This is a genomic window from Dyadobacter koreensis, assembly GCF_900108855.1.
In the GTDB taxonomy this organism is placed as follows: Bacteria; Bacteroidota; Bacteroidia; order Cytophagales; family Spirosomataceae; genus Dyadobacter; species Dyadobacter koreensis.
In genome coordinates this window covers 659,980-717,650 of sequence record NZ_FNXY01000002.1, presented here as the reverse complement: position 1 = coordinate 717,650, position 57,671 = coordinate 659,980, and the positions used below count along the sequence as shown (strand labels likewise).

Genomic DNA, 57,671 nt, shown 5'->3' with positions numbered 1-57,671 from the left:
AGGAGGACTAGGCATTGGGATCGCATCCATGCTGGCACCCATGTACATTACTGAAATTGCCCCGGCTGAAAAACGTGGAAGACTGGTTTCGATCAATCAACTAGGTATCGTTACTGGTATCCTGCTCATTTATTTCGTAAATGCAAAAATCGCTGGCCTGTATAACGAAAGTTGGAATGTAGAAACCGGATGGCGGTGGATGTTTGGTTCCGGAATTTTTCCTTCCGTGCTTTTCCTGGTACTCCTCTTTTTTGTTCCTGAAAGTCCTAGATGGCTGGCAAAACAAGGCAGAAATGAAGAAGCGCTGGCTATCCTTTCCAAAATAAACGGACCGGAGAAAGCAGGTGCTGAATTAATAGAAATTAACCAGGGCGTATTTTCTGAATCTGCTTCTTTTTCAGAAATTTTCAAACCCGGCATTCGAAAGGCACTTGTTGCCGGGATTTTTCTCGCAATGTTTTCTCAGATTACTGGTATCAATGCCATCATGTATTATGCTCCGGAGATTTTCAAGTCTACCGGCGATGGCTCTGATTCTGCTCTGCTGCAAACAATTCTTGTCGGTGTGGTAAATTTTCTTTTTACACTTGTTGCTATAAAATATGTAGACAAATTAGGAAGAAAAGTGCTCTTACTGGCGGGTTCTGCCGGAATGACGCTCTGCCTGGCGCTTATCGGCGGCGCATTTTATCTCGGCCTCGCAAAAGGCTATCTGGTATTGATCTCAATTTTAGCCTACATCGCTTTTTTCGCACTTTCGCTGGGGCCCTTAGCCTTTGTCGTCATCGCCGAAATTTTTCCCAACCGCACACGCGGCCGCGCAATGTCTTTGTGCGTATTTGCTTTATGGATTTTCGTTTTCATCGTTTCACAATGTTTCCCGATTTTGCTGGAATTAATCGGCAATGCATATACTTTCTGGATTTTCATGCTAATGTCTCTGTTCGCCTTTTTATTCGTCTGGAAATTCATTCCTGAAACCAAAGAAAAATCTTTGGAAGAAATGGAAAAATTATGGCTTTGACAAACTAAAAAGCCCGTACGGTTGGGAATCCATACGGGCTTCAAAAGAACAATCCAATCGTTATGATTCGGCGAGCGACTTCACTTTTTGCAATGCGCTTACCCAGGCTTTCGACATTTCTTCAAAATATTCGGCACCCATGTCACTTTCTATTTCCAGATACGTTACACCGTCTTCTTCTGAAATATGATAGGTTTCCCTGCCACCTTTAATTTGATTGGCCATATCACTCTCATAATCTTCCTTATTGTCATTCAGTATCCCCTTATATTCAACAGAAAGTTTTTCATTTGCCTCATTCGCAATTACTTCTCCGATCAATCCACTATTACTTTCGTCGGAAAAAATCGCTTTGCTTCCTACTTTCCAGTCTGTTTCTGCACGGGAACCTTCGCCGAAAGCAGTATACCAGATTCTGGTGTATCGATCTGTGAAAAGTACGTCCCATACCTTTTCCTTAGGAGCGTTGATCAGGACTGACTTTTTAATTCGCTTCATTTCCGTATCCATACGACAAGAATTTTTATTGGTTAAACATTCTTTTTGATGTACTGAAAGCGGGGGTCTGGCTTTTCATGGAGAATTAAGTCTGTGATGAACTCCTTTTGATATGTCACCTTATCCGTCTCCCTTAACTATAAAACCAAAAATGACAAGGATGTAGTTAAAATGATCAAATCACTTTTTATATCGGAAAAACCGGATGTTAAAATTTTTGTATCCTCATCTAAAACTTCGGCATCAAAACCTGAATTCTGAACAATTTTGATGATAGATTCAGCATCAATCTTTTTCGTCTGCGAACAAACCCTGAGAATTTTATCACAATCTTCAAGATCAAAATTAGCGTCATAACCATCAAAAGCGTTACGGATGTGATCAATAATTCCGTTTGCTTCTTCCTGGTATTTAACGTTGGTTTTAAAAACTTCTACCATAAGATTTCATGATTTGTGGATGTAATATTCTCTGTCACCCTTCGAGATTGATAATTCGCACACGTTCGTAAGGCATTTCCTCTCCCAATCTTTTCCGTAAAAGAGTAATCTGCTGACAATCAAAACCGCCAAAAAATTCGAAATCAGGTAAATTAGGAACAATTAGCGCATATTTATCCGGCTTTATCCCTCTCGCGATTGTTAAATGCGGATGGAATTTTTCACCCTTTCTTAGAAAGGTCATTTGCAGCGCACTATGAAGATTTTCCAATTCATCGGATTTTTCGACGTCGATATACATTGTCCTGTCATATTGTTCACTGCCAAAAGTCTTGATACCATCCAGCCTAACTTTAAACGCTCTGAAACCTGAAAGTGCCTGAAGGCTTTTCTTCAAAATGGTATCCAGATCACCCGCGCTGTAAAAATGATACAATGAAATATGCGGAATCGAATTCAGTACCTGACTCGGCAAGCCAATAAGTTCATGAAGTTTTTCTTTGAACATACGCACATCCGCTTCAACCTCTTTCGGAGAAATTACGAATAGGTACTCGTAGCTGATCGCCTCAAACAAACTTACCTGGTTCTTATTTTTGCCAGTCTTCATAACTCCATTATTTATACGTTCGGGTTCAAAAGTGTAGTTTCGGAAACAGTGTACAGTCCGATTTTCCGAAACCATGCACATATTACGAAATACATCAATTCACTTGATCATTTATATCAGAATTATTTCATAACCAGCATAGAAGTATAATGCTTTCTGTAATAATAGGCCAGAAATAAATTTCCTGCAAACATAAAGATGGCGATTGGAATGCCTTCCGGCGCAAGGAAAAGATGAACCAGAAATATGTTGATCGTAATCGGAAAAATCACGACAGTCGCCAGCGGAACAAAGAGGCCTGCAATCAGCGCCAGTCCAGCAATTGTTTCAACCGCTTTCAGAAAAGGCATGAAGTAGCCAGAAGCTTCCAACCCTTCGTTAAAAGTTTTTATCGGTCCGGTCATTTCAGGAACAGGTATCAGTTTGAAGAAAAAGACGGCTGCCGAAAACACAAACATCAACCCCATCAAAACACGAACAATAATTGCTGCAATTCTCATAATAGTAAAGTCTTAACGATTGAAAAGGATGAATAAAGAATTGGATTAATTTAGATCCGTTGCCGGCACATTGGTAATAAAATCAGCTTCATGACTGCACTTTTTAGCTATATTAGAAAAATATACGAAATTTATTTTTCTAATATATTTTTTAGATTCAGCAAACTCGCTTCCAGATCTTTTCCAAGCATTGCCCCGGTAAAAAGATTAGTAATATTCATCGGATATTTACTGCGTCCTGCCATCGACCAGTAAACAACCGTCTGATTTTCCGAAATCGGTTTCGTAATCATTTTTGCCTGTGCCTTTCCTTCAAAAGGTTTAACAAAACGGATTTCCAGGTCGAGTTCCTTGCCGGAATCAATCTTTGTGATTTCCTGCTCCCCTTTACCCGCCTTGTCGTTTCCATCCCAGGCATATACAAATCCGACAGTGCCATCCGAACCCTTAAATTCCTTTTTCATATTCGGATCCGTCATCGTCCATTTGTTGTAATGATCCTGATTTTTAACATATCTGATGTAATCAAAAACTTCGGCAGCCGGCTTATTTATAACCACTTCCCGTTCAATGGTATAATCGTTTTTTACAAATAAAGCAACGATCAGCACCAGACCGATGATTGCGACGATAATGAATAGAATTATTTTTAAAACATTCATTTTATAACTGTTTAGGTTCTTTGTGATGATACAAATGTATGATAGAAAATTAAGTTGAGAAGGGGGGAAATACGGCAATCTAAGGGGTAGATTGCGCCATTTTCAAATAATCTTCCTCTATTCTGCTGATCAGATTTTTTAACTGTTTTTTGAAAACAGACAGCCATTTTACACCATGTTTATCTATCAGATTACCCATCAATCCGGATCAAAACTCAAAATAGTCAGATCACCGTTCGTAAGTTTAGCAGGCAGGAGCCGATGCTGCATAAAATCCGGATATTGGCCCGCCACCGGAGATCCTGCAACGGTTTGTAAACTTAACGCCCCGCCATAACATTCCTTTTAGAATGTCATCGCTTACCGGCAGCTGCCGCCAAGCGCGAGGTAACGATTAATCCATTTCATATTATTTAGTGTTGATTTTTCTTTCATTTATACAACAAAGTTATTTGATGCAAAGGATTTAAAGACGGCGTAAAACAGACTACCATAGGGTATAAACGCGACATTTCATGCCTGACAAATAAATTGTTATTTAATCGAAGCAATGAATGTCCCAAAAAGTAAATTAAGATATTGTCAACCTTATTACAGCCATGTAGTTTGTCGACGACAATGTTGTTTTTGTCGACGAATACAGAGCAGCGAACAGCAGACATTTTCGTTTTTTATATCTTTGATCTATGAAGTTAACCCGACGTCTGATCCAGAAAACAGCTTCCAAAAGAATTGTACAACATGCCGTTTTCTGGCTTCTTACCTGGCTGATGCTTGCCGTGATGTATGGCGTAAACGTACCAGGATTTGAACACGCGCTTGCCATGATCGGTTTTTTTATACCCTTACACATGGTTTATTTCTATACGATCGCTTATGTCGGTATTCCGCGATATCTCTACACAAAACAGTACTCCAAATTCATAGTTTTTGTTCTGCTGTGTGCTTTGGTTTCAACGTGTATATTCAGACTGATAGAAATTCTGATAGCTGATCCAATTCTTTATGAGGTGATTAAAAAACAGGATAAAAACTTCGTCTGGCGCAAACTGGAAGGGACTTTTAGGGAGCAACTGTTCCGTTATACATACATATTAGATGCATTTGAACAAGCAAATCTTATCGTCTGGGTTGCAGTCGCTATAAAATTTTTCAAAATGTGGTATGAAAAACAACAAGCCGCACTCGAAGCGGAACTGGTTTTATTGAAGGGACAACTGCATCCGCATTTCCTCTTCAACACGCTCAACAATCTGTATGCACTCACCCTTACGCAGTCTCCCCGATCGCCTTCGGTCGTTATAGGCCTCTCGGAAATTTTGCGGTATATGCTTTATGAGGCCAATGCTGAGGTTGTGGATTTACGGCGCGACGTGGAGATCATTGAAAATTACGTTGCCCTCGAAAAAATCCGCTACGAAGAACGGCTCGACCTGAACCTTAGCATCAACGGCCTGGAACCTGGTCAGCGGATCGCACCGCTTCTGATACTGCCGCTGGTCGAAAATGCTTTTAAACATGGAACGAGCGAGAAAGTCGGAGAAGCATGGATCAATATGGATTTGCTGATTAAAGATAACTTGCTGAAATTTAAAATATCAAACAGTAAACCCGATAATCTGCCAAAAAATGACCTCGAAACCAATCATTCGAGTATTGGACTGGCGAATGTCAGAAAGCGGCTTGCTATACTTTACCCTTCTGCACATCAGCTTAAAATCCTTGAAGAAGAAGATATTTTTGCTGTAATTTTAGAAATAAATCTGAATAAAAGACTGGAAATCGGACCGCTATGAAACTGAAAACAATTTTGGTAGACGACGAACCGCACGCCATCGACGTGCTCATTAATTACCTGCAAAATTTTAGCGAAATAGAGGTCGTAGCAAAATGTGAAAATGCGATCCAGGCCTTTCAAACATTGCAGCAGCAGAAAATCGATCTGATGTTCCTGGATATCAAAATGCCGGGCCTGACTGGAACGGAGCTCTTGAGAAGCCTCAAAAATCCGCCAAAAGTGGTTTTCACGACTGCATATCAGGATTATGCTGTCGAAGGTTTTGATCTGAATGCCGTCGATTATCTGTTGAAACCGATCCCGTTCGACCGCTTTCTTCGGGCTATGGATAAGATTTTCACGATTTTTGAAGTAAATAACCGGCAGGTCAGTATTGCAGAAAAACCTTCGGTAAGCAATAAAGACGTTTTCCTGTACCTGAAAGTCGACCGCAAGATGGTTAAAGTAAACGTTAACGAAATCTATTGGATTGAAAGTTTACGCGATTATATCAAAGTCGTTTTAAAAGACAAAGTGTTAATCTCCAAACAGAAAATCAGTATGCTGGAAGAACTTCTTCCTGAAGATGACTTTATCAGAATCCATCGTTCCTTCATTGTATCCATCCCTAAAATTGAAGGATATCATTCGCATGCGGTCGATATCGCAGGAAAAGAGCTTCCGATCGGACGTAACTACAAAAGCGACTGCCAACGCCGGTTTAAATTGGTATATTAAATATTTCCTTCATCAGGGAGCATATACTTTCCGGCAACTTCGCGCTATCGAACTAAACGTTATGGAACAATTCTGGTTTTATAAGAACATACATACCAGCAACTTAACCAAATAACAGTATCAAAAGATCAAAATCGATGCTGTTCTTCGCAGTCATTTATACCTGATAATTATCCGTTAGTCGATGAAATCTGTTGTTCGTCGACAAGCATGTTACCAGCCATTTTCAACTCATTTTTTTCCTGTAAAATTGTAGAAAAAAATAAAAGGCTGATTGCACATGCAAACAAAATACGGATGAAAAAAGGGATTTACTTCTCTTCGTTAATACGCCTGTTACGACAATCGTACTGAATCGAAAAGACCGTTCACTCAATCTTTTTTATCTTATTCCAACCAATTGCAATCAGATATTCTCTATCAATTACAACATTATTAGCCATGTTAAACAAAAATTTATCTCCTGTGCTCAGAAATATTGGCAGCACCAAATTCAGAAAAGAAAATGATCCTAATTCCAAGTATCAGCGGCCATGAAAATCATCGATTCATTCTTCCTGTTCAAAGTACTCGGCTTTGTCGTTTACTTCACGCTGGCCTCACAGGGCGGTTTTTACATCCTTTCTTTTTATAAGGTTTTGTTAAATCTGCCGACAGAAAGTTTCATCGAAATCAGAAAAGCAACGGACAATGTTATTGAGACGCCGCTCAAAATCTTATATCCCTCAGGATTGGTTTTTATGTTGATCTGGCTTTTTATGGCTGATAAATCATCCGGCATTCTGGGTTATGGTTTTCTTCTGATCTCGTTCATTTTGCTGGCTGCTGATCTGATGCTTGCGATTAACGTCAATGTTCCATTGAATAAAATCATTCAGCATATGACGGTAGACGATAATGGACAAGCCCTGCTGGTGCAGCAAAAGTGGTTGAAATTTATTTTGATCAGAGGAGTTCTATGCGTGACCGGATACGTATCACTCACCCTGCATCTGATGATCCAGGCCGACCGCACACACGCCTTTCAATAGCGTATAAAGCTAACCGTTCTATATGTTTTTCCTTAATTTTTAATACTTAATTCAAATACAATTTAGCCATGTTAAAACAAGTAAAATTAAAAACGCTCTTCTCTTTATCTACAAAATCAGCATTCGCACTGCTTATCGCAGCCACAGCCTTCACCCAGATTGCGTGTAACGATGATGACAAGGTAGTTGGCGACGGCAGTGTTCAAACCGACCCAACGGCCATTATCCCGACCAAGGGAAAAACCTACACTTATCAAATCAAGGACGAGGACGGTTCGGTTGCCACGCAGATCACCCGTGTAAAAAATGTCAGAGACTCATCTGGAATTGCTGTTTTTGACATTGAAAATAAAATTTCCGGCGACGGCAGCGAAACGGTGCTGATGATGAAATCATTCAGTAAAGGCGGCGTGACGACGAATGAGATCGCCTTACCCGCTGCTTACGCAACCCTCTTGGAAGAATTTAAAGGTAGTGATTTGGTAAAAAGCATTAAGATCAGTGGATTTCCACAGTACCAGCTTTTGGAAAACACCGCAGCAGTTGGCAATAAAATGACATTCAAAGGCGAGCCGATCAAGCTGAATCTGGTCCTGGCTTTTGAAGAAGATGGGGAAGAATTTACTACCGAAATCGACGCGGTGCTTACTTATGAAGACGGTGCCGTGAAAAAAGTTGAAAGCGTGACCACCCCGGCAGGAACTTTTAGTTGCAGTAAATGGGAATACAGCTATGAACTGATTACCAAAACCTTCATGAACGGCGAGCTTCAGGACCAATCCAATGAACTGAGGCTCGTCAGCGAGTGGACGTCTCCGGGTGTCGGCGTTGTAAAATCCGTTGAGAGTGATTTGTTAGGGACACCAACTTCGGTGACGGAGCTAAAAAAGGTGGATTAACTTCGGCTGCAAAAAAAGCTTCATCCAGCATTCGTAAGCCGATTGCTGTTAGCCGACAGCCCCCCCAAACACTCCTTTCAAAACCATCAGACACATGACTACAACTATAAATCATACATTTCCCAGTGCTGTTCGCCGGACGCGCAAAAAACGCAGAAACGTAATTACTGTCCACATGGCGACGCGGGTATTCTACCTGGAAGCGCATGAAATCACGCATATGCGAGGCGAAGGCAATTATACGTACGTTCACACCACCCTTGGGAAAAAGTATCTAATTTCCAAGACGATGAAGACTCTGCAGAAGATCCTCGATGCCGGCTATCTTCGTATACATAAATCGTTTATGATCAATCCCGACCATGTCGTATCGAGGCTTGCTTGCGGCAAGGTCCTGATGAGTTGTGGTGCTCAAATACTGATTGCACGAAGACGTATCCGCGAAACAGACCAAAATCTGACAACTGAATATTTAGGGGCAGGATAAATTTAGTGATTAATGGAGTTAGGTTAACGGAAGATTCCCGGCCAGCTGGCTGGGAATCTTTTTGTTTTTAATAAACCATGCAGTTATAAAAGTTGTATTTAAACATGACAACAAATTGAAAAGAAAAACAGGATCATTACCTTTGGAAACCGAAAACGATCCCCTTTTCTGGCTAACCCAATCATTAAAAACTTACACACAATTGTATGACAGATCGTAAATTCCCAATTGGCCCTTTCATCAAACAGGAAAATTATTCTGAGGAGCAATTGCATTCCTTTATCCGGATTATAGAGACAATTCCGTCGCAATATCGAGCACTCGTGGAAAAATTATCAGAGCATGAGCTGGAAAAAAGATACCGCGAAGACAGCTGGACGATCAGGCAAATTGTGCACCACGTGGCTGATATTCATTATTTGTATTATCTGCGTATGAAAAAAGCGATCTCAGAACCAGATTATAAAGAAATGACGCTTATCGATATGAACGCTTGGTCGGTTATGCCGGACTCACTTTCAGGCCCTGTTTCCGGTTCGCTCCTGGCCCTTGAAGGAATTCATCAGCGGTATATATTGCTGGCAAAATCACTCACAGAAGAACAGCTAAACATCAGTTACTTTCATCCGGCCAGACAACTTTGGTTCAGTCAAAAAGATGCCCTGGCGATTGCAGTTTGGCATGCAAATCACCACATGGGGCATATAAAGTGGGCATTGGAAGAAATATGATTTTTATGATATCACCTCTAAATGTCTGAAAGCTCGGTGTGGGAACATACCGGACTTTCAGCTTATTACCCCGAAGCCTGCTTTCCTTTCAACAACGTTTTAAGATCAGGATGATACTGTGAAGTTAGAAAATGCGTGATTTCAAATTCGGCAAGTTTGAGTTTGTAAAATGGATCTTCGCTGATAATCTTGTTAACCTCATCCTCTGATTCAGCGAGTGCCAGAATTATCCCACCTTCCCGAGGCACCTTCCGCCCCGACGCGACAAATACATTTTTACGATAATATTTTTTAAGATAGCGAACATGAGCCGCCATATGCTTATCAAGCTCTTCAAGCGGGACGATGTAGGTTAGGTTGATGATGAACATGATGAGGCTCGGAATTAGGTCCACAAATATAATTTAACTAGTTAAAATTTGTGCCAAAGTCTCTTTCTGATATAATTCCTCTATTTTAGTCGAAACAAACTTACCCTCAACTGATGCAGCAAGGATTATATGAAAAGTTAATTACTCAACTGATAGCCTCAAAACTTGAAACCCTTGACCAGAAGGCATTTTTTGTTAAAGAAACATATGTAGAAAAAAGCGAAGCAGCTAAAATACTGAGTCACTTCTTAAATGAGGTAATCAATCGCGGATTAAGTATTATCATTGGCGAAAACCCATTGGAGAAACAAATTGATATCTCTAATAAAATAATCCGACTGCTCAGAGATGAGCTTGATGAAACTGATTTTAACGAAGATCTAATAGCTGTTAACGGACGGATACTTAATGCAGTTTTTTCTAAGATAGACGCTCCGTTTTCAGATTTTGATAAACATTTAAAAGAAATAACACCTTATACACGCCTTAGCCAGAGCGAATTATTTACGGGCTCGAATGTTGGCATTTCCCTGGAAAGCGAATTAAAAAAAGAAATTTTATCTGCGGATAAAATTTGCTTCCTTGTCTCCTTTATAAAATGGTCTGGGATACGAATTTTTCAAAGGGAGCTTGAAGAATTCACTAGCCAAGGAAAGACGCTAAAAATTATTACCACTTCTTATATGGGTGCGACAGATTTGAAAGCCGTGGAATATCTGGCGGGCTTACCAAATACACAGGTTAAGATTTCATACAATACAGAAAACGAACGCCTTCATGCAAAATCCTATTTATTTTTCCGAGATACTGGTTTTCATACAGGTTATATTGGTTCTTCTAATCTATCGAGAAGTGCATTAACCAACGGATTGGAGTGGAATTTAAAAGTTACCACGCAAGAAATTGGTCATATCATTGACAAGTTTTCGAAAACCTTTGATACCTATTGGCAGGATAACGAATTTGAATTTTTCCGAACTGGCGAACATACTGAAAAACTAAAAGTTGCGCTTAAAAAAGAAAAAAATAGAGATAAAAATGAATCGTCATCTTATTTTGAAATAAATCCTTTTCACTTTCAAGAGGAAATATTAGAAAAATTTACTGCCGAAAGGATAATTCATAACCGGTATAAAAACCTTTTAGTAGCAGCAACCGGCACCGGAAAAACAGTTATTTCCGCATTTGATTTCAAAAGATATTATGCTAAAAATCCCGCTGCCCGCCTCCTTTTCTTGGCACATAGAAAAGAAATCCTAATTCAGGCCCGAGCAACGTTTGCAGGAATTTTAAGGGACAATAATTTTGGTGAGCTTTGGGTAGACGGATTAGAACCTGACCGTTATGAATTTGTTTTCGCTTCTGTCGCGACTTTGAAAAACAGAATAGAAACAATGACACTTTCAGAAAACTATTACGATTTTATCATTGTAGATGAAGTTCACCATATCACTGCAGATAGTTATCGACCGATTCTGGAAAAATTTAAACCAAAGATTTTATTGGGATTAACTGCCACCCCGGAGCGGATGGATAACGAAGATATTCTGGCTGATTTTGATAATACCATCGCTGCTGAAATTCGATTACCAGAAGCACTGAACCGAAAGTTGCTTTGCCCTTTTCAATATTTTGGCATTACGGATAGTATTGATTTATCAAACGCCTCCTGGCAAAACGGACGATATTTACCAGGAGAATTAACCAGAATTTATACTCAAAATGATATCCGAGTTGGAGAAATTTTAAATAATTGCGCAAAATATTTAAGAGATTATGAAGATGTGCGTGCGTTAGGTTTCTGTATTACACGAGAACACGCGCAGTACATGGCTGAAAAATTCACCCTGGCCGGCCTGAAAGCCGATCATCTTGTCAGTGGCAATGACCGTGAGGAATTGAGATCAACGATTAAAGCCAGATTTAGAAAAAAAGAAATCAATTATTTATTTGTCGTCGATATCTTCAATGAGGGTGTGGATATTCCAGAGATTGATACTGTTTTGTTTCTCAGGCCAACGGAAAGTTTGACCGTATTTTTACAGCAACTCGGCAGAGGATTACGATTGTCTGAAGGAAAAGAATGTCTTACCGTTTTAGATTTTGTTGGCAATGCAAGGTCAGAATACGATTTCGAAGGAAAGTTCAGGGCTCTGATCGGGAAAACGAATACTTCCACAAAAGATGAATTGGAACGAGATTTCCCGCATCTTCCTTTGGGTTGTTCGATCGTTTTGGAGAAAAAAGCAAAGGATTTTATTCTGCAAAACATCAAACTTGCCACTCAATTGAACAGCAAACAATTGGTAAATAAAATTGTCAACTTCAAACATCAGACGACCTTACACTTAACTCTTAGGAACTTCACTGAATTCTATCATATTCCTCTCCAAACTATTTACAAAAAGGGCACTTGGAGCAGATTATGTTATCTTGCCAATCAAATTGGTGACTTTTCAACAATCATTGAAAGTGAAGTAAAAAGAGCAATTGCCAAGAAATGGCTCTGTTGTAATTCATACAGCTATTTATCATTTATTTTAAAACTTGCTAAAAAGAATTTTCAAATAAATATTACAACGTTCGATGAATCAGAAAAACTAATGCTCGCCATGTTGCATTATGATTTTTGGCAAATAAATTCTGGATCTGAAAACCTTCAAAAGAGTATCCGAAAACTTGGCAGTAATCCAGTCCTTGTACAAGAGATAATCGAAGTTATCGAACTTTTAATTGACCGGATTTCTCATATTGAATTAGACATTGATTTACCTTACGCGCAACCACTTAAAGTCCACAGTCGTTATACGCGAGAGCAAATTTTAGCTGCATTCGGAGAAAGCACCTTTGAAAGAAAATCCAGTAACCGGGAAGGCGTAGTAAATCTGGATAGCAAGAAAACCGAACTGCTACTCATAACGCTTGAAAAAACAGAAGAAAATTATTCACCGACCACTTTGTATAATGATTATGCCGTTAGTGAAACGCTATTCCATTGGCAATCTCAAAATAGCGCTCGGCCAGAAACTGGAAAAGGCTTAACTTATGTCAGGCAAAAAGAGGCGAAGAAAACCATTTTACTTTTTGTAAGGGAAAGAAACGAAGACGAATTTGGAAACACTTTCGCCTATGTATTCCTTGGAGCCGCAAATTACCTGGACCATTACGGGTCAAAGCCGATGAATATTCATTGGAAATTAGAAGAACCAATTCCGCACTATATGTGGAAGGAAACTGCTAAGATGGCGGTTGGGTAAATTTTTAGTGCCGTAAATTATTAAGAATAAAATTGATAATAGATGCAAATTACACCACGGGTAAGTAAGTCACTCAACTATATCCTTCAAACGAAGGTAATAGCTGTCATTATTTTTTTCGTGACAATAGGTGAAGTAAACGCACAAAACCTAGCCATCGTCTTCATCGGAAACAGCATCACCCAGGGCAAAGGCGGCCCGGATGGATTTCCTCCGCCAACTTATACGGTCAATTATTTGAAGGAGCAAAAAGAAGTTCAGGATATAATTTTTGCTAATTTGGGAAAGAGCGGATCTACTACTTTGGATTGGCTGCCGGGTAGCGGTAAGTATTTTATGAAGGTGATTGAGGCGGCTGATACTCTGTTTCTTAAAAAAGATCATCAACTGGTTTTTTCCATGAAACTAGGTACGAATGACAGTGCCATCCAAGGGCCGAACGGCGCGCCTGTTTCGAAAGAGAACTACCAGAAAAATATGAAAACCATTATTTCTGAAGTTCTTAGGCGGTATCCGGGTAGTAAAGTGATTGTCCACCACCCGATCTGGTATAGCCCCAATACCTATAATAGCTCCAAATACCTGGCTGAGGGGCTTAAAAGGCTTGAAAGCTATATTCCGCAAATCGACCAAATGATTTCGGATTACCAGATTTCCGACCCTGGGCGCGTTTTTAAAGGAGATACCAAAGCGTTTAAATATTTTAAGAAGCATTATCTCAAATTATTAAAGCCTGAGAAAGGGCAACAGGGAACATTTTATCTACACCCGAATGAAGAAGGAACTGTAGTTTTAGGCAATTATTGGGGAAAGGCAATTGAGAAAAGAATACTCTGATCAAATGAGTATCCCTTTCAACATTTTTTTTAACTCTGTTAGAGCTATTGCACTCAACACCTTAGTAATCCCCCTCTTTCAAAAAGAACTGAACACCATCACTTTCGACCGTTTCCCAGTCATCTCCGGAAAACTCTGCTTCACAATATTCTTCGTAACAAACTTCCGCATCGAAAATTCTTAACATTGTCGTCACAATCATAGGATATAATTCCATGTCGTCGATTTCGAAGGCAAGCTGGATTATATCGACCGAATCGCTGTAACAAGCCATAAAAACCTGGAATTGCCGCCATGACTTCTCCTTCGCTTTTTCGAAATTAGCCGTATCGCTGCCCGTATTTTTCAGTTCTTCATATTCGTTGTCCCAGAATATTTCCCATTCCTGAAGCATTTCAGGAAGGAGAATATGTTTTTCAATCCCTCCGGCTTCGTTGTAAATCTTACTCCATATAAACTTACTTGTCATGGTTCCCAGCTCAACATAAGACCTTTTTTCAACGAAAGATCTAAGCCTGGATTTTAGTCCGGCAACGGTATCCATTTGAAAATCGTCGCCCTCGGCAGTACCAAATTCTAGCGTATTATCAATCACAAGTGCTTCATATTCTTCTGCATCAAGACCGGAAAATTTCTCAAAAGCAGTTATGAATTTATCGTAAGCCGGTATTCCGTCGTGACCATTTTCATTGTCAAACATGCTGCGCGCGATGCCCTGGATACCGGATTCTTCTACAATCCTTTCGACCTCACCTTTTATCAGGTCCAGAACATCAGTTTTGCCTTCAATTCTTAATGTATCATATCGTTCTTCGAGATACGTCTTAAAACTTACGAGAGAATAAAAGTAGGAGTCGTCCGGAGACAGATCTTCGTTTTCCTCATCCCATTCGTCTTCGTCTACCGTATACCCTAATGAAAAAGAAAGACTGCCGGTCTCATCTTCGATGCGGCAATATAAATTTTCTTCTTCCTCTCCGTTTAAATAATAAGTTATTACCATTGTAATTTACAGGTGGATTGAACCACGTTTTAATTTGCCTGTTATAATCTACCAAAACAGTAAATAAGCACTGATCCTTCCCCTCCATCGCCTTTCACCACCAACCCATTCGCGATCAGATCCTGAGTATCCCGACCATCTGCGTCCCGCGACAAAGCATTATAAATAACGCACCTCTCCTAACTCTGTTGAAAGCGCAGCTTCGTCCCAATTGAATTATGGCCAGTTTTTTCTTTACTGGAAGTACAAACTCATGACCTTTTTGCAGCGATTATATAAACAATCTCCGCAAACTTGCAGAGATTACCTCATTTATTTTCCGCACTACTCATAGTTTCTACGTCAAAGTCTACGAAAATATTGATCCAGATTGCCCTGCCTAACCTGATAATAATCGGTTGCAAGGAAAACAAAATGATGGTGATTACTACGAAAAACCATTCAAGCTGCATTTTTACAAAAACCAGCAATAGTACCGACAAAAAGGTCATAATAAAAATAACAATCGGAAAACTTGTCCACAACGCACCGATGTAAAAGCCTGGTTCAATCTGGAAATCCTGATTACAGACCAGGCAACGATCCGGCATTTTCAGGGAGTTTTTAAAACTATATGGATTCGGCTTCGTAAACAAATTTCCTTTGTGACAGCGCGGACATTTCAGTCTGACGACACTATATAATTTTGACATACTGTCTGGATTAGAACTTTTTCTTTCGCTGAAATTAATTTTACTGCTTCTGGCTGGCAGGTTTATTTTTTAAACGGTCGCCCGCCGGACGGCTTTTTCACCATCCGGCGGGTAAAAACCAAAAACATTTAATATGACCAAAACCTGTAATTGTAATGTAACTAATTGATCGTATACCTGCACTTCCCACACAACAAGTAAAAGCTACCTCCCGGCTATTTGTGCCCTAATCCTGCTTAACGACGGCCCCTTGATTCCAAGATATGAAGCTATGTGACCTAGTGAAACTCTGTTAGTGAGGTCAGGAAAATTGTTTAATAAAGACAGATAGCGTTCTTCGGCCGACTGACTCAATAACGCTTCAGATTTGGATTGGCTGTAAACAAAATACTGTTCAGCCAAAAGCCGCCCGAAGCGCTCCCATGCATGTGATTGCGGATATAACGACTGTAAATGATCGTGACTGATCATGATAAGTTCCGAATCTTCCAGCGCTTCGATATTATACGGACAGGCGGTTTGTGTCAAAAAACTCTTCAGGGAAACGAGAAATGTATTTTCTGCAACAAAGTAAATATTATGTTCAATCTCGGTTTCTGTGTCAACATAATAAACCCGGAAAAGTCCTTTTACGATGAAGCCTATATGCCGGCAAACAGAATTTCGAAAATTAAAAAACTCATTTTTGGGAATAGTCCGGTGCGTCCAGAAACGCGCTGCCAAACGAATATCTTCGTCGTTAAGCTGTGCAAACTGAGCCAGATTCTGATTTAAAATTTCGGTAGGATCCGCTGACATTGACTTCATTTTTTTGGAGACACGAAGATACTGTTTTTTAACGCTGCATTACCTGCAACCAGCTTTTTTACAGCCCGCTCTCGCTTTTTAACATACGTGAAAATTATTGAAAATGGTGTGATCTACCTTTGAACTGTTAAACGATAACAATTTTTAAACCAACATAAATTCAGTTCTTATGAAAACGATCATTGCATTTTTCACTATTCTTTTTTCTGTCACACTAATTTCCTGTAACTCTAATTCCAGCCCGACACCAGTTGCCAATACAGAAACCGTAGTACTTGTCCACGGTGCATGGCAAGGCGCTTATGCATGGGCAACGGTAAAGTCAAATCTTGAAAAGAAAGGTTATAAGGTAATCGCAGTGGAGCTGCCAGCGCACGGCGACGACCAGACTTCGGTTGCCGGCATCACCCTGTCAAGTTATAGTGCAAAGGTAATTTCGGTTATTGAGGCGCAGCCGTCCAAAGTTATTTTAGTTGGTCACAGTATGGGCGGCATGGTCATTTCCGAGGTCTCGGAGAAAATTCCGTCCAAAATAGTCAAACTTGTCTATTTAGCTGCTTTTCTTCCGAAATCACAACAATCTTTGCTCGAAATTTCATCTGCCGACAAACAAACATTGTTACCCGCAGCGTTGGAATTCAGTGCAGACCAGACTACCGTTTCTGTAAAAAAAGACAATCTGGTAGCTATCTTTTGCCAGGACGGGTCCGAAACGATCAAGCAGATTCTATTGGATAAAAACAGAACAGAACCTCTTCTGCCACTGACACAGAAAGTTACGCTTACAGACGCTAATTTTGGAAGTGTGCCCAAGTTTTATATCCGTACCGTCAATGATAAGGCGATCGGAATTACTTTGCAGGACCAGATGATCACGACTACACCTGTAAAAAAAGTTTATAGCCTGAATGCAGGCCATACAGCTCACCTATCTCATGCCAATGAAGTTTCTAAGATTATTGAGGAAATAAGTGCAACAAAATAAATACTGCCAACCACAAAAAATGCCTCCCGTAATTTTAGCGAGAGGCATTTTATCAATTATTTCCCTACAAGTTTCAAACCTTTCATTGCCTTGGTACCGATGGCTGGCATCTTCTGAGGCACTTCCAGAAGTTTGGTTGGCGCTTTCGGGTATTCTTTATAGTTGACCAGATACCTGTTAATCACAAAATCTTCTTCCCTCTCAAAACCTAATGATGGGCTATCTGCGTAAGCCGTCAAATCGTATAACTTTTTATGCCAGATCGCAGCGTCGAGGTTCCCGTCCAACTGGTAAACGTTTTGAAACCCACGGTCAAATTTGAAATGAATTCCCTTTTCTGCGTTAACAATCAAACTTTCCGGGTTACCGGTCAGCGTGATCGGCATATAAGTTTTTTTATCGTAGACAAAGCCGCCGTGGGTGCCTTTAATATATTCGCGCATAGCTCTCGGAGCATCGCCCACATATAATACATCCACAAGAAGAATTTGGCGGGCAGCATGAAACTGATCGGCCGAAACAATCAGAGGAAGCTCAGAAATCTTTATCATTTTAAACAGCAAAAAATCAATAGAACTATACTTTTAAGAACCTCTTATGAAGCTCTGTTCAAAAGTAAACAATACGGGATACAGAATACGATCCATCTATAGAAATATTTATAATACCTCCGTTTGATGAATACTTTAAATTAAACAAAACAAAGATCAAATTTGTGTTTTTACAATTCTGTATTTCAGCATGTTAACCAATAAAAAATTTAAAATCGCCTCTTAATAAAAATGGTATAAAAAATGTAGGATTGTATGAAACATACCTTGTGTTTTATTGGTATTTTTATTTTAAATGTGACAAAGGATACTAAGCTGTATTTGTTAGAAATTCAGCAAAACCTTCCACATTTTGGCAGCGCAGAAAGCCGCAATGAAGCGTTGCTTTTATTTAGAGAAAACTTTGGTTTACCAGACGGAAAACGACAGAAATATTGCCATTTTCCTTACTGGTCAGATACCTGATCGAAGCAATTTAGATCCGGTTATCAGATAATCTTGTAGTATCGATTAGATAAAATTCATTGATTTAAAACACACTTTAAACCAAATGTCAAAATTTACCACTTTCATCATCATAAATCGAAGAATCCATGGAAGAAGAAGCCAAAGCAATGGAACTCGCGGAAAAAATCATGGCAGAAGTATCCCAGTACTCGCTTGAAAGGCAAAATGAATTGTTGGAGACTGTGGTCCGAAAACTATCCAGCGGCCGGGATCGGGAGGCACTTGAACTGGAACATAAAGCCATGCTGATCCGAAATGCGTCACACGATCTTAAAAATCGCTTATCCATTCTAAACCATAATAAATAATTTCGTACGATTTTGATAATTTTGGGATATGCCTGATTAACGAGTAGAAATAGTTTGTAGTATTTGTGTTTAACAGCGCGAAAGATTATATTTGTAACCAGCTGCTGATCAATTGAAGCGGCTTTTTTAAAACAAGCGACAACACCCATACATATAAAATTTTCAGGCAAGATTTTTGTAACCAATATTATCAGGTAATAACTTACAAGAATTATATTTTGTAAATTTACTAAAAAGAGCTAAAACACGACAATCCTTTTCGTGGAAAATACCTAAGGTTTTCGTAAAACCTCGCTCTATTAACACCAACCGGGGGAGCCATGATTTATTTCGTGGTTCCCTCTTTTGTAGAAGTTTCCGCCTGCCGTTTGCCAAGTATTCTTCAAATTTTTTCAGGGCCTTTTCGGCATGATAATTGTCGCGTACCTTTTTATACTAAACGACACCCAAAAAATTTTTGAAAATAATTCAATTAAATTATGATCAAATCGCTCAGAAATATCGCGCTATTAGGGGAAGGGATGACAAATTTCAATGAAAAATATGCCCAGCTTGAACGAGAACATCCAACTGAGGCTGTCATCATCGACTCCGACGGAATCGTAAACGCCTACACCTATGACGGTTTTGCATTCCTGAATGAGACCTGGTACAATAAATATAGTAAAAATTGGCAAAAAGACACTTCGGAAATTGACCAGTTATTGGTAAATCTGGTGAAAGCTGCGTCAAGTCATTCGGAATCTCGGAATCTAACAAAAATAAAAGATTATCTAGCTAGTCCGCCGGATAAATTAGACGATACAATTGGAATTTGGCAAGGCTTCTATGATCCTCATTTTAGAGATATCTGAAATGGCCTCTTCATTATACTAAAAAATCACGTCCTCTCCAACGTGATTTTTTTATATCTGCGATACAGGTTTTACTACTATTTGCAATTAAATAAACTCATATCATATCCTGATTAAATTAATGATCAGAAAGGATGATTTGCGCTTTTACGCCTTTCTTTCTGGTAACCATAAATAGCAAAGGCAAAGCAAAAATAAAGACAGAGCCGATCAATAAATATGCATCGTTGAAGCTTAATAAATTACCTTGTCTTGTGATTGCCATGTCAACGAGGCCGATCGCCATATTATGAGCGTCAGTAGCTGTCGCGCCTTTACTCATGAAAAGATTCGTATAATCAGCAATCCGCTGAGTAGCGACAGGATTGTATTCTGTAAAATTGGAAACCAGATCGGCGCGGTGAATTGCATTACGGTTATGTAAATACGTATTAACCACCGCGAGCCCTACCGAACCGCCCAGCTGCCGCATCATATTATTTAAAGCCGCTCCCTGCGGAATGTCCTTCGGTTCGAGTGCTGAGACGGCGAGTGCAGTCAGCGGAACCGTCACAATGGCCAAACCAACACCCCGCCAGATTAACGAAATGGTTACATCCGTTGCACTTGCCTGCAAATTCAAGCGCGACATTTGCCAGCTGAACAAAACAAAAAGCAGCATCCCGGCCGTGATCATAAATAAAGGAGAGATACCCCGCTGCAAAAGCCTGGCGGAAATGATCAAACCGCCAATGGCTAAAAATGCCCCTGGCAATAGTAATAAGCCAGTTTGAGAAGGTGTGAAATTTAATAATCTCTGCGCGAAAACAGGAGTAAGAAATACCGAACTGAACAATCCGATTCCGGAAATAAAAGTAACCACTGCCGCTATACTTAGATTTTTACTTTTTAAAACCCTGAGATTGACAACCGGATTTTTGATCCTTAATTCCCAGTAAATAAATATCGAAAGTCCCAATGCTGCGACTACGCTTAACCATATTATATAATTTGCATCAAACCAGTCATCGATTTCTCCCCGTTCCAGAACAGTCTGCAAAGAACCCACGCCAACAGCCAGTAATAGAATTCCTGTCCAGTCAATACTTCCTGCTTCCTGTTTAATTTTTGGTTCGGCCAGTAAGACATAACACAAAGCCGCAACGGTCACGCCGATTGGAATATTGATGTAAAAAATCCACGGCCAGGATTGGAATTCAGTGATATATCCACCCAAAGTCGGGCCGATCGTCGGACCGAGAAATACACCTACGCCAAAAATAGCACTCGCCACATTCTGTTTTTCTTTGGGGAACAATTCAAAAACAATCGCCTGTGAAACCGACAACAACGCGCCGCCACCAAGTCCTTGTAAAAAACGAAAAGCGACGAGCATCCAGATACCGGAAGCTTGTCCGCACATAAACGAAAAAAATGTAAAGGCGATCACCGAGCCGATGTAATAATTCCGCCGACCAAGTTTGAGTGCAAGAAAACTTGTCATTGGAATAATAATCACATTTGCAATTGCGTAGGAGGTTATCACCCAGGAAGTATCTTCCAGCGTCGCACCCAGGTTTCCGCTCATATGCGACAACGCAACATTTACGATGGAGGTGTCGATTAATTCCATAACTGCTGCGGCGATAACTGTTATCAGCAAAACTATTCTTTTCATATATAATAACGATCGGTATATTTTAGGTGATTGCGAATTGATATTTCATGATCAGATTAAATTTTCAGGGATGACCTTAACTTGAAGTTATAAATACGGCTTTTGTTCCTTCTTTCGCTCAGACTGGATCTCAAAAAACAATGCAAAATTATACCATTCGGTATTATTCTGCAAATAATTTTTAATTAATAGACAATCTGCATCTTTGGCATAAAAAAAGCTGACTGGCAAATGCCAGTCAGCTTTTTTTATGCACTCCGAAATACCGGTTCAATTATTCTTTTACGATCACATCATGCGCGCCACCTTCAACAATACTTACCGAAGATACCAATGTAATTTTAGCTTTTTCTTTCAATAAACTGATTGACGTAGTTCCGCAGCTGCACATCGTAGACTTAATTTTACCAACGGTTACAGCCAGATTATCTTTCAAACTTCCAGCGTAAGGAACATAACTATCGACACCCTCTTCGAATTTAAGTCCATCGGCAGTATCGCCCATGTCATAACGCTGCCAGTTGCGTGCACGGTTAGAACCTTCTCCCCAATATTCTTTTACGTAATTTCCCTGAACGATTAATTTACGCGTTGGGCTTTCGTCAAAGCGCGCGAAATATCTTCCCATCATCAAAAAGTCCGCACCCATCGCCAGAGCCAGAACCATGTGATAATCCTGTGCAATGCCACCATCTGAACATAATGGAACGTAAATTCCTGTTTCTTTGAAATACTCGTCACGAGCTTCTGCCACTTCGATCAGCGCCGTCGCTTGCCCGCGGCCAATACCTTTTGTTTCTCTTGTGATACAGATTGAGCCGCCACCAACACCTACTTTAATAAAATCAGCTCCGGCTTCAACCAGGTAAAGAAACCCGTCTTTATCCACAACGTTTCCAGCGCCCACTTTCACTTTATCTCCAAATTCGGATTTGATGTATTGAAGTGTTTCTTTTTGCCACTCCGAAAATCCGTCCGACGAATCGATACAAAGAACATCCGCACCTGCTTCAACCAACGCTGGAACTCTCTCTTTATAATCGCGTGTGTTAATTCCTGCACCTACAACCAATTTCTTCTGGCTATCAGACAGTTCCAGCGGATTATCTTTATGATTGTCATAATCCTTGCGGAATACGAAAAACTTAAAATTGTTATTCTCATCGATTACAGGCAAGCTGTTCAGCTTATGATCCCAGATAATATCGTTGGCTTCTTTTAAAGAAATGCCCAATTGCGCCGTTACAAGATTTGAGAAAGGAGTCATAAACTCTTTCACTTTTTTATCCAGTCTGTCAGTACTTGTACGATAATCCCGGCTGGTTACAATTCCTAAAAGTTTGCCTTCAGCTGTTCCGTCGTCAGTAATCGCAATGGTCGAGTGGCCCGTTTTTCCTTTTAACTGGATTACGTCCTTTAATGTATGTTCTTGGGTAAGATTGGCAGTACTAATCACAAAACCGGATTTGTGATTTTTCACTTTACGAATCATAGCCGCCTGCTCCTCAATACCTTGCGAACCAAAAATAAAAGAAAGCCCACCGTTCTTTGCCAAAGCAATAGCCATACCGTCGTCCGAAACAGACTGCATGATGGCAGATACAAATGGAATATTTAATTCTATATCAGATGTTTGTCCCTTTTTGAATTTGGTAAGCGGGGTTTTCAAAGAAACGTTGTTAGGAACACATTCCTTGGTCGTCAGACCCGGAATCAACAGGTATTCGCTAAAAGTCCTTGATGTTTCGTTTAAATACTGAGCCATTTTATTTGTTTTTTAGATTTTATAGCGCTTTCACCTGCAACCAATCTGTCGGTTAAAATTTCTTTTTTAACATCGGTCACCAGATGTTCGTTATTAGATTTTACCAATAAATGAGTTAAACCTGCAAAGTTGATACGCGCCGCTTTTTGAAGTTTATAATTAAAAGAGGATAATAATTCCTGATCAGGAGAAACCACATCGTTTCCTCCCAGGAGTTTTGTTAAAATATAATCTGATGATTGAAATTCGTTCTGCGAGGAAAAAAAAGCAGAGCTTATATTACAAAAAAACCTGACAGTCAGATTCTTATCAGGAGTTTCATATCTTTTCAAATTTGCCGTTCTGTGCCCTTGTTGCTTTATTTCCGCAACTTTCCGGCATTTCTGCCCGGGCATCTCAACAATTTTGAAACCTTTTTTCATAAATATATTTATAGAGAACACTGTTTCCGCGAAATAATTCACTTAAAACCGAATATAATTTTTCTACGGACAAAGATTAATCCGACAGAACAGGATACTATTTGATTCAGCTTTGGGTGTTCTTTATATAAAGGCTCAAAAGTACTACATTTTAAAACAGTTTTCACGATTTTATTATGAGAAATTACCACAAATAAGATTATTCTCAGACGTCTTTAATGCGACAGCTCATCGAAAGTTAGACTCATATAATAAATAGCACCAATGGAAGGTGCTCCGTATGCCTGATAAACCCTTGTATTTAGAAGATTATTTACGCCAATTTTGACTATCGATTTCATAGCAGGAAGCTTACAACTTATTTGTCCGTCAAATGTTGAAAAAGCTTTGATCTTTCCCGGCCGCATTTCATTAAAAGCGCCATACCAATCGAAAGCATCCTGCCAATGCCAAGCCAAATTGAAGCCCATTTGCTTACTGACTTCGCTGTTCCCAAAAGTTAAATTACCAAGATATTCCGGCGTATTGAATGCCGGGACATTATTCGGATTTGCGTCTTTTAAATTAAACGAGGCCCAGGTTATGTTTCCGCCAATTAAGTAGTGTTGCGGCAAGCGATAAGTCAAGCCCAAAGATGCGCCCTGCGTCGACACTTTATCGGAGGCATTGGTTGTCAGAATAAAGGTATGGACCTGGCTGTTAATTAGTTCCGAAGCAGCATTTACGTTAACGGTTGAATTTTCAGCGAGTACTTCTGATTGAGGCCGCACGACACGTGTAGTCAAAATAAAATCATTGTAAACGCTATGGTAGTAATTAAGATCAATCATCAATCTGTTACTGAGCAAACTTTTGTATCCTATCTCAAACGTTCTGTCTCGTTCTGGTTTCACATAATCAATTTTCGATTTAATTAAGAGGTCTTTATTCTGCAATACTGCGTGTTCTCTTGTCTGACCATTCTGGATCGAACTATTAACGGCGTTGCCAAAAGCTGTGACAGATGTACCAGTAAACGAATTTTCATAAACGTTCATCCCATGGCTATTTTCCGGAACTCCACCCAGAACAGTGACTGTGCCGGAAGTAAGTTTTATATATTGATCCACAGAAATCGGATTTCTGAAACCTGTTTGATATGACATACGAAAATTGTGATTTTCAGCTACCGTTAAAACAACCGACGCGCGGGGCGTCATTCTTCCCTTGAAATTTTGATTTTTATCATAGCGGTCTGAAAATGTAAGTTTTAATTTATCCTCCCAAAGTTTTTTCGAAATCTGAACAAAAAAACCTCCTTCGTTTATCGTAATATTTTTATTCCGGTCATCAAACAAAGTACCGTTTGTAAACATATCGTAACGCCGAAAATTACCTCCTGCCGACACGTCAGCAAACTTGATAATATTGTTAAAATCATATTGCCCTTCTACATGATAAAACTTGCTTTTTGTAAAAATTCCCGCACCACCATTTCCATAAACTTTCTCCAGTCTTTTCTTCTCTCTTTTAAATTCATCCGATCCCGGAAGATATCTTCCCTGATCTGCGAAAACCCGGGCAGCGGAATGGTTGGAACCACTGACATTTTGAATATTTCCTTTAAAAGCTTCTGTATATCTGTTAAACCAGGTATCCGTTGCCAGATCTGGTGTAACCACATTTCCATTGAGGTCACGAACCCAGGTAAGATTAATGTTTTGACCTAGCGTTCTCGCATTATACGTGTCGTGGGAATTCTCTGAAACAACATAAGCTCTTAAAAAATATTGTCGCCCTTTCCATTCGACCCGATGTTGGTTTAAAGCAAAGTCTGTAAGTGAAAACCGGCTGCTTCCCATATGCGCAGCCGTACTTTTACCATAGTTGACCTGATAAATAAGCTCCATATCGTCGTTCACCCGATAATTTATTGTCACATTGATTTTCAAGCTTTTTGTATCATAATTAAGCAAGTCCTTTTCCTCATAACCCGTTCTGGATACACGACCTATTCCCTCGAGATTTCTAACGACTTCATCACCATAAATATTCAGTGCATTTCTGGCAGGATTATTTTCTCCACTCAGATTTTCAGCAGTCAGCACATCCACATCGGTATAGTTTGTAGCAAACCAGTCTAACCCTTTAAAATAGGAAATGTTGGTTTTGAAAGCCAGTTTTCTATGTAAAACCTTTGCGTAACGCAGAGCGAGATCAGATAAACCGTGAGCTTCTGCATATGTGTCATTAATATGATTCAAACCTGTTTTTACCTGAGCACTTAACCCCTGATAAATAAATGGATTCTTTGTTTTCATCATCAGCAATCCATTAAATGCCACAGGGCCATATAATGCCGAAGCAGATCCGGGAATCACTTCAACACTCTCAAGATCCAGCTCAGAAGATCCAAAAAGATTACTGACGGGAAAATTAAGCCCTGGCGGCTGGTTGTCGACGCCATCTACAAGTTGAAGAAACCGGCTATTCGAAACGGAGTTAAATCCTCTTGTGTTAATTTGCTTGTTAGTTAATCCTACCGCAGTTAATTCTATACCTTTAAGATTCTGCAAACCGTCGTAAAAATTGACAGAAGGGGTTTTCTGGATATCGTGCACACTCATTTTTTCTATACTTACCGGCGATTTAAGGATGCTTTCCTCCACCCTTGAAGCAGCGATAACTACTTCATCCATCCAATCGGTTTTAGGCGTGAGTTCGATCAAAAGTTCTCCGGGAGACTCAATTTTTATATCCTTACTTTCATAACCTACACTGGATATTGAAATAACAAAAGGAAACTTCATCACCGTCAAAAGTTCGAAAAAGCCCTCCTTGTTTGTTATAGTTCCTGACCATTTCCCTTTGAGCAATACAGCGGCTCCCACAACTGTGGCACCGGTTTCCTTATTAATGACCTTACCACCAAGCATCAGCTTCTGGCAAAGGCTGGGTTCTGACCTGAATAAAAAAAATACGAGGAGAATGATGTTAAGCAGTAATTGTTTTTTCATAAATTTTTTCCATCTGTTTTCCTGATTCACTATCAAATTCAAACATTCGGAATTCTTCCCTCCGTCGACTTCGCGTCATAATTGATCACTTTTTCAACTTTGAAAAGTATAGTAATTGTTAACCCGCCCTTATTTTCAATGCTAAAAACACCTCCAAGCTGCCGGCTCAGGCCAGACATCAAACTCATTCCCAGAGTCTTACTATTTCCAATATCAAAATCCGGACTTAAACCAACTCCGTTATCGGCAATCACCAGCGACAGTTGTGTTTGATCGAGCCATTCCATAACGATAGTAATTATTCCTGAATCCCGTCCGGCAAATGCACTTTTAATCGAATTGGTAATAGCTTCATTCAAAATCAAACCCACAGGGACTGCCTGAGCGACATCCAATTCTATAAAGTCAATTTTTGTATTAAAATCAATGCGGCTGCCCACATCAAAACTGTCTCTGAGATACTCTACAAGTTCTTCTATGTACACAAGCATTTCCACTTTTGCCACGCTTTGGGATTCATATAATTTCTGGTGAATTAAAGACATCGCGAACATTCTGTGCTGACTATGCCTGATCGCCTTCAACGCTGCCTCATTATCAATGAACGCTGATTGAGTATTTAATAGGCTCATTACAATCTGAAGATTGTTCTTGACGCGGTGGTGAATTTCCTTTAAAAGCCATTCCTTTTCGTTTAGAAGCTTACGCTGCTCCGAAATCAGACTTTCAAGCGATATGTTTTTTTGATTTATAACTTCTTGCTTCGCTTCGAGTTTCTTGTGGCTTTGCTGTTTGGTGTAATACCTGTAATATCCCATTCCCATTAAGAGAATCAGGAAAATTACACCCGCAATGATAATATTTCGGGTTTGCGCAGCTTCCTGAAGCTGCGTCTGATTTCTTAACAATTTGATGTCCTTTTCTTTCTTTTCCGTCTCATATTTTATTTTTAGTTCTTCAATCTGCCTGCTTTTTATTTCGTTAAAAACTGAATCTTTCAGAACGCCGTGTTTGCGAAAATGATCGATTGCCGAAACGTAATCCGAAGCTGCGGAATCAATTTTGAAAGACATTAAATGTGCACGTTGCAGAATCGAAACCGGAACAATTCCTGGTGGGGCAGCCAAAACCTGGGCAAGGTAAACGTCCGACTTATTGTACTGTTTGATATCAAAGTAGAATTTCCCGATCGCATAATAAACATATATTGCCCGGACCCCTCCAATTTTTTTACTCCAAACCGACATTTCCTCGAAATATCTTTCGGCCAGCGCGTATTCTTTTAAAGCATTGTAACAATGACCGAAACTCTCAGCAAACATTGTTTTGGTGACAGGATATACCGGAGGGTGTTTTTTCTCCTGACTTTGTAAAAAAGCCAGTGCCTGACGCTCTTTCCCCTGCGCGATTATTACGCGAACCGCATTGCGGACCGTGGCGGCATATAAATATTCAAATTCACCCTTCTCCTCTGTCTCTTTCAGGGATTTTTTATATTGTTCCAGGCTTTTTTCTTTGTCACCCATATCTCGGTAAATATTGCCAAAATAGAAATAAACAATGTCCAGATTGTTGTAACCCAGCTCCCCCTCCGCACTTGTCAAAGCCTCCATTCCATAATAAAGTGCTTTGCTAAAATCTCCCCGGAAATAATTCAAGGCCATGAGCCCGCTATATGCATCCTGCATTTTGGATGTGCCAATATCTTTTTTAAGATTTAATACCCGATTGTAAAGACTCTCGGCCTTTACCAGATTTCCCTTTTCCAGATAAGTGAAGTCAGCCATCAAAACGAGTATCTCGCTTTTTTTACTGCTGTCATTACCCTTCTCTGCAAAATCTAATGCTTTCTGGAAATATTTCATCATCTCGTCATAGTTTGCATCATCAACGAGCTGTGGTGAAAAATGTGCTTTGATACGCATGAAAGCTTCTCCAAACCTAAACCAGGCTGCACATAGTTCGTCATCCTCGGCCTTGTCGATACTTGCAATCACGCGGCGGAATATTCTTCTTCCGCTCCGAAGGTCATTTCGGTGGATAGCGGCAGCACCAAGGTTATATAAAGATTCCCGCCAATAATTTTTCAGCTTTGCCGAATTACTTAATGTGAGAGCTTTATTGAAATAGAATTCTGCCGTTTTTATTTCGCCGAGATTACCGCCCGGTTTATTGAGAAAATGCACCCCGGTTCTCAGAAGTTTTGTTATGTAATTGGTATCATTGCTTGTTTTCTTCAAGTGCTTTTTTAAATCATTGCCGCTAGCTTGTGCCGTTCCATCAAATTGTGTAACTGCAATTAAGAGAAACAGCCCCAGAATTTTATTCACGTGCTTCCACATAACTTTAAGCCAGGCAAGATAAAAACACCGCACTTGTCATTTAAACGTGCCGTAATTAATCCCGCATTCAGCACATTCTGAAAAAGTTAAAAACCTTTCCTTAAATCTATTAAATTCAGTAGTCCAAAATACATGAAATCAACATTCCATACGGTAAATCGATAAGATGTACATCATTTATAGCAATCCATACAACAAATTTGCGTATCAGTTGTAATCTCAACCTTTAACAATATACGTAAAAGGGCCGCTTTCTTTGAAAGCGGCCCTTTTAAACTAATTACTTCTGATCGTCAGTAGCCGTAAGCTGCAACCGTTTCTATCTTTTGTTTGTCAAACTCCAATCTTCCGTCATACCCATCAACCACCACAACATGAGCTCCCATTCCTGCAGCCTGTTTTTTCATTTTTTCAAGATCATGTGATTCAAAATTGGCCATTCCGTGCCGTTGGCGACCAGATTTGACTTTTATCTCACCTTTTTTTGTCAATCCCACAACCAAAAGCGGGTTGCTCGTCAATATAATTTTATGCCAGTCTTCCTCGCCATGAACCTCAACTTTTTGAGTTATTGGTTCTATGCGTCCGGATTTGTATATGATCTTTTCCACCTCCGCCCTTCCCAACTTTGACGAGTTTTTTGATTCCGCCTCCGTGTAGACAATCATGCTTTCTGTAATGTAGTTCACTTTGGCATCCAGCCTTGACCCATTGTGTTTGACAATAATATCCTGGCCATGTACTAGGCTGAATGAACTAAAAATAATTACAATTGCGAACAAGTATCTATTCACCTTATGGAGAGTTTAGGGTTATTATTTTGCAAATATATCACTAGAATTTATTCTATAAAAATAATCACTATAAATATCAAGAAATCAACTTAAATGACTTTTATGTAATTATATAGATATAAACTTAAATTATAATAATATTACCATAAAAATTCATCATGACTTCTAGTTATCTTTCTAATCCCTTGCCATTAAGTTAGCGTTTAACAGACTTATCTTAGAATTCACATATTTATTATTACATTTGAATAACAATTCCTGCCTACTCAACGAAAAACTTCTCAGTCTGTTAAAACACTGGGGAGAATGCATATAAGTCACTGAACTACAATAGATTACTTGTTGAGTTACCTCCTTTATTTAATGAACAAAGTCATAGAATTTCTTATCAAAGGCATAATAGCTTTGATCTGGCTTGGTGCCACTGTCATAACCTCTATTCTTCTTTCTCCATTTCTTCTGGTTGGATGGCTTTCCGGTGTAGTCCTCAAACAAGAACAGAAAAAAGATAATATACAAGAAGATTAATCCAATTTTTGGTCACATTTTTTCTACCGAGTACTTTAAAATTTCTATCGCCTGCTCCATTTCAGGCAGCGACAAATTTCCAAAACCCAGACGTATCGCTGTTACGTTTTCGGTCTGATATAACAATTTTTGAGGTAGATGAAGATTTTGGGCTGCACAATTTTTACTGATCCTCATCAGGTTCAATGCAGGATCCCATTTCGTCCAGATAGACAAGCCGCCGGAAGGCGAAGAAAACGACACATATTCTCCTAATTCAGAGGCTAATAATTGACATAAGGAATCTCTTCTTTCCTGATAAATTTTCACAGCCTTTTTAAGGTGACGCTGAATTTCCCTTTCTTCCAATAATTCCCCTAAGGCTTGTTCCATCAGCATATCGCCCTGCCGGTCAACAATCCGACGGAGTTTTCCAAGCTCCCGGATCAGATTTTCAGGAGCGACCAGATATCCGGACCGAAAACCGGGAGCGAGCGAATTACAGAACGATCCGATATAAACGACCATTCCATGACGATCCGCACTCGTAAGCGGCAGTACCGGGCTACTGCTGTAATGAAAATCGTAATCATAATCGTCTTCAAGGATTATGAATCCATATTGCACCGACAAGCTCAATAATTCCAATCGTCGCTCCGCACTTAAAGTCACTGTCGTGGGATAATGATGGTGCGGCGTGAGATACAACATCCTGATCTTTCTTGTCTCGCAAAGCTTTTTGATGGCTTCAACAGAAATCCCGTCCTCATCTACGGATACAGGGAGAATTCCAGCGCCAGCTTCCTGAAAAATCATGTTGGCAACATAATAACTCAGATCTCCCACAACAACCAGGTCACCTTTATCAATCAGTAAATTGGCCGCGAGGTAAATACTCATGTGTATGCCCTTGGTTGTCAAAATGTTTTGTCTGGTTATATGCAAGCCTCTCGTATTGTTCAGATAATTAGCCAGTGTATCCCGATAAAATTCATTGCCTTCTACATGCGAATATCCAAAATGTTTGTGGCTGCTTTTTCGTTTCAAAATTCCCCCATAAACCTTTGCCAGCCGGTCCAGCGGGGCAATTCTGATATCTGGTAAACCGTCAGTGAATTCCAGTGTTGCATTTGACCCGACTGCTGGAACATCAAGCAAAATGTTCTGTTTGATCTGAAAACCCGTTGTTGATGGATAACTGGTTAGAAACTCCGTATTATATTTCAAAGAATCCGAACGCTTCGCAGGTGATTTACTGCTCACAAAAGTCCCTTTATTAGGAATAATTTCTGTCCAACCCTGCGCATGAAGCTCGTCATAAACTGACACGATTGTTTTGCGATGAACTGCCAATTCCTGTGACAGTGCTCTGGATCCCGGCAACTGGATTCCAGGAATTAACACACCACGCTGAATGGCGTTGATCAGTTGATGCACAATCTGAAGATAAACGGGTGTTTCAAGCGAACGATCAATGATGACCATGCTTTGAAAAGGAATTTGAACCGGACTACTCATGCATCAAAATTAATAAACCTGAATCATCCGGCAAAAATCTTTTAGATATGGTTGATGATAAATTTTCCCGCGGTACAACTTACGGCTATTAGAAAGTCCGGCGGATTTTAACTTCAACAAATCTAAGGAAATTCATTATCCGTATATGATGACAAACGCACTGACTTATGAAATGGCTCATTCCTGTACTTTTCTGCTGTTTGTTATCTTCCTTTAAACTACCCAACGCAACGGTAGAAAAAGTAGATCTCAGCCAGTATGCCGGAACCTGGTATTCGCTTTACTCGATTCCTTCCAGCTACGACAAAGGAAGCAGGGAAACAACCGGAAAATATACATGGAACAAAAGCGGATATTATGATGTGGTAACATCTTACAAAAAGCCGGGAAGCGAAGAAGTGCATGCCATTAGTTCGAAGGTTTATCAGGTACCGGGCACAAATAACGCTCAGATGAAGGCTCAGTTTTTATGGCCATTCAAGATTGATTACTGGGTCATCGAACTTGCTTCTGATTATTCATACGTGGTAGTAGGGCATCCTGAACACAAATTTCTGTTCATTATGAGCCGTAAAAAATCCATCGACAGAAAATTATATTCCGATATCGTTGCCCGCTGTGAAGCCCGTGGTTATGATGTTTCCAAACTTACCTGTCAGAACCATAAAGAATAATATACCTGGCTGAATTTCAACTGGATAAATTGGTTTTAATTCCTTAAATTTGAATCTGCTCAGGTTTCAAATTTGGTGACATACCGGTTTTGGCTATGGTAAAAAAACTTTTATCCATTCTCCTGGTTTTTCTTTCGTCGTTTTGTCTGGCGAACTCGATTCTGATTCCCATGGATCAGAGCCAAACCAATCATTTAAAAGCATATGGACTAGCCTACACGCTCCTGAAAGATGAAGTCGATGTGGAATGGCTGCTCAATTACCGAGGGGGAAGCTTCATGATCCGGTATACTAAGGCAATTGAAAGCGAGTGCAAGCTCCGTGCTATTTCATTTGAAATAATTTCCGACGCTTCGAGCCAGCTGATCGTAACAAAAATTGCCGATCCAGACGTTAATATGGAGGTGATCAAACTGCATACCGCTGCAAAAATCGCAGTATATTCGCCTGTAAAGATTAGTCCGTCCGAATTTGAAAATACAGATGCCGTTCTGCTGGTTTTGAAATATGCTGAGATCCCTTTTGAAATTATTTACGATGAAGAAATCCTTAAAGGCGACTTGCCGAAATACGACTGGGTTCATTTGCATCATGAGGATTTCACCGGGCAGTTTGGAAGGAATTTGAGGCGAATGTCGGAAAACGATGTTAAAGCACAGGAAGCGATCGCCAGTCGTTATGGCTATGGTAAAGTTTCCCTGATGAAGTTGGCCGTTGCGAAAGCTATCAAGGAATTTTGCGCTGGCGGCGGCTTTTTATTCGCGATGTGTTCCGGCGCAGAAACTTTCGATATTGCCCTTTCAGCGGAGGGAATTGACATTGTCGATGAAATCGACGGCGATGGCTATGATCCTAATGCTCAGTCGAAGCTGGATTTTTCAAAAACTTTTGCATTCCAGAATTTCAAACTTCACCTGGATGACGATCAGGGAAGTTCCTTTTCAGACATCAATGCAACCGGTGGAAGATCATGGTATAGCGATAACGAGGATTATTTTTCTCTGTTTGATTTTTCTGCAAAATGGGATATTATCCCTTCAATGCTTACCCAAAACCATGAACATTTAATACGCGAATTTTTTGGTCAGACGAATGCTTTTACTAAAAATACAGTCAAACCAAACGTTCTGGTGATGGGAACGAGCAGCACTTCCGATCGTTATATCTACGGAGAACTTGGCCGGGGACAATGGACATTTTACGGTGGCCATGATCCCGAGGGGCGCCGCGGAGGAAACAGAAGAATGGCCACCGACCTTCATTTGTATCCCAATTCCCCAGGATACCGGTTGATTTTAAATAATGTATTATTCCCTTCTGCAAAAAAGAAGAAGAGAAAAACATGATTTATTAAAAACAAAAGAAATATAATTCCGTGCCCCGGCTTTAAATTTATATATTTCCCAAAACATCAATATTTCCGGATATGATCAGAATCAATCGCGCGGTATACGGTGTTACTTTTGGAAACAAGATTTTAAGGTGGGCAAAAAAGCAGTCGAATTTATATTTTTTGGAAATTACTTTGTCGGCGCCCTTGCGGTTGCGCTCTCGGTTGAATCTGCCTTTCAGTTACAGCTTCATTTCAACTCTGTATACTATTATCTACTGCTTTTTTTCGGCACAGTGATGTATTACACCTATGCCTATTCCGGAATTTTAAGCACCACAACATCTGTCAATCCGCGCACAGTCTGGTACGCCAGGCATCATACATTTATCCGGTATAGCCAGCCCATACTTCTAATTATTTGTATCGCATTATCACTTGTTTTAATTAGCAGATATTATCAAAATATTCTCCATTTGCCGCTGAAATACTGGCTCATTGTCGCCGTTGTTTCTCTCGCGGCGATTTTTTATTATGGTCTGTCTTTTTTAAAAATAAATCTGAGAAACACAGGCTGGCTGAAAGCCTTCATAATCGGTTTTGTCTGGGCCTGCTGCGTGAATCTATTGCCGCTGGTGATTTTGCAAATAGAGAGGGGAAATTACTATGCAGACCCCGTTTTGATGTCATGGCTTTTTTTGAAAAACTGGATGTTTTGCACGGTAAATGCCATTATGTTTGATCTTAAAGATTATGAAGATGATTCCAATCAACAGTTGAAAACATTCGTGGTTCGATACGGTTTAAAAAAAACAATTTTCTTCGTACTGACACCACTTTTGCTTATCGGCCTGATTTCACTGCTGTTTTTCGCGAATTTCAGGCATTTCAAACTAATCGTTTTACTATTCAACCTGACTCCCTTTATTTTGATGCTCGCCGTTGCCTGGACGATGCTGCGCCATAAAAATATTTTATACTATCTTATTGTCATCGACGGGTTGTTGCTGGTAAAAGCTTTCTGCGGTATCGCCGGCTCTCAATTCATTCACTAATTCCACTATCTGATGAGCCCGGATTTCAACAGCGTCGCAAAGCCCTATGACTATATCAGCCGGTTGGTTTTTGGAAATGCACTTGTTGAATCACAGGTCAGTCTGTTAAATCACATCCCGGGAAACAGCGTTATTTTAATTGTCGGCGGTGGAACAGGATGGATTTTGGAAGAAATATGCAAGATCCATAGTACGGGTTTAAAAATTGTTTATGTTGAAGTATCATCGAATATGATCGCGATGGCCAGGAAAAGAAACATCAAACAAAACAGTGTTTCTTTTATCCATAAACCTGTTGAAGAGTATAATCCTAACGAGCTTTTCGATATTATCATTACGCCGTTTTTCTTTGATTTATTTGTAAAAAAGATTGTAAAAAAGCTTTTTTCACATATCGATAAATCATTAAAACCACAGGGTTTGTGGTTGTACACCGATTTTATCCCACCGAAATATCAGACGAAACTCTGGCAAAAAATACTTTTAAAATCCATGTATCTGTTTTTTGGCGTATTAAGTCAAGTAGAAGCGAGTTCACTGGTTGATATGGATTATTATTTCGACAAAGGTTATAATCTTGTTACCGAAAACTGGTTTTACGGGAAATTTATACGAAGTAATATTTACAAAAAACAAGAAAGTAAAGACTTAAAAAACCAGCCAGATTGCGCAGAATAAAAACAATATTAAAAGCATTGGCCAGATAAACTTCCACCAGGCTTTAGGACTGACATTGGCAAGTGCCAGCGAAGGCAAAATCATTCCCGTTGGTGTGATCAGGCCCATAATCCCCATCCCAAATAAGTAGCTGTTAACAATATCTTTTCCCGGAACACCGGCCACGACGGCCAATGATCCCAGAATAGGCATCGTAACCACAGCCATACCGGATGATGATGGAATTACCAGAGTTAAGATCATATAAATAAATAGTAATGAAACGATAAATAACGAAGGAGGCATTTGATTGACTACGATTGAAGCATAATACAATAGCGACCCGCTGATATTTCCAGCATCCAAAATTATCGTTACGCCTCTTGCAACACCAATGATAAATGCGACACCAAGGAGGCTTTCAGCTCCTTTTATAAATTTTTCTATAAAATCTCTTTCGGTCATTCGCATTACCAATGCCACGGCGACAGCTGCCGCAACAAACAGCGCCGACATTTCCAGCAGCCACCAATCAAGAGCAAGGACTCCAAAAATCAATATCGAAAAAGTAGCGCCAAAGATCAATAGCAAAATGCCTGACTGACGATCCAGAGACTGCGGAAATTTATCGCCTTCACTGATCGACGGGTAAGGTGATTTCACTACACCATCGGTCAGATAAACAAGGGAAGTTGCCGGATCTTTTTTTACTTTTTTTGCGTACCTGACAACATAAGCGACGAAGATGGAGGTGGTAATAATCATTACGGCAAGGCGACCGTAGAGTCCATCTGCCCAGTTAATTCCAGCTGCATTTGAGGCAATAATCGTAGAAAAAGGATTTGAAAAGGAAGACAAATACCCAAGCGTATTGCCACCGTGAATGACAGCGACGGGAACAAGAAGATCGTAACCGGCGGCAAGGAAAAGCGGAATCAGTACCGGGTAAAAAACAAGCGCTTCCTCGGCCATTCCGAAGGAAGAGCCTCCGAGCGAGAACAAAAAAGTCAGCACGATTATAAGCCAGGCCTCCTGCCCTTTCATCCGGTAAGACAACGCGATCAACCCTTTATCCATGGCACCCGATGAATAAAAAACATGGATAAATCCTCCAATCATCAGTACAAAAAGGATGATATCAATCGTGTCATAAACTCCCTTTAAAGGTGCCTGAATGATATCGATAATTCCCTGGGAATTTTGCGGCAGGCGATGATAACTTCCCGGAACCGAAACCGGTTTTCTGATATCTCCCTGTTTGAATTTTTCAAGTTTGATAAGAATATGCAGACTATCAAGTGTGCTTTGTGTAAACGGCAAATGAATTTCCTGTTCCGCTCTGCTCAATTGAAAATTGTTTCCAGCATGATAAGAAAGTGTGTCATATTTCCCAGCGGGCACAAACCAGGTCGCCAATGCAGCGACAACAATGACAAACATCAATATCGTAATCGGCGTCGGAAGTTTTTTGATTGATGGCATTGGAAAGGGGCTTACTACTGAGTATTTAAATGTACAAGATTAATGGAAACAGCAGGAATTTCTGAAAAATATAATTTCTGACGGCATCCAAATACTGATCAAAGTCATCATGATTTCCCTCTCAGGTCATCTTCTCCCCCAACCTAATCCACCAAATTTGAATAACGTTTTTGATACGTGTCAGATTACACTTCACAGCCATTTAAAATATTGTTTCTCAACAAGATGTCAACTTTGCTTCAATCATGAAATCCGGCGACAATAATATCCTCGAAAAAGTAATTCATGAAAAACATACCTGTTACCATTGCGGAGAAGAGTGTCGGGAAGATATAGTCGAATTCGACGATCACGAATTCTGCTGTGACGGCTGTTCTGTTGTGTATGATCTTTTGAAAGAAAATGATCTTTGCCGTTACTATTCAATTGATGGTGCTCAGGGTATTTCTCCTGCTGAATCCTATTTTCCAGGCAAATATGATTACCTGGATCTGCCGGAAGTGCGTGAAAAAATACTTGAATTTACTGATGGAAAACTGGCCAGGGTCAATTGGCTCGTCCCCAAAATGCACTGCAGCTCCTGTATCTGGCTGCTCGAACAACTGAACCGGCTAAATCCGGCAATCCGCAGTTCTGTGGTAAATTTCCCTGAGAAAAAAGTGCGCATCACCTACGATTCACAACAAATAAGCCTGAGCGAACTCGCTGCGCTGATTACACAAATCGGTTATGAACCCTACATCAGCCTTAATGATGTCGAAGGAAAGCAGATCAAAAAGTGGAACAGAACTCGGTTATACAAAATCGGTATATCAGGTTTTGCTTTTGGCAACATTATGATGCTTAGCTTTCCTGAATATTTTCATTTGAGTGAAAGCAATTCCGACGAAAATCTTGGTATGCTTTTCAACATATTAAATCTGGTATTAAGCCTTCCGGTTTTTTTCTATTGTGCCGCGGATTTCTTCAAATCAGCCTGGTCTGCATTGAAGGGAAAATATCTGAATATTGATGCGCCGATTGCACTTGCCTTGCTGTGCGTTTTTCTCACCAGTTTATACCAAATCATCAGCCAGACGGGACCGGGTTACTTTGACTCACTTGCAGGAGCTGTGTTCTTTATGCTCATAGGCCGCTATTTTCAAGACAAAACCTACGCCGGAATTTCTTTCGACCGTGATTATAAATCTTACTTCCCAGTCGCTGTTACCGTTATAACGAATGGAATCGAAAACCGTAGGCCGATCACAGACCTTAAAACAGGAGAGAAAATGCTCGTCAGAAATCAGGAATTAATCCCAGCCGATTCCGTTCTAATAAGCCCGAGAGCATTAATCGATTACAGTTTTGTATCCGGAGAGTCAGAGCCAGTCGAGCGGAAAAAAGGCGATACCATTTACGCAGGCGGAAAACAGACAGGTTTGTCTGTTGAGTTGGAAGTATTGCGGCAGGTTTCGCAAAGTTACCTTACACAGCTTTGGAACAGCGATACATTCACACTTGAAAAAGAAAACCAAAACCAGACACTTGCAAGCCGGATCAATAAATATTTTTCCCTGATCGTATTCGGAATTGCAATTATAACATTTTCAATCTGGCTCCTGATTTTAAAGAACCCTGAGACGGCTTTCAATGCGTTTACGACTTGTCTGCTCGTCGCCTGTCCGTGTGCATTGCTTCTCTCCTCCACTTTCACGAATGGAAATCTACTAAGTCTGTTTGGGAGAAACAGGTTTTACCTAAAAAATGCACATGCAATCGAAAGGCTTTCAAAAATTGATACAATAGTGTTTGATAAAACAGGAACCATTACGCAAGTCAGTGACGCGGAAGTTGAATTTATTGGAGAAACTTTGACCAACGAAGAACTGGTCATGATTAAAACGCTGGCTTCACAATCTTCACATCCACTAAGCCGAATGTTGGTCAGGGAAATAAATGGTGTCAACGCCAGCAGACGTATACTCACTGCGTTTACCGAATATGAAGGCAAAGGTATGAAGGCTTTTTGGGGAAATGTGGAGGTGAAATTAGGTTCTGCAAAATGGGTAGACAGCCCAAATATTTCCGGACAGCCGGATAATGCCTCCCATGTTTACGTATCGGTTAATTCAAAAATTCGCGGATATTTTACGCTCAGAAGTAAATATCGCCCGGAACTACGGAAAACTGTCTCAATACTACAAAACTCGGGATTTGAAACATATCTTTTGTCGGGCGACAAACCAACCGACCGCACTTTCCTTACACCTGTTTTTGGTAACGAATCCAATCTGCTGTTTGAGCAAAAACCGGAAGAAAAATTAAGGTTTATTGAGCATTTGCAAAGTCAAAACCAAAGGAATGTTCTGATGATTGGTGACGGTTTAAATGATGCAGGAGCACTCCGTCAAAGCGATGTCGGACTTGCTGTCTCTGATGATATTAACAATTTCTCACCCGCCTGTGATGCCATTGTTGAAGGAAATCAACTTGTTCTTTTACCGGCATTTATTAGGCTCGCCAAAGCCGGACAGCAAATCATTAAGCTGAGTTTTGGCATTTCACTCTTTTATAATATCCTTGGATTAAGCTTTGCGGTATCAGGAAAATTGTCGCCGGTGATTGCCGCCATACTGATGCCTGTCAGTTCTATTACCATCGTGTTATTTACTACCCTGGCCAGCAACCTGGCAGCGAGAAAATACTTAAAATACTGATTAAGATCAGTTAAAACATGTATCAAATGTCATCGTTCAGGGAAGCCTTATACGGTAGTTTTGGGGTATCAAATAACAATCCGAAAGTCATGAGCGCCCTTTATATTTTAATCATAGCCAGCCTGTTTGTGGCCATTGGCTTCCTGGGAGCATTTATCTGGTCGGTCCGCCGGGGACATTTTGATGATGATTACACACCTTCCGTGCGCATTCTTCTGGATGAAACAGATACAAAAACAGGAACTCTCCAATAATCATTTTTAAGAAAACCTTCTCTGCATATTACCCAATTTTATTCACCATTCTTCGCTCAAAATTATGTCAAACCATCCTAATCCGGGTATCGCAACCGTCGAGCTGGACGAGTTTCAATATGACAACAAAATCGTACGAAACTTTGCCATCGCCACGATTTTGTTTGGACTTATCGGTATGCTTGTAGGCCTTTTGGCGGCATTGCAGCTGGTGTTTCCAGACCTTAATATGGATTTACCTTACCTTACTTTCAGCCGCATAAGACCGCTCCATACCAACGCTGTTATTTTTGCTTTTGTGGGTAATGGATTTTTTACCGGTTTGTATTATTCCGCACCGAGGGTGTTACGCACTCCTATGTGGAGCCCGGCTTTAAGTCGTTTCCATTTCTGGGCATGGCAGTTTATCATTGTCTGTGCTGCAATCACCCTTCCGATGGGATTAACAACTTCAAAGGAATATGCTGAGCTGGAATGGCCGCTTGATATTGCCATTGCAGTTGTCTGGGTTTCTGCTTTGATCAACCTCGTTATGACCACGATCAACCGTCGTGTTGAACATATTTATGCGGCCATCTGGTTTTATATTGCCTCATTTGTAACCGTCGCGATGCTGCATGTAGTCAACAGTATGGCACTTCCCATATCGTTTTTCAAAAGTTATTCCATGTATGCAGGTGTGCAGGATGCGCTTGTACAGTGGTGGTACGGGCACAATGCGGTCGCGTTTTTTCTGACCACGCCATATCTGGGTTTGATGTATTATTTTCTTCCCAAAGCTGCCAACCGCCCTGTTTATTCATACAGACTATCTATTGTACACTTCTGGTCACTGATTTTTCTTTACATCTGGGCAGGCCCTCACCATTTACTTTACACCGCTTTGCCGGAATGGGCGCAAACTCTCGGAACCGTATTTTCAGTCATGCTCATCGCCCCGTCATGGGGTGGTATGATGAACGGATTGATGACACTGCGCGGCGCATGGGATAAAGTGCGTGAAGATGTTGTTTTGAAATTCTTCGTCGTTGCAATTACGGCTTATGGTATGGCAACATTCGAAGGGCCGATGCTATCTTTCAAAAATGTGAACGCGATTGCGCACTATACCGACTGGATCGTTGCGCACGTACACGTCGGCGCTTTGGGATGGAATGGATTTTTAACCTTTGGTATGCTTTACTGGCTTTTCCCACGCTTGTATAATCGCCCGCTTTTTTCTTTAAAACTTGCCAATTTCCATTTCTGGATTGGAACACTTGGAATTCTTTTTTATACGATTCCAATGTACTGGGCTGGCTGGGTACAAAGTTCGATGTGGAAAGAATTTACACAGGAAGGTTTATTAAAATATCCGAATTTCCTTGAAACCGTCACGCAGTTAGCACCTTTATATTTTCTGAGAAGCGTTGGAGGCACTTTGTACATTGTCGGATTTATCGTAATGATCTACAATTTGTGGATGACTGCACTAAAAGGATCACTTGTTCAATCAGAAAATGCACGGGCAATGCCGCTTTCAGCGATCTGGCAGCCAGCAAAAAATGAATACTGGCACCGCAGATTGCTCGAACGCAAGCCTCTGGCGATTACCATTTTTGCGTTGATCGCCGTGGCCATCGGCGGGATGATTGAAATGATCCCGACGTTTATGATAGAGTCCAATGTTCCGACCATCGCCAGCGTAAAACCATATACACCACTCGAATTACAAGGCCGCGATATTTACGTAAGGGAGGGCTGTTACGTTTGCCATACCCAGATGATCCGGCCATTCCGTTCCGAAATTGAACGTTATGGAGAATATTCAAAATCGGGGGAATTCGTCTATGATTATCCGCATCAGTGGGGCTCCAAACGTACTGGTCCGGATTTGCACAGAGTGGGTGCAAAATATCCTGACTCTTGGCATTACAATCATATGGAAGATCCGACCTCTATGTCGCCAGGTTCGATTATGCCTCGTTATGGCTGGTTGCTGGAAGACGATCTGGATACCTCAACGACGGCTTCCAAGATCCGGGCCATGCAGACCCTGGGCGTGCCTTACGAAAAAGATTATGACAAGATTGCCAATTCAGAGCTGCAAAAACAAGCCCGGGAAATTCAGGGCAGATTAAAACAAAGTGGTATCAAGGCGAATGAAAATAAAGAAATTATCGCGCTGATCGCTTACCTGCAACGTCTTGGAACTGATATAAAAACGAATAAATGATCTGGGTTTCTGAGCGGCTGACCGGGCTGCTCAGAACAATTTCTTCCCAACATTTCACTAATATTTTCACATCATGAAATTTCGAACTTATCTGGAAACCATTGCGGGCGTTGAAATTTTCCCGCTGATTTCACTGCTCATATTCTTTATATTTTTTATCGGCCTTCTCGTTTACGTCGTTCGTCTTGACAAAAAATCAGTTAACGGAATGAAAAATATTCCACTGAATGATGGAAGTCTCAAAAAGGGAATTCTTTCTGTATTGCTGTTAACAGTTCTTTCTTCATCCGCTTTTGCACAAGAGCAACAAGAGGAAATAAGAGCGCTTTCGGGTACTGATCTACTGCTTTTACTATTGCTGGGAATGTTGTTTTTCGTGGCGGTTTTGGTTGTCATTTTGTTAATTAATGCACTTTCTGTTTTAAAACAAGTTACAAACGCAAATCCCGAAAAAGCATCCAAATCGATTTTACATGAAAATTGGTGGAAAAATTTTGGCGGCGTCGGCGTTTCATTAAGCGAAGAAAAACAGATTCTCATCGACGGCCACGACTATGATGGCATTCAGGAACTCGACAACCGTATGCCGCCATGGCTGCAATCCCTTTTTGTAACCACCGTCATCATTGCCATTCTCTATGCTTCTTATTATTTCAGCGGATTCGGTGATTTTCAAATCGCAGAACTGGATAAGGAGGTTGCGCAGGCAGAAATTGAGAAAAAAGCCTATCTGGAAAAAGTCGGATCCAGTATGGATGAAAATACTGTAACGCTTTTGACCGAAGCCAAAGGAATTGATCAGGGCAAAGCAATTTTTCAGGAAAAATGCACCGCTTGTCATGGTGCGGAAGCGGGCGGAAGTGTAGGCCCAAACCTGACCGACAGCTATTGGCTGCACGGCGGAGGAGTCAAAAATCTTTTCAAAGTGATCAAATATGGTGTACCTGAAAAAGGAATGATCTCCTGGGAAAAACAGCTTTCTCCGACCGACATCCAGAAAGTTGCCAGTTATGTTTTGTCATTAAAAGGAACAAAACCTGCAAATCCAAAAGAGCCTCAGGGGGATTTGTATGAGGAATCAAAAGCGGGCGGAGATAGTACGGTGGCACTTCAATAGCGGTCGGCGGTCGGCAAAAATTCGTTGCCCAAATCTATATACTGATTATAAAAATAGTAACCATTTTGGTTTATCGCAATCTCGAAAGCCGATTGCGGATGGCCGAAAGCCAAAAGATATGAAACCTACAGCCATCACCTCAGAAGATTCTTTTCGTGACCATTTCAGTGGTGTGAGCGAAGATGGCAAACGGAACTGGTTTTATCCGCAAAAACCAACAGGTTTGTGGCATAATCGCCGTGTGTTATTTACGATAGCAATTCTGACCATTTTGTTTGTCACGCCTTTTCTGAAATTCAACAACCAGCCGCTGTTGCTATTTAATGTTCTGGAAAGAAAATTCATCATTTTCGGTTTGTTCATCGGACCGCAGGATTACTGGCTATTTGGACTTACTATGTTGTCCTTCATGGTTTTCATCGTTCTTTTTACAACTATTTTTGGCAGATTATGGTGTGGCTGGGCTTGTCCTCAAACCGTTTTTATGGAAATGGTCTTTCGGAAAATCGAATATGCCATTGAAGGTGACAGAGGCAAACAGAAACTATTAAATAAAGCCCCGTGGACGGGCGGTAAAATTTTAAGAAAGACCGCCAAATACAGCGCATTTTTAGTGGTTTCATTTGTGATCGCAAACCTTCTTTTATCCTATGTGATCGGTGTCGATGAATTATCAAAAATCATCAGTGAACCAATCGATGAGCATATTCCGCTGTTTTCAGGAATTGTCATTTTCACTGCGGTTTTCTATTTCAATTTTGCCTGGCTGCGAGATCAGGCTTGTACAGTTGTTTGTCCTTACGGACGTCTGCAAGGCGTACTGATGGACAGGAATTCTATTGTTGTGGCCTATGATTACAAACGTGGAGAACCAAGAGAAAAGTTACACAAAGGGCATGACCGCAGCGCTGGTGATTGTATAAGCTGCTTTCAATGCGTTGCCGTCTGCCCTACCGGAATTGATATCAGAAACGGCACACAGATGGAATGTGTTAATTGTACCGCCTGCATCGATGCCTGTGATACAATGATGGATAAAGTTGGTTTTGACAAAGGTCTAATCAGGTATACTTCTGAAAATGCGATTGTAAGCGGTGTAAATAAATCGATCACAAATCGCACCCGTGCCTATACAGTTGTTCTCATCCTGTTATGGTCTGCGCTGGGTTACCTGATTGTGTCACGGAATGATACCCAGACAACACTTTTCCGCGCTCCCGGCAGCCATTATATTGAAAATAAAGATGGCACGATCAGCAATTTATACACCTTCAAAATTTTCAATAAGACCAATCAGGTTGTGAAGCCGACGATCAAACTGGATTCACCCAAAGGGACTTTGCTATTTGCAGGAAAACCTGATCTCACACTGGATGGCGCAGGGATGTCACAAGGAACTTTATTCATCATCATTCCAAAGGCTGCTTTGAAATCCAGAAAAACGAAACTGCGGCTATCAGTTTTTCAAGGAAAAGAAAAACTGGAAACATTCGAAACAACCTTTATGGCACCGGAAGAATAGACAGAATCCGGAAAGTTGTACGGCAAAATGAAAAGTAAAGGAGCGGCCAGATACTTGCAGTAAACCGTTTCAAAAATATTCAATTCTGCCTCAGCGCTCCGAAATAATTTATACACTAAATCCAAACAGCTAAGTCATGAAATTAAATTGGGGTGCAGGCATTGCGATTCTATATTCAGGATTCGTTGCCATGATACTGGTACTGGTTGGCATGAGTGCCAGTCAGAAAATTGATCTGGTGACAGACAATTACTATGCTGAAGAATTGCAGTTTCAGGATAAAATAAATAAATCTGAACGTGCGAAAGCATTAGAAGATCCGCTTAAATGGGAAGTAGATGAAAAGGGTATACTGATTCACTATCCAAAATCCTTTTCAGAAAAAAACCTCAGCGGCAAAGTAAATCTTTATTGCCCATCCGACGATTCAAAAGATTTACATTTTCAGGTTAGTACCAAAAATAATATACAATTTATCGCTTCATCAGAAATCCCTGACGGCCGATACTATTTGCAGATCGACTGGAAAAACGGAGAAGATACCTATTGGAACGAAGACTTGATCGTGATTAATAAAAATCCACAATAAAGGAGTATGTTAGGTGCACTTCCATATCTGGCATTTTCAATGGGGCTGATGAGCAGTTTTCACTGTATTGGTATGTGTGGACCCATTGCGCTGGCACTCCCCATTCAAAAAGGCAATAAATTTGTCCGGTTGTCGGGCTTGATGACGTATAATTTCGGGCGAGTTTCTACCTATGGATTTCTCGGATTGATTCTGGGTTCGATCGGGTCCTCGCTGGTCTGGATCGGCTATCTCCGTTACTTATCTGTTTTTTCCGGCCTCTTAATGTTGGGTTATGTTTTCTGGCCAGCCTATCTCGACCGTCGATTCCGAACGCCCCGGTTCTGGCAGAAATTCATTCATCAGATTAAAACCAGTATGGCTGAAATGCTTCGGAGCAAGTCTTTACCCGGTTGGCTCTTTCTGGGAATTTTAAATGGGTTATTACCGTGCGGTCTGGTTTATCTCGCATTGATCAGCTCGGTCGCAACCGGCGGACCGCTTAACGGAAGTTTGTTTATGCTATTGTTCGGAGCCGGAACCTTACCAGCTATGATGGCAGTCGGATTTTTTAAACAATGGTTTACAGCCTCGCTTCGAACAAAAATGAGAAAACTTACCCCGGTGCTGATTGCGACTGCCGGTATTTTACTCGTTGCCAGAGGATTGATGATCCAATCTCCAAGTTCTGCACAAGCTAACGTTCAGACAATTACCATTTGCCATGGTGAATAAGCAATTTCAATTTTTTAATCTCCTTCAATACCTCGTCAAAATAAGTTTTTAACATGACCTCTGTCATGTTTTTACCTCGGCCACCTGACTAGTTTTGACGTATAGAAATTAATTCATAACACGACTCCCATGGACAAGGATCTGCTATTTAAATACAACACTCCCGGGCCAAGATATACCAGTTACCCCACCGTTCCTTATTGGGATAAAACACCTCCAACAGAGCAGAAATGGAAGGAGCTGGCAAGCAATGCTTTTTCAATTTCTAACAACAAAGAAGGAATCAGTCTCTACATACATTTACCATTTTGCGAGAGTTTGTGTACCTATTGTGGCTGCAACACGCGTATTACTATAAATCATAAAGTTGAAGAAATATACATCAATGCAGTTTTGAAAGAATGGGAATTGTATTTCTCCATATTCGGTGAAACCAGGCCCGTGATCAGAGAAATACATTTAGGTGGAGGAACACCTACTTTTTTCAGCCCGGAAAACCTGACAAATCTTATCCAGGGATTGTTGAAAAATTCCAATGTCCACACGAAAGCCCAATTTAGTTTTGAAGCCCATCCGGGAAATACCACTGATGAACATTTGCAAGCTTTATATAATGTAGGCTTTCGCAGGATCAGTATCGGAGTTCAGGATTTTAACCCGCTGGTTCTGGCAGTAATCAACCGTCACCAAACCTACGATCAGATCAGTCGTCTTACTAAAAAAGCAAGAGAAATTGGTTATACCTCGGTCAATTATGACATCGTTTATGGCTTGCCTTTTCAGAAGGTTTGCACGATGATGGAGACGATCATGCGCGTTGTTCAACTCCGCCCCGACAGAATTGCATTTTACAGTTATGCACATATTCCATGGATAAAACCAGGTCAGCGAAAATATTCCGAAAAGGATTTGCCTGATGCCGACAAAAAAATGGCGATTTACGAAACTGGCCGAAACGCACTGGAACTTTCCGGTTATTACGATATCGGTATGGATCATTTCTCACTCGAAACTGACGAATTATATAAAGCGCAGCAGGAAGGCCGTTTACACCGAAATTTCATGGGTTACACAGATACCCACACACAGCTTTTGATTGGTCTGGGTGCTTCCTCTATCAGCGACAGCTGGACCGGTTATGTTCAGAACGAAAAAACAATTGAGGCATATTACGAAAAAATTAAAGCAGGCAGTCTTCCGGTTTTCAAAGGCCATAACTTAACAAAAAACGACCTGATTTTAAGAAAACACATTCTCAGGATCATGACGCAGTTTGAAACGACCTGGAAAAAAGAGGAGGAAGTTTGTGTTGATTTATACAAAGCAATCGATCGGCTATCCGAGATGCAATTTGATGATTTGGTAGAAATTGAGCCATTCCATCTGCGGGTTACTGAGAAGGGTAAAGCTTTTGTAAGAAACGTCTGTATGGCATTTGACGCAAAATTGGGAGAAGAATTACCGGCAACAACTCAATTCAGCCAGACCGTATGATATTAAAGTGACGGTAAATATATACTTCATTTACACATTCTGTTGTTCACCAATTTTTTCGTTTACGCATTAGGTTTTCCGTTTAGCTTGTTCCATCCAACTATCTCCTGTAACTTGGTATGTTTAGTACGTATATTGAAAAACAGACCGACGCCATGACACGGCACATTGAGATGCTAGACGCCCTATTTAAACATGCTACCGAAGGAATTGTTGTTGTAAATAAAGAAGGTGTGATTGTGATGTTGAATCCAAAAGCACTGGAACTATTTGGATTTGAGGAAGGAGAATTGGTTAATGAAAACATTGAATCACTGATCCCGAGAAGGTTAACTAAAAAACATGTGAGCCACCGCAACGCCTATCTCGAATCTCCTCACGCCCGCGGAATGGGAAGTTCACTGGAATTGTTTGCGAGGCGGAAAGATGGAAGCGAGTTTCCGGTGGAAGTGAGTCTGAGCCCTTTCAAAACCAGTGAAGGACAATTTGTTGTAAGTTTTGTCATTGATATCACTGAGAGAAAAAAACAAGAAAATATCATCCAGGAAGCCAATAAGGAAATTCAGAAACTGAACTCCGAATTGGAAGAACGCGTAAATCAAAGAACGGAGGAATTGGCAAAAGCGATACGTAAAATCGAACAATCACAGGAGGAAGTGATGCGCGCGTTGAAAAAGGAAAGGGAATTAAATAACATGAAAAGCCAGTTTGTTACGATCGCTTCGCATGAATTCCGGACGCCCCTTGCAACGATCTTGTCATCCGCTGCCCTGATTGGCCGGTATGCAAAATCGGAAGAGGAAGACAAAAGACAAAAACATGTCTCGCGTATCAAGTCGGCAGTAACGAACCTGACGGAGATACTAAATGATTTTATGTCAATCGGAAAGCTTGAAGAAGGACGTATTCATAGTGTTCCTGTTTTTACCATGTTGCCCGATTTTTGCCAGGGATTAACGGAAGAAATTAAAGGTTTGTGCAAGGAAGGACAGCAGATCTTGTTTACGCACGAAGGCAATTCTGAGGTTTGGGTTGATAAACAATTGCTTCGTAATGTTATTTTTAACCTTCTTTCTAACGCAATAAAATATTCAGATCCTTATAAACTAATCAGACTGAACGTTAAAGCTGACGGAAAAATCATATTTATAGAAATCATCGATCAGGGAATAGGAATTCCTGAAAGCGATCAGATTCATATTTTTGACCGTTTTTTCCGCGCACAAAATGCGGGTAACGCGCAAGGAACAGGCCTGGGACTTAACATTGTCCAAAATTATGTTGACCTGATGGGAGGCGAAGTTTCATTTATCAGTACCATGGGAAAAGGTACCACTTTTACAATAAAACTCCCTGATCACCTACCCACAAATTAATTACCTCGACAAAAAATGGAAACGAAGAGAATTCTTTTGATAGAAGACAATCCTGAGATGCGTGAAAACACGGCTGAAATTCTTGAATTGGCCAATTATCACGTTTTGACAGCGCAAAATGGAAAAGAAGGTGTTCATATTGCGCATCACGAAAAACCGGATCTGATCATTTGTGATATCATGATGCCGGAACTGGATGGGTATGGCGTATTGCATATGCTCGGAAAGGATGACCTCACTGCCAATATTCCATTTGTATTCCTAACGGCAAAGGCTGAAAAAAATGATTATCGGAAAGGTATGACCATGGGAGCAGACGATTATCTGACCAAACCATATGATGATGTCGAGTTATTAAATGCTGTTGAAATCAGGTTGAAGAAAAGTGAAAGATTAAAAGGGCAATTTACACGGACTGCGGAAGGACTGGACGAGTTTATTCATGAGGCAAAATCTTTTGATCTGATCACGAAACTGGCGGATGATAAAAAAACTAAAGTTTTAAAAAAGAAGGAAACCATTTACACCGAGGGTAGTTTTCCGTCGAATGTATTTTTTCTTCAAAAAGGAAAAGTAAAAGCTTACAAATCGAACGACAACGGCAAGGAATACATTACTGATTTATATAAGGAAGGAGACTTCTTTGGTTATCTTGATCTTTTGCAGGGAGAATCTTATCAGGAAACGACCATTTCTCTGGAAAAATCAGAAGTAGCCATGATCCCGAAAGACGACTTTTTCAATCTGCTTCAAGGCAATCGGGAAGTGGCAACTAAATTCATTAAGATGCTTTCCAACGAGATAAAAGACCGGGAAGACAGACTCTTGCAACTGGCATATAACTCGGTGAGAAAACGTGTTGCGCAAGCACTGGTTATGCTCGTTCAGCGTTATCAGGAAGATAAGTCCAAACCATTTTCCATGGCGATTACGCGGGAAGATATTGCCTCTATGGTCGGCACGGCAACAGAAACGGTAATCAGAACTTTATCTGATTTTAAAGATGAAAAGCTGGTAGATATGAAGGGCAGCCTGATAACGGTTCTCGACTATGAAAAACTTGTCCGTATGCGAAATTAGATTAAACCAGCAATGGCGTTTTCATTAGATTTTTCATTTCAACAAGACTGGATATCATCAGTTTATCCATGATTCTGGACTTATACAAAGCGATTGCCGAAATATGAAGGGATAAAATTTCAGCGATTGCGGCAGGAGATTCATCTTTTACCAGGTGTGAAAAAATTTCGAACTCCCTTTCGCTGAGACTTTCAAAACGATCTGCTTTTTTATTATACAATGCGTCTTCCACGATCAACTCAATCATTTCCAGACTGATATACCATTTCCCGGAAACGACCGTTTGACAAGCCCTTATAATTTCATCGGGATCATCTTGTTTAATAAAACAATAGCCATTCAAGCCGCTGGTCAGATATCTTTTAATAAGTGTATATTCCAAAATTTGAGAATAAGCAAGAATAGGAAGAGTTTGGCTATAAACCCTTAATCTCCTGATTAATCCCAACATATCGGTATTTGGAACAGCGAGATTTATAACGATAATGCTGTAGGAAACGTTAGTAACTTTTTTTAATCCCTCGGCAGCATTTTCGATATTATCAATGACTACTGCTGCGTCTTGGTGTTCTTCAAAAAGCTTTTTCAAATTCGAATACATATCCGAATCGTTGTCCATTAGAAGTATTCGTCGCATAACTTTCTTATTTAAGGAGGGGTCGGTTTTCGCTGCGCGCCGGACAGCATAAAAGAATTCAAGTTATGGCATCGCGCAAATATAGTTTTCTTTACCTGAACAACAGATAGTTGTAATTCAGGTTGTTTGTAGAAATATATCGACAAACCAGGCTTCAAACTATATTAATTTTTCTTGGGAAGATAATCTACCATCAATGCTCCTGCCCGCTGAGAAGCACCTGCTCCGCCAACTAGCGACTGCAATTTGGCATACTGCATGAGCTGAGTTTCTCTCTTGGCTCCGCCTGGAAGAATAGCGGATAATTCAGCAACCAATTCTTGTTCATTCAATTCGTCCTGAATCAGTTCCCGGACAACTTCGTTTTCCATGATCAGATTGACCAGAGAAATAAAAGGAACTTTGATCAGTCTTTTGGCAACAGCATAGGAGAATCCGCTGGTTTTGTAACATACGACTTCCGGAATATTTAAAAGCGCCGTTTCGAGGGTAGCTGTGCCCGAAGTGACCAAAGCGGCTTCGGAAACTGATAGAAGGTCGTAGGTAGCTTCATAAACAATAGAAACATTATCTATCGCGTCGTACTTTTGATAAAGCGAAGCCGGAAGATTTTGGACACCTGCGATTACGAACTGATGATCAGAAAAATGTGGCTGAACCGTCAGCATCAGATCCAGCATATTGATAATTTCCTGTCGCCGGCTGCCCGGCAGCAAAGCTATTATCGGGCGGTTTTCATCAAGGTTATTTTTCTTTCTAAAATCAGGATCGGGTTTGAAAGCATCGATTGCATCCATCAGCGGATTTCCAACATAGTCTACGTTGAAATCAAATTTTTTGTAAAAATCAATTTCAAATGGAAAGATCACAAACATCTGATCGACGTTTTTCTTGATTTTCCAGGCACGTTTCTGGTTCCATGCCCACACTTTAGGAGAAATGTAATAGAAGGTTTTTATTCCGTTTTCTTTACCAAAAGCGGCGATTCGCAGATTAAAACCAGGATAATCAATCAGGATGATCACGTCCGGTTTGTAATCGAGAATATCTTTTTTGCACTTTTTCAGAAAGCCTGCAATTTTTCGGATGTTAAGCGCAACTTCAAGGAAACCCATGAAAGCCGTATCCTTATAGTGCGTAACCAGATCAATTCCCTCATTCTGCATCATATCCCCACCCCAACCACGAAACTTCGCTTCGGGATCATTGGCTTTAATTCCTTTCATCAGGTTTGCGCCGTGCAGATCTCCGGAACGTTCGCCGGCAATGAGGTAATATTTCATGCTTAAAAGTTAATTGAGAAGAAAAAACAAGACCTGAAAATCATCATAACTGTGAAGCTTTCCAGGTCTTTACGCAAAATTATTCACCGTAGTATTCAACAAAATTTTTCGGCGTTTCTACCAGTTTAATATAGTGCAGGCTCGAACCCGGAGATACTTCCTGAATGGCTGGCGCAAGAATATTCCAGATTTCCATTACAAAAATTTCACAGGAAGCCATTTTTCCCTGCATGAAGTCGACGTCAAGATTGAGATTTTTGTGATCCACTTTGTCGACCACTTTCTCCTTCACCAGATCACCCAAAACTTTAAGATCTATAACAAAACCCGTATCCGGATCTGGTTTTCCTTTTACAGTAACGATCAATTCAAAATTATGTCCATGCCAGTTATTGTTGGCACAAGGGCCAAATACTTCCTGATTTTTCTCATCTGACCACGCCGGGTTAAAAAGTCGGTGTGCTGCATTGAAATGCTCTTTTCGCGTTACGTAAATCATAAATTTTTTCTTCCCTGTGTAATAATGTTACAAAATTACATCTTGTATCGGTAGTTTTGTAAAATTATAAGCAGTAAACTAAAAAAAATACAATTTAATAGCGAAATTCGTGAGTAGATTGATAAAAAGAATGACTCTTGTTTTGCATTCTTTTTACAGTTTGAGCTCATTAAACAAATAATCTTTCCATATGATTATAGTAACAGGTGCAGCCGGATTTATCGGTAGCGGTCTGATTAGCAGACTAAACCAGGAAGGCTTCAGTAGCATTATTGCAGTAGATGATTTTTCAAAAATTGAAAAAGCGGAAAATCTTGTAGGAAAAACGATAAAAGAACGCGTTGAACGCAACTCTTTTTTTGAATGGCTTGACAAAAATAATCAGGAAGTCGAATTTATTTTCCATATCGGTGCGAGAACCGACACAACAGAATTTGATAAAAATATATTTGACGAGCTCAATCTGAATTATTCTAAAGAAATCTGGGAAAAATGCGTTTCCTATCAGATTCCATTAGTATATGCCTCATCTGCCGCAACCTATGGTTTAGGGGAATTGGGATATGACGACAACGAATCGCTGATTCCGCAATTGAAACCGCTAAATCCTTACGGAGATTCAAAGAATGATTTCGATATATGGGCGTTGCAGCAGGAGAAAAAACCTTTCTTCTGGGCTGGTCTTAAATTCTTCAACGTATACGGCCCCAACGAATATCACAAGGGACGTATGGCTTCGGTTATTTTCCACGCATTTAACCAGATCAAAGCGACCGACAAAATGAAATTATTCCGTTCTCATAACCCTAATTTCAAGGATGGAGAGCAGATGCGTGATTTTATTTACGTAAAGGACCTGATCGAAGTTTGTCTGTTTTTTATGCACCATCGCAAAGACTCGGGCATTTATAACCTTGGAAGCGGAAAGGCGCGCACGTTTAAAGATCTTGTGACGAGCACTTTTGTTGCTATGGACAAAACGCCGGATATCAGTTTCATTGATACACCGGAAGACATCCGTGACAAATATCAGTATTTTACTCAGGCAAATATGGGTAAATTGCGCTCTATCGGATTTACAAGGCCTTTTCATACCCTTGAAGAAGGTGTTAGCGAATACGTAAAAGATTATCTTTCGTCAGGAAGTTACCTTTAATTTTCAACGGTCTAAATAACCGATTTTAAATCACAAGTTATGACAGTGGTCATAACTTGTGCATATTTTTATGTATTTTTGAGTCTATATTTAAACTCAATGTCATTTCTGTGTGTTATTGAAACAACGACAACCATAGCGTGATATAATTAAGACTATGAGCAAAGAAGAAGAATTGTTGGAGGAAATCACCAGTTCGGAATACAAATACGGATTTGTAACTGATATTGAAGCAGACGAAGCTCCTATGGGCTTGGATGAGAGCACTATACGGTTTATTTCCGCAAAAAAGAATGAACCTGAATGGATGTTGGAATGGCGTTTGAAAGCATTTACGATGTGGCAGAAAATGCCTGAGCCAAAATGGCCAAATGTTCACTATCCAAAAATTGATTTTCAGGGTATTAAGTATTACTCAGCCCCGAAAAAGAAAAAAGTTGTTGAAAGTCTGGACGATATTGATCCTGAATTACGTGACACTTTCCAGCGTTTGGGAATTTCATTGAATGAGCAAAAAAGACTTTCCGGGGTTTCCATCGCGGTTGATGCAGTTATGGACTCTGAATCTGTATTTACAACTTTTAAAGAATCACTGAGAGAAAAGGGAATTATTTTCTGCTCGATCAGCGAGGCAATACGCGAACATCCGGATCTTGTCAAAAAATATCTGGGATCAGTTGTTCCGCCAAAAGATAATTTCTACGCGGCTTTGAACGCAGCTGTTTTCTCTGACGGATCATTCGTTTATATTCCGAAAGGTGTTAAGTGCCCGATGGAGCTTTCTACGTATTTCCGTATCAATGCGGCAGGTACTGGTCAGTTCGAACGCACGTTGATCGTGGCAGATGCTGACAGCCATGTGAGCTATCTTGAAGGCTGCACGGCACCGATGCGTGATGAAAATCAGTTACACGCTGCCGTTGTTGAAATCTTTGCGCATGAAAATGCGAACGTTAAATATTCGACCGTTCAGAACTGGTATCCTGGTGATAAAGATGGAAAAGGTGGTATCTACAACTTCGTTACAAAACGCGGTCTGTGCGATGGTGCGTTCTCTAAAATTTCCTGGACTCAGGTTGAAACAGGTTCTGCCATCACATGGAAGTACCCGTCTGTCATACTGAAAGGTGATAATTCAATCGGAGAATTTTATTCTGTTGCTGTGACTAACAATATGCAGCAAGCTGATACCGGAACGAAAATGATCCACATTGGTAAAAATACCAAGAGCCGTATCGTTTCAAAAGGTATCTCGGCAGGAAAAAGCCAGAACTCATACAGAGGTTTAGTTCAAGTTTTCAAAAAAGCAGAAAAGGCTCGGAATTTCTCGCAATGTGACTCATTATTGCTGGGCGATAAATGCGGTGCGCATACTTTCCCCTACATTGAAGTTAGTAATCCTTCGGCGACAGTTGAACACGAAGCGACGACTTCTAAAATCGGAGAAGATATATTATTTTATTGCAACCAGCGCGGAATTCCTACGGAACAAGCGGTTGCTTTGATTGTAAATGGATACGCAAAAGAGGTTTTAAACCAACTCCCGATGGAATTTGCCGTAGAAGCTCAGAAACTACTGGAAATCAGTCTGGAAGGAAGTGTAGGATAAGTTGTTTGCCTTTCATTTTTTCAAGTAATACCAAAAAGCCTTTGAGAAATCAAAGGCTTTTTGTATTTTATTGGTATTATTATATTTCCCGCAAAATACCAATCCTCAATGACCCACGTTCCACAGCTAATTGTAGACCTTTCTTTAATCCTGACAATGGCTGGTGTTATCACCATTATTTTTAAAAAATTAAAGCAGCCTATCGTCCTTGGATATATACTTGCCGGTTTGCTGGTAGGTCCTAATTTTACTATTTTCCCAACAATCACCGATATTAAAACCATTGAAATCTGGGCAGAAATCGGTGTGATCTTCCTTCTTTTCAATCTGGGGCTAGAATTTAGTTTTAAAAAACTGGTCAAAGTCGGAAGTACTGCTGCTATAACCGGTTTGTTTGAAGTTACACTTATGCTGGTCACCGGTTTCATTACCGGACAGCTTTTAGGCTGGGATAAAATAGACAGTTTATTTCTGGGAGGCATAATTGCTATCTCGTCCACCACCATTATTTTCCGTGCCTTTGAAGAGCTTGGCTTGAAAACGCAACAATTTACCAGTGTCGTTTTCGGGATCCTTGTGATTGAAGATCTGACTGCTGTATTATTGATGGTCTTGTTATCGACGCTTTCCATAAGTCAGCAATTTGCCGGAATTGAGATGCTGGAATCAATTGCGAAACTATTTTTCTTCCTGATTTTATGGTTCTTGGGAGGAATATTTATTTTCCCAACATTGCTCCGCCGCTTTCGAAATCTAATGAACGATGAAAGTGTTCTGATTACTTCTATCGCGTTATGTTTCGGAATGGTTTTTCTGGTTACCAAAGCAGGTTTCTCTGCCGCCCTTGGGGCATTTATTATGGGCTCAATTCTTGCAGAAACAACGCACGCTGAAAAGATAGAGCATTTATTAAAACCGGTGAAAGATCTTTTTGGGGCAATTTTCTTCATATCCGTAGGTATGTTGATCAACCCGAAATTATTGGTTGAATATGCTGTCCCTACCGCTATTTTAGTTTTCGTCGTGATTCTGGGTAAAACAACTTATGTAACGATCGGTGCAGTTATTTCCGGTCAGCCCTTAAAAAAATCCATTCAGGCCGGTATGAGTTTATCACAAATCGGTGAATTTTCATTCATTATCGCCAACCTGGGATTATCGCTGAAGGTAACAAGCGAGTTTTTATATCCTATTGCAGTTGGAGTTTCAGTAATCACTACGTTCACGACACCATATATGATGAAAGCTTCCGAGCCCTTTTATGAATGGCTCGACAAGCACATTCCAGAAAAATGGAGAAACAAATTGAACCGGTATAGTACAAGTACTGCGACCATCGCCAAAAACACGCATTGGAAAATTATTCTCCAATCTTATGCGCAGACCGTCGTTTTAAATTCAGTAGTAATTGTTGGAATTATTCTTATTTCGGCAAAGCAAATTTCTCCTTTAATTTATCAGCGAATACCCGAAAGCGATTTTTCAAGATGTTCGATCTTCGGAGTAACGTTTCTGTTTATTTCTCCATTTGTCTGGGCATTGATCTTCAAACGATCCAACACAAAAGCATATTCCGCACTATGGCTGAGCCGTAAATTCAGTCGTGGCCCTTTATTATTGCTGGAACTATCAAGGGTATTAATCGGAATAATCCTGATGGCCGTATTACTTGATTCATTTTTCGCCACACCAACTGCGCTTATGGTTGCGGGTGGAATAATGATCCTGGCCGTTGCATTATTCTACCAGCGGCTGCAATTATTTTATAGTCGTATTGAGGAACGTTTTTTACAAAATCTGAACGCCAGACAACTTGAAGGAAGCGGTAAATCAAAAAAAATACTTCTTCCGTGGGACGCTCACTTTGCATTTCTGGAGGTTAGTCCTGACTCCTCGCTTATCGGTAAAAGTTTGCAGGAACTGGGAATCCGGGAACGTTTCGGTATCAATGTCGTCCTGATAGAGCGCGGGACGAAAACAATTCAACTTCCCCGCCCGACAGAAGTTCTTTATCCCTATGATCGCATTGAAGTAATTGGAACGGATGATCAGCTGGATAATTTCCGCGGGCATATCGAGATCAGCAGAGACGGCGGAGCCTATCTGGCTCAGGAGGATAAAATCACCCTGCAACGAATTGAGGTAAAAAGTGAATTTAATATTATCGGAAAATCGATTCGAAATAGTCATATCCGTGAATCAACGCACGGTATGGTCGTAGGACTGGAACGGAACGGGGAACGCATTCTTAACCCGGATTCTTCTGTTATCATAGAGCCGGAGGATGTACTCTGGGTTGCCGGCGAGAAGGATTTGATTAAGGAATATATTCAGAGGAAGGATAGTATCTGGTAGAAAATGCCACTGCCATTATTCAAGGCTTACATAATTTCGGCAAAGACAAAAAATAGCGTTAATATTAACGTTAATGTATTCATACCTAAATACATGATATACGGAACTGCACCCGTGCAAATTACAAATCGTAAGGCCCGCAAGCTCTCGGAAGATCTTGAAGATTTACATCTTATAAAACTTTTAAAATCAGAGCAACAACCTGTCCGAAAACTTTCAGAAAAGTATTTGGGTAAATTGTCATCCGATGTCGCTAATGATATGCTAGTTCATCTAAAACAAAGCAGAGACGAATGGAAAAATC

Annotated in this window: 52 protein-coding genes (2 of these 52 only partly in view); 31 read left to right on the top strand and 21 right to left on the bottom strand. The window is 40.4% G+C overall.

Annotated elements, in window-relative coordinates:
* A protein-coding gene (locus BMY70_RS07510) for a sugar porter family MFS transporter (RefSeq protein ID WP_090334102.1) crosses the window boundary here: on the top strand, positions 1–1,024 show its 3' portion. Its footprint begins 326 nt before the window's first position; the window shows 1,024 of its 1,350 coding nt (coding positions 327–1,350); its start codon lies beyond the left edge, outside the window; it ends in the stop codon at positions 1,022–1,024.
* Between the two features lie 60 nt (positions 1,025–1,084).
* Here BMY70_RS07510 and BMY70_RS07505 read toward each other — a convergent pair whose 3' ends face one another.
* The 5 genes from BMY70_RS07505 to BMY70_RS07485 all read right to left on the bottom strand — a co-directional run bounded on the left by BMY70_RS07505 (position 1,085) and on the right by BMY70_RS07485 (position 3,734).
* Positions 1,085–1,534 (bottom strand): SRPBCC family protein, encoded by a 450-nt coding sequence (locus tag BMY70_RS07505; RefSeq protein ID WP_229209514.1) that lies wholly within the window; start codon positions 1,532–1,534, stop codon positions 1,085–1,087.
* Positions 1,535–1,659: 125 nt separating this feature from the next.
* Positions 1,660–1,962: a hypothetical protein gene (locus BMY70_RS07500; RefSeq protein ID WP_177196975.1), complete on the bottom strand. Its 303-nt coding sequence runs from the start codon at positions 1,960–1,962 to the stop codon at positions 1,660–1,662.
* A 34-nt stretch (positions 1,963–1,996) separates the two neighbouring features.
* Positions 1,997–2,572, bottom strand: coding sequence for a 2'-5' RNA ligase family protein (locus tag BMY70_RS07495; RefSeq protein WP_177196974.1), 576 nt, complete (start codon positions 2,570–2,572; stop codon positions 1,997–1,999).
* A 122-nt stretch (positions 2,573–2,694) separates the two neighbouring features.
* Positions 2,695–3,072 carry a DoxX family membrane protein gene (locus BMY70_RS07490; RefSeq protein ID WP_090334097.1) on the bottom strand — a complete coding sequence of 126 codons (378 nt, stop codon included), beginning with the start codon at positions 3,070–3,072 and terminating at the stop codon, positions 2,695–2,697.
* Between the two features lie 131 nt (positions 3,073–3,203).
* Positions 3,204–3,734, bottom strand: coding sequence for an SRPBCC family protein (locus tag BMY70_RS07485; RefSeq protein ID WP_090334094.1), 531 nt, complete (start codon positions 3,732–3,734; stop codon positions 3,204–3,206).
* A gap of 686 nt (positions 3,735–4,420) precedes the next feature.
* On the opposite strand from BMY70_RS07485, the gene BMY70_RS07480 reads away from it, so the two are divergent.
* From BMY70_RS07480 to BMY70_RS07455, 6 genes are all read left to right on the top strand, one after another.
* Positions 4,421–5,530 (top strand): sensor histidine kinase, encoded by a 1,110-nt coding sequence (locus BMY70_RS07480; RefSeq protein ID WP_090334091.1) that lies wholly within the window; start codon positions 4,421–4,423, stop codon positions 5,528–5,530.
* Entirely contained in the window at positions 5,527–6,249 is a 723-nt protein-coding gene (locus tag BMY70_RS07475; protein WP_090334089.1) for a LytR/AlgR family response regulator transcription factor, read from the top strand. The genes BMY70_RS07480 and BMY70_RS07475 overlap by 4 nt, the downstream gene beginning before the upstream one ends.
* 533 nt (positions 6,250–6,782) lie before the next feature.
* The gene (locus tag BMY70_RS07470) at positions 6,783–7,280 is read left to right on the top strand and encodes a hypothetical protein (protein ID WP_090334086.1); all 498 of its coding nucleotides are present in this window, start codon (positions 6,783–6,785) and stop codon (positions 7,278–7,280) included.
* A 68-nt stretch (positions 7,281–7,348) separates the two neighbouring features.
* Positions 7,349–8,179 (top strand): TapB family protein, encoded by an 831-nt coding sequence (locus BMY70_RS07465; protein ID WP_090334083.1) that lies wholly within the window; start codon positions 7,349–7,351, stop codon positions 8,177–8,179.
* A 94-nt stretch (positions 8,180–8,273) separates the two neighbouring features.
* Positions 8,274–8,666, top strand: a complete 393-nt coding sequence (locus BMY70_RS07460) for a LytR/AlgR family response regulator transcription factor (protein WP_090334080.1) — start codon at positions 8,274–8,276, stop codon at positions 8,664–8,666.
* A 206-nt stretch (positions 8,667–8,872) separates the two neighbouring features.
* Positions 8,873–9,397: a YfiT family bacillithiol transferase gene (locus BMY70_RS07455; protein WP_090334078.1), complete on the top strand. Its 525-nt coding sequence runs from the start codon at positions 8,873–8,875 to the stop codon at positions 9,395–9,397.
* A 65-nt stretch (positions 9,398–9,462) separates the two neighbouring features.
* On the opposite strand, the gene BMY70_RS07450 is transcribed toward BMY70_RS07455, so the two are convergent.
* The gene (locus BMY70_RS07450; RefSeq protein ID WP_090334075.1) at positions 9,463–9,768 is read right to left on the bottom strand and encodes a YciI family protein; all 306 of its coding nucleotides are present in this window, start codon (positions 9,766–9,768) and stop codon (positions 9,463–9,465) included.
* Between the two features lie 113 nt (positions 9,769–9,881).
* On the opposite strand from BMY70_RS07450, the gene BMY70_RS07445 reads away from it, so the two are divergent.
* Both BMY70_RS07445 and BMY70_RS07440 read left to right on the top strand, forming a co-directional pair.
* Positions 9,882–13,025 carry a DUF3427 domain-containing protein gene (locus tag BMY70_RS07445; protein WP_090334073.1) on the top strand — a complete coding sequence of 1,048 codons (3,144 nt, stop codon included), beginning with the start codon at positions 9,882–9,884 and terminating at the stop codon, positions 13,023–13,025.
* A gap of 42 nt (positions 13,026–13,067) precedes the next feature.
* On the top strand, positions 13,068–13,862 hold the full coding sequence (locus BMY70_RS07440) for a GDSL-type esterase/lipase family protein (RefSeq protein WP_090334071.1): 795 nt from the start codon (positions 13,068–13,070) through the stop codon (positions 13,860–13,862).
* Positions 13,863–13,923: 61 nt separating this feature from the next.
* Here BMY70_RS07440 and BMY70_RS07435 read toward each other — a convergent pair whose 3' ends face one another.
* From BMY70_RS07435 to BMY70_RS07425, 3 genes are all read right to left on the bottom strand, one after another.
* The gene (locus BMY70_RS07435) at positions 13,924–14,865 is read right to left on the bottom strand and encodes a hypothetical protein (RefSeq protein WP_090334068.1); all 942 of its coding nucleotides are present in this window, start codon (positions 14,863–14,865) and stop codon (positions 13,924–13,926) included.
* Between the two features lie 308 nt (positions 14,866–15,173).
* Positions 15,174–15,557: a DUF983 domain-containing protein gene (locus BMY70_RS07430; RefSeq protein ID WP_090334065.1), complete on the bottom strand. Its 384-nt coding sequence runs from the start codon at positions 15,555–15,557 to the stop codon at positions 15,174–15,176.
* Positions 15,558–15,761: 204 nt separating this feature from the next.
* A complete protein-coding gene (locus BMY70_RS07425) occupies positions 15,762–16,364 on the bottom strand; it encodes a Crp/Fnr family transcriptional regulator (RefSeq protein ID WP_229209513.1) in 603 nt (200 codons plus the stop codon).
* Positions 16,365–16,533: 169 nt separating this feature from the next.
* Between BMY70_RS07425 and BMY70_RS07420 the strand changes: the two genes are divergently transcribed.
* Positions 16,534–17,349: an alpha/beta fold hydrolase gene (locus BMY70_RS07420; RefSeq protein WP_090334059.1), complete on the top strand. Its 816-nt coding sequence runs from the start codon at positions 16,534–16,536 to the stop codon at positions 17,347–17,349.
* A gap of 56 nt (positions 17,350–17,405) precedes the next feature.
* Here the strand turns inward: BMY70_RS07420 and BMY70_RS07415 are convergent, their stop codons facing one another.
* Positions 17,406–17,900 (bottom strand): hypothetical protein, encoded by a 495-nt coding sequence (locus BMY70_RS07415; protein WP_090334056.1) that lies wholly within the window; start codon positions 17,898–17,900, stop codon positions 17,406–17,408.
* 593 nt (positions 17,901–18,493) lie between these two features.
* Between BMY70_RS07415 and BMY70_RS30655 the strand changes: the two genes are divergently transcribed.
* Entirely contained in the window at positions 18,494–18,715 is a 222-nt protein-coding gene (locus tag BMY70_RS30655) for a hypothetical protein (RefSeq protein ID WP_143072068.1), read from the top strand.
* A gap of 479 nt (positions 18,716–19,194) precedes the next feature.
* Complete coding sequence (locus tag BMY70_RS07400; RefSeq protein ID WP_090334049.1) at positions 19,195–19,569, top strand: hypothetical protein; 375 nt, start codon at positions 19,195–19,197, stop codon at positions 19,567–19,569.
* 118 nt (positions 19,570–19,687) lie between these two features.
* On the opposite strand, the gene BMY70_RS07395 is transcribed toward BMY70_RS07400, so the two are convergent.
* From BMY70_RS07395 to BMY70_RS07370, 6 genes are all read right to left on the bottom strand, one after another.
* Positions 19,688–21,226 (bottom strand): DHA2 family efflux MFS transporter permease subunit, encoded by a 1,539-nt coding sequence (locus BMY70_RS07395; RefSeq protein ID WP_090334044.1) that lies wholly within the window; start codon positions 21,224–21,226, stop codon positions 19,688–19,690.
* Between the two features lie 274 nt (positions 21,227–21,500).
* Positions 21,501–22,991 (bottom strand): IMP dehydrogenase, encoded by a 1,491-nt coding sequence (locus BMY70_RS07390; protein ID WP_090334041.1) that lies wholly within the window; start codon positions 22,989–22,991, stop codon positions 21,501–21,503.
* The gene (locus BMY70_RS07385) at positions 22,976–23,413 is read right to left on the bottom strand and encodes a hypothetical protein (RefSeq protein ID WP_090334039.1); all 438 of its coding nucleotides are present in this window, start codon (positions 23,411–23,413) and stop codon (positions 22,976–22,978) included. Before BMY70_RS07385 ends, BMY70_RS07390 begins: the two co-directional genes overlap by 16 nt.
* Positions 23,414–23,628: 215 nt before the next feature.
* Complete coding sequence (locus BMY70_RS07380; RefSeq protein WP_090334779.1) at positions 23,629–26,409, bottom strand: TonB-dependent receptor; 2,781 nt, start codon at positions 26,407–26,409, stop codon at positions 23,629–23,631.
* A gap of 38 nt (positions 26,410–26,447) precedes the next feature.
* Entirely contained in the window at positions 26,448–28,751 is a 2,304-nt protein-coding gene (locus BMY70_RS07375) for a tetratricopeptide repeat-containing sensor histidine kinase (protein WP_090334036.1), read from the bottom strand.
* A 293-nt stretch (positions 28,752–29,044) separates the two neighbouring features.
* The gene (locus BMY70_RS07370) at positions 29,045–29,545 is read right to left on the bottom strand and encodes a hypothetical protein (protein ID WP_143072067.1); all 501 of its coding nucleotides are present in this window, start codon (positions 29,543–29,545) and stop codon (positions 29,045–29,047) included.
* Between the two features lie 363 nt (positions 29,546–29,908).
* Here BMY70_RS07370 and BMY70_RS30835 point away from each other — a divergent pair, with 363 nt between their 5' ends.
* On the top strand, positions 29,909–30,073 hold the full coding sequence (locus BMY70_RS30835; protein ID WP_177196973.1) for a hypothetical protein: 165 nt from the start codon (positions 29,909–29,911) through the stop codon (positions 30,071–30,073).
* 12 nt (positions 30,074–30,085) lie between these two features.
* On the opposite strand, the gene BMY70_RS07365 is transcribed toward BMY70_RS30835, so the two are convergent.
* Positions 30,086–31,570 carry an aminotransferase-like domain-containing protein gene (locus BMY70_RS07365; protein ID WP_090334031.1) on the bottom strand — a complete coding sequence of 495 codons (1,485 nt, stop codon included), beginning with the start codon at positions 31,568–31,570 and terminating at the stop codon, positions 30,086–30,088.
* A gap of 167 nt (positions 31,571–31,737) precedes the next feature.
* On the opposite strand from BMY70_RS07365, the gene BMY70_RS07360 reads away from it, so the two are divergent.
* From BMY70_RS07360 to BMY70_RS07345, 4 genes are all read left to right on the top strand, one after another.
* A complete protein-coding gene (locus BMY70_RS07360) occupies positions 31,738–32,244 on the top strand; it encodes a lipocalin family protein (protein ID WP_090334023.1) in 507 nt (168 codons plus the stop codon).
* 95 nt (positions 32,245–32,339) lie between these two features.
* Positions 32,340–33,590: an asparagine synthetase B gene (locus tag BMY70_RS07355; protein ID WP_090334021.1), complete on the top strand. Its 1,251-nt coding sequence runs from the start codon at positions 32,340–32,342 to the stop codon at positions 33,588–33,590.
* Between the two features lie 136 nt (positions 33,591–33,726).
* A complete protein-coding gene (locus BMY70_RS07350; protein ID WP_090334018.1) occupies positions 33,727–34,629 on the top strand; it encodes a UbiA family prenyltransferase in 903 nt (300 codons plus the stop codon).
* A 12-nt stretch (positions 34,630–34,641) separates the two neighbouring features.
* The gene (locus tag BMY70_RS07345) at positions 34,642–35,307 is read left to right on the top strand and encodes a class I SAM-dependent methyltransferase (RefSeq protein WP_090334015.1); all 666 of its coding nucleotides are present in this window, start codon (positions 34,642–34,644) and stop codon (positions 35,305–35,307) included.
* Here BMY70_RS07345 and BMY70_RS07340 read toward each other — a convergent pair.
* A complete protein-coding gene (locus tag BMY70_RS07340; RefSeq protein WP_090334012.1) occupies positions 35,278–36,768 on the bottom strand; it encodes a YfcC family protein in 1,491 nt (496 codons plus the stop codon). The two genes, BMY70_RS07345 and BMY70_RS07340, sit on opposite strands and share 30 nt — an antisense overlap.
* Positions 36,769–37,013: 245 nt before the next feature.
* Between BMY70_RS07340 and BMY70_RS07335 the strand changes: the two genes are divergently transcribed.
* The 10 genes from BMY70_RS07335 to BMY70_RS07290 all read left to right on the top strand — a co-directional run bounded on the left by BMY70_RS07335 (position 37,014) and on the right by BMY70_RS07290 (position 49,828).
* On the top strand, positions 37,014–39,467 hold the full coding sequence (locus tag BMY70_RS07335; protein WP_090334009.1) for a heavy metal translocating P-type ATPase: 2,454 nt from the start codon (positions 37,014–37,016) through the stop codon (positions 39,465–39,467).
* A gap of 26 nt (positions 39,468–39,493) precedes the next feature.
* On the top strand, positions 39,494–39,721 hold the full coding sequence (gene ccoS, locus BMY70_RS07330) for a cbb3-type cytochrome oxidase assembly protein CcoS (RefSeq protein ID WP_310590633.1): 228 nt from the start codon (positions 39,494–39,496) through the stop codon (positions 39,719–39,721).
* A 64-nt stretch (positions 39,722–39,785) separates the two neighbouring features.
* Positions 39,786–41,936, top strand: a complete 2,151-nt coding sequence (gene ccoN, locus BMY70_RS07325; protein ID WP_090334006.1) for a cytochrome-c oxidase, cbb3-type subunit I — start codon at positions 39,786–39,788, stop codon at positions 41,934–41,936.
* Between the two features lie 73 nt (positions 41,937–42,009).
* Entirely contained in the window at positions 42,010–43,053 is a 1,044-nt protein-coding gene (locus BMY70_RS07320) for a c-type cytochrome (RefSeq protein WP_090334003.1), read from the top strand.
* 118 nt (positions 43,054–43,171) lie between these two features.
* The gene (ccoG, locus tag BMY70_RS07315; protein ID WP_090334000.1) at positions 43,172–44,575 is read left to right on the top strand and encodes a cytochrome c oxidase accessory protein CcoG; all 1,404 of its coding nucleotides are present in this window, start codon (positions 43,172–43,174) and stop codon (positions 44,573–44,575) included.
* 136 nt (positions 44,576–44,711) lie between these two features.
* Complete coding sequence (locus BMY70_RS07310) at positions 44,712–45,164, top strand: FixH family protein (protein WP_090333997.1); 453 nt, start codon at positions 44,712–44,714, stop codon at positions 45,162–45,164.
* 6 nt (positions 45,165–45,170) lie between these two features.
* Positions 45,171–45,878, top strand: coding sequence for a sulfite exporter TauE/SafE family protein (locus tag BMY70_RS07305; protein WP_229209512.1), 708 nt, complete (start codon positions 45,171–45,173; stop codon positions 45,876–45,878).
* A 129-nt stretch (positions 45,879–46,007) separates the two neighbouring features.
* Positions 46,008–47,372 (top strand): oxygen-independent coproporphyrinogen III oxidase, encoded by a 1,365-nt coding sequence (hemN, locus tag BMY70_RS07300; protein ID WP_090333994.1) that lies wholly within the window; start codon positions 46,008–46,010, stop codon positions 47,370–47,372.
* Between the two features lie 119 nt (positions 47,373–47,491).
* The gene (locus BMY70_RS07295) at positions 47,492–48,748 is read left to right on the top strand and encodes a PAS domain-containing sensor histidine kinase (RefSeq protein ID WP_090333991.1); all 1,257 of its coding nucleotides are present in this window, start codon (positions 47,492–47,494) and stop codon (positions 48,746–48,748) included.
* 15 nt (positions 48,749–48,763) lie between these two features.
* Positions 48,764–49,828 (top strand): response regulator, encoded by a 1,065-nt coding sequence (locus BMY70_RS07290; protein WP_090333988.1) that lies wholly within the window; start codon positions 48,764–48,766, stop codon positions 49,826–49,828.
* Between the two features lies 1 nt (position 49,829).
* Here BMY70_RS07290 and BMY70_RS07285 read toward each other — a convergent pair whose 3' ends face one another.
* The 3 genes from BMY70_RS07285 to BMY70_RS07275 all read right to left on the bottom strand — a co-directional run bounded on the left by BMY70_RS07285 (position 49,830) and on the right by BMY70_RS07275 (position 52,247).
* Complete coding sequence (locus tag BMY70_RS07285) at positions 49,830–50,465, bottom strand: response regulator (RefSeq protein WP_090333985.1); 636 nt, start codon at positions 50,463–50,465, stop codon at positions 49,830–49,832.
* Positions 50,466–50,629: 164 nt separating this feature from the next.
* Positions 50,630–51,748 (bottom strand): lipid-A-disaccharide synthase, encoded by a 1,119-nt coding sequence (gene lpxB / locus BMY70_RS07280; protein WP_090333982.1) that lies wholly within the window; start codon positions 51,746–51,748, stop codon positions 50,630–50,632.
* A gap of 79 nt (positions 51,749–51,827) precedes the next feature.
* Positions 51,828–52,247, bottom strand: a complete 420-nt coding sequence (locus BMY70_RS07275; RefSeq protein WP_090333979.1) for a 6-pyruvoyl trahydropterin synthase family protein — start codon at positions 52,245–52,247, stop codon at positions 51,828–51,830.
* 190 nt (positions 52,248–52,437) lie between these two features.
* On the opposite strand from BMY70_RS07275, the gene rfaD reads away from it, so the two are divergent.
* The 4 genes from rfaD to BMY70_RS30650 form a co-directional block, all read left to right on the top strand.
* A complete protein-coding gene (gene rfaD / locus BMY70_RS07270; RefSeq protein WP_090333977.1) occupies positions 52,438–53,403 on the top strand; it encodes an ADP-glyceromanno-heptose 6-epimerase in 966 nt (321 codons plus the stop codon).
* 157 nt (positions 53,404–53,560) lie between these two features.
* Positions 53,561–55,012, top strand: coding sequence for a Fe-S cluster assembly protein SufB (sufB, locus tag BMY70_RS07265; protein WP_090333975.1), 1,452 nt, complete (start codon positions 53,561–53,563; stop codon positions 55,010–55,012).
* Positions 55,013–55,120: 108 nt separating this feature from the next.
* Positions 55,121–57,367 carry a cation:proton antiporter domain-containing protein gene (locus tag BMY70_RS07260; protein WP_090333973.1) on the top strand — a complete coding sequence of 749 codons (2,247 nt, stop codon included), beginning with the start codon at positions 55,121–55,123 and terminating at the stop codon, positions 57,365–57,367.
* Positions 57,368–57,660: 293 nt separating this feature from the next.
* Positions 57,661–57,671, top strand: partial view of a PIN domain-containing protein gene (locus BMY70_RS30650; RefSeq protein ID WP_143072066.1) — the 5' end (the start) only. 142 nt of this gene lie beyond the right edge of the window; the window shows 11 of its 153 coding nt (coding positions 1–11); its start codon is at positions 57,661–57,663; the stop codon falls past the right edge of the window.

Bases quoted from the DNA above. Each gene is read 5' to 3' on its own strand.
- BMY70_RS07360 (WP_090334023.1), top strand. From the start codon at position 31,738: ATGAAATGGCTCATTCCTGTACTTTTCTGCTGTTTGTTATCTTCCTTT.
- BMY70_RS07470 (WP_090334086.1), top strand. From the start codon at position 6,783: ATGAAAATCATCGATTCATTCTTCCTGTTCAAAGTACTCGGCTTTGTC.
- BMY70_RS07390 (WP_090334041.1), bottom strand. From the start codon at position 22,991: ATGGCTCAGTATTTAAACGAAACATCAAGGACTTTTAGCGAATACCTG.
- BMY70_RS07285 (WP_090333985.1), bottom strand. From the start codon at position 50,465: ATGCGACGAATACTTCTAATGGACAACGATTCGGATATGTATTCGAAT.
- BMY70_RS07500 (WP_177196975.1), bottom strand. From the start codon at position 1,962: ATGGTAGAAGTTTTTAAAACCAACGTTAAATACCAGGAAGAAGCAAAC.
- BMY70_RS07460 (WP_090334080.1), top strand. From the start codon at position 8,274: ATGACTACAACTATAAATCATACATTTCCCAGTGCTGTTCGCCGGACG.
- BMY70_RS07450 (WP_090334075.1), bottom strand. From the start codon at position 9,768: ATGTTCATCATCAACCTAACCTACATCGTCCCGCTTGAAGAGCTTGAT.
- BMY70_RS30835 (WP_177196973.1), top strand. From the start codon at position 29,909: ATGAACAAAGTCATAGAATTTCTTATCAAAGGCATAATAGCTTTGATC.
- BMY70_RS07490 (WP_090334097.1), bottom strand. From the start codon at position 3,072: ATGAGAATTGCAGCAATTATTGTTCGTGTTTTGATGGGGTTGATGTTT.
- BMY70_RS07435 (WP_090334068.1), bottom strand. From the start codon at position 14,865: ATGGTAATAACTTATTATTTAAACGGAGAGGAAGAAGAAAATTTATAT.
- BMY70_RS07385 (WP_090334039.1), bottom strand. From the start codon at position 23,413: ATGAAAAAAGGTTTCAAAATTGTTGAGATGCCCGGGCAGAAATGCCGG.
- BMY70_RS07355 (WP_090334021.1), top strand. From the start codon at position 32,340: ATGGTAAAAAAACTTTTATCCATTCTCCTGGTTTTTCTTTCGTCGTTT.
- BMY70_RS07380 (WP_090334779.1), bottom strand. From the start codon at position 26,409: ATGAAAAAACAATTACTGCTTAACATCATTCTCCTCGTATTTTTTTTA.
- BMY70_RS07320 (WP_090334003.1), top strand. From the start codon at position 42,010: ATGAAATTTCGAACTTATCTGGAAACCATTGCGGGCGTTGAAATTTTC.
- BMY70_RS07475 (WP_090334089.1), top strand. From the start codon at position 5,527: ATGAAACTGAAAACAATTTTGGTAGACGACGAACCGCACGCCATCGAC.
- BMY70_RS07505 (WP_229209514.1), bottom strand. From the start codon at position 1,534: ATGGATACGGAAATGAAGCGAATTAAAAAGTCAGTCCTGATCAACGCT.
- ccoS (WP_310590633.1), top strand. From the start codon at position 39,494: ATGTCATCGTTCAGGGAAGCCTTATACGGTAGTTTTGGGGTATCAAAT.
- BMY70_RS07260 (WP_090333973.1), top strand. From the start codon at position 55,121: ATGACCCACGTTCCACAGCTAATTGTAGACCTTTCTTTAATCCTGACA.
- BMY70_RS07365 (WP_090334031.1), bottom strand. From the start codon at position 31,570: ATGAGTAGTCCGGTTCAAATTCCTTTTCAAAGCATGGTCATCATTGAT.
- rfaD (WP_090333977.1), top strand. From the start codon at position 52,438: ATGATTATAGTAACAGGTGCAGCCGGATTTATCGGTAGCGGTCTGATT.
- BMY70_RS07305 (WP_229209512.1), top strand. From the start codon at position 45,171: ATGTTAGGTGCACTTCCATATCTGGCATTTTCAATGGGGCTGATGAGC.
- BMY70_RS07310 (WP_090333997.1), top strand. From the start codon at position 44,712: ATGAAATTAAATTGGGGTGCAGGCATTGCGATTCTATATTCAGGATTC.
- BMY70_RS07425 (WP_229209513.1), bottom strand. From the start codon at position 16,364: ATGAAGTCAATGTCAGCGGATCCTACCGAAATTTTAAATCAGAATCTG.
- BMY70_RS07400 (WP_090334049.1), top strand. From the start codon at position 19,195: ATGATCAAATCGCTCAGAAATATCGCGCTATTAGGGGAAGGGATGACA.
- ccoN (WP_090334006.1), top strand. From the start codon at position 39,786: ATGTCAAACCATCCTAATCCGGGTATCGCAACCGTCGAGCTGGACGAG.
- sufB (WP_090333975.1), top strand. From the start codon at position 53,561: ATGAGCAAAGAAGAAGAATTGTTGGAGGAAATCACCAGTTCGGAATAC.
- BMY70_RS07345 (WP_090334015.1), top strand. From the start codon at position 34,642: ATGAGCCCGGATTTCAACAGCGTCGCAAAGCCCTATGACTATATCAGC.
- BMY70_RS07440 (WP_090334071.1), top strand. From the start codon at position 13,068: ATGCAAATTACACCACGGGTAAGTAAGTCACTCAACTATATCCTTCAA.
- BMY70_RS07295 (WP_090333991.1), top strand. From the start codon at position 47,492: ATGTTTAGTACGTATATTGAAAAACAGACCGACGCCATGACACGGCAC.
- BMY70_RS07415 (WP_090334056.1), bottom strand. From the start codon at position 17,900: ATGATAAAGATTTCTGAGCTTCCTCTGATTGTTTCGGCCGATCAGTTT.
- BMY70_RS07465 (WP_090334083.1), top strand. From the start codon at position 7,349: ATGTTAAAACAAGTAAAATTAAAAACGCTCTTCTCTTTATCTACAAAA.
- ccoG (WP_090334000.1), top strand. From the start codon at position 43,172: ATGAAACCTACAGCCATCACCTCAGAAGATTCTTTTCGTGACCATTTC.
- BMY70_RS07395 (WP_090334044.1), bottom strand. From the start codon at position 21,226: ATGAAAAGAATAGTTTTGCTGATAACAGTTATCGCCGCAGCAGTTATG.
- BMY70_RS07420 (WP_090334059.1), top strand. From the start codon at position 16,534: ATGAAAACGATCATTGCATTTTTCACTATTCTTTTTTCTGTCACACTA.
- BMY70_RS07445 (WP_090334073.1), top strand. From the start codon at position 9,882: ATGCAGCAAGGATTATATGAAAAGTTAATTACTCAACTGATAGCCTCA.
- BMY70_RS07335 (WP_090334009.1), top strand. From the start codon at position 37,014: ATGAAATCCGGCGACAATAATATCCTCGAAAAAGTAATTCATGAAAAA.
- BMY70_RS07340 (WP_090334012.1), bottom strand. From the start codon at position 36,768: ATGCCATCAATCAAAAAACTTCCGACGCCGATTACGATATTGATGTTT.
- BMY70_RS07495 (WP_177196974.1), bottom strand. From the start codon at position 2,572: ATGAAGACTGGCAAAAATAAGAACCAGGTAAGTTTGTTTGAGGCGATC.
- BMY70_RS30655 (WP_143072068.1), top strand. From the start codon at position 18,494: ATGGAAGAAGAAGCCAAAGCAATGGAACTCGCGGAAAAAATCATGGCA.
- BMY70_RS07480 (WP_090334091.1), top strand. From the start codon at position 4,421: ATGAAGTTAACCCGACGTCTGATCCAGAAAACAGCTTCCAAAAGAATT.
- BMY70_RS07290 (WP_090333988.1), top strand. From the start codon at position 48,764: ATGGAAACGAAGAGAATTCTTTTGATAGAAGACAATCCTGAGATGCGT.
- BMY70_RS07275 (WP_090333979.1), bottom strand. From the start codon at position 52,247: ATGATTTACGTAACGCGAAAAGAGCATTTCAATGCAGCACACCGACTT.
- hemN (WP_090333994.1), top strand. From the start codon at position 46,008: ATGGACAAGGATCTGCTATTTAAATACAACACTCCCGGGCCAAGATAT.
- BMY70_RS07455 (WP_090334078.1), top strand. From the start codon at position 8,873: ATGACAGATCGTAAATTCCCAATTGGCCCTTTCATCAAACAGGAAAAT.
- BMY70_RS07485 (WP_090334094.1), bottom strand. From the start codon at position 3,734: ATGAATGTTTTAAAAATAATTCTATTCATTATCGTCGCAATCATCGGT.
- BMY70_RS07430 (WP_090334065.1), bottom strand. From the start codon at position 15,557: ATGTCAAAATTATATAGTGTCGTCAGACTGAAATGTCCGCGCTGTCAC.
- BMY70_RS07375 (WP_090334036.1), bottom strand. From the start codon at position 28,751: ATGTGGAAGCACGTGAATAAAATTCTGGGGCTGTTTCTCTTAATTGCA.
- lpxB (WP_090333982.1), bottom strand. From the start codon at position 51,748: ATGAAATATTACCTCATTGCCGGCGAACGTTCCGGAGATCTGCACGGC.